Annotated in this window: 45 protein-coding genes; 21 read left to right on the top strand and 24 right to left on the bottom strand. The window is 67.1% G+C overall.

Annotated features, from left to right (window positions below; all coding sequences use genetic code 11):
• Positions 1-10 precede the first annotated feature (10 nt).
• Together M3B11_RS07220 and M3B11_RS07215 are read right to left on the bottom strand one after the other, a co-directional pair.
• Positions 11-472 carry a hypothetical protein gene (locus M3B11_RS07220; RefSeq protein ID WP_259876251.1) on the bottom strand — a complete coding sequence of 154 codons (462 nt, stop codon included), beginning with the start codon at positions 470-472 and terminating at the stop codon, positions 11-13.
• Between the two features lie 156 nt (positions 473-628).
• Positions 629-1,651 carry a YihY/virulence factor BrkB family protein gene (locus M3B11_RS07215; protein ID WP_259876249.1) on the bottom strand — a complete coding sequence of 341 codons (1,023 nt, stop codon included), beginning with the start codon at positions 1,649-1,651 and terminating at the stop codon, positions 629-631.
• Positions 1,652-1,707: 56 nt separating this feature from the next.
• On the opposite strand from M3B11_RS07215, the gene M3B11_RS07210 reads away from it, so the two are divergent.
• Entirely contained in the window at positions 1,708-3,159 is a 1,452-nt protein-coding gene (locus M3B11_RS07210) for an FGGY family carbohydrate kinase (protein ID WP_259876247.1), read from the top strand.
• 95 nt (positions 3,160-3,254) lie between these two features.
• On the opposite strand, the gene M3B11_RS07205 is transcribed toward M3B11_RS07210, so the two are convergent.
• The 3 genes from M3B11_RS07205 to M3B11_RS07195 all read right to left on the bottom strand — a co-directional run bounded on the left by M3B11_RS07205 (position 3,255) and on the right by M3B11_RS07195 (position 6,657).
• Positions 3,255-4,205, bottom strand: coding sequence for an electron transfer flavoprotein subunit alpha/FixB family protein (locus M3B11_RS07205; RefSeq protein ID WP_259876241.1), 951 nt, complete (start codon positions 4,203-4,205; stop codon positions 3,255-3,257).
• A 37-nt stretch (positions 4,206-4,242) separates the two neighbouring features.
• Positions 4,243-5,037, bottom strand: coding sequence for an electron transfer flavoprotein subunit beta/FixA family protein (locus M3B11_RS07200; protein ID WP_165883836.1), 795 nt, complete (start codon positions 5,035-5,037; stop codon positions 4,243-4,245).
• Positions 5,038-5,433: 396 nt separating this feature from the next.
• Entirely contained in the window at positions 5,434-6,657 is a 1,224-nt protein-coding gene (locus M3B11_RS07195) for an acetyl-CoA C-acetyltransferase (protein ID WP_259876235.1), read from the bottom strand.
• Between the two features lie 247 nt (positions 6,658-6,904).
• Here M3B11_RS07195 and M3B11_RS07190 point away from each other — a divergent pair, with 247 nt between their 5' ends.
• Entirely contained in the window at positions 6,905-8,116 is a 1,212-nt protein-coding gene (locus M3B11_RS07190; RefSeq protein ID WP_259876227.1) for a CaiB/BaiF CoA-transferase family protein, read from the top strand.
• 259 nt (positions 8,117-8,375) lie between these two features.
• Here M3B11_RS07190 and M3B11_RS07185 read toward each other — a convergent pair whose 3' ends face one another.
• Positions 8,376-9,410 (bottom strand): PRC and DUF2382 domain-containing protein, encoded by a 1,035-nt coding sequence (locus tag M3B11_RS07185; protein WP_259876225.1) that lies wholly within the window; start codon positions 9,408-9,410, stop codon positions 8,376-8,378.
• 234 nt (positions 9,411-9,644) lie between these two features.
• On the opposite strand from M3B11_RS07185, the gene M3B11_RS07180 reads away from it, so the two are divergent.
• Entirely contained in the window at positions 9,645-10,499 is an 855-nt protein-coding gene (locus M3B11_RS07180; RefSeq protein WP_259876223.1) for a phosphatase PAP2 family protein, read from the top strand.
• 64 nt (positions 10,500-10,563) lie between these two features.
• A complete protein-coding gene (locus M3B11_RS07175) occupies positions 10,564-11,523 on the top strand; it encodes a DUF5316 domain-containing protein (RefSeq protein WP_259876222.1) in 960 nt (319 codons plus the stop codon).
• Between the two features lie 79 nt (positions 11,524-11,602).
• Here the strand turns inward: M3B11_RS07175 and M3B11_RS07170 are convergent, their stop codons facing one another.
• The 8 genes from M3B11_RS07170 to M3B11_RS07135 form a co-directional block, all read right to left on the bottom strand.
• Positions 11,603-12,358 (bottom strand): ABC transporter ATP-binding protein, encoded by a 756-nt coding sequence (locus M3B11_RS07170; RefSeq protein WP_259876220.1) that lies wholly within the window; start codon positions 12,356-12,358, stop codon positions 11,603-11,605.
• Positions 12,355-13,557, bottom strand: a complete 1,203-nt coding sequence (locus M3B11_RS07165; RefSeq protein WP_259876214.1) for an iron chelate uptake ABC transporter family permease subunit — start codon at positions 13,555-13,557, stop codon at positions 12,355-12,357. Before M3B11_RS07165 ends, M3B11_RS07170 begins: the two co-directional genes overlap by 4 nt.
• The gene (locus tag M3B11_RS07160) at positions 13,550-14,668 is read right to left on the bottom strand and encodes an ABC transporter permease (protein WP_259876206.1); all 1,119 of its coding nucleotides are present in this window, start codon (positions 14,666-14,668) and stop codon (positions 13,550-13,552) included. Before M3B11_RS07160 ends, M3B11_RS07165 begins: the two co-directional genes overlap by 8 nt.
• Before the next feature lie 68 nt (positions 14,669-14,736).
• Entirely contained in the window at positions 14,737-15,723 is a 987-nt protein-coding gene (locus M3B11_RS07155) for a siderophore ABC transporter substrate-binding protein (protein WP_259876205.1), read from the bottom strand.
• 327 nt (positions 15,724-16,050) lie between these two features.
• Positions 16,051-16,806, bottom strand: coding sequence for an SDR family oxidoreductase (locus M3B11_RS07150; RefSeq protein ID WP_259876198.1), 756 nt, complete (start codon positions 16,804-16,806; stop codon positions 16,051-16,053).
• A gap of 297 nt (positions 16,807-17,103) precedes the next feature.
• Positions 17,104-18,357 carry an MFS transporter gene (locus M3B11_RS07145; protein WP_259876190.1) on the bottom strand — a complete coding sequence of 418 codons (1,254 nt, stop codon included), beginning with the start codon at positions 18,355-18,357 and terminating at the stop codon, positions 17,104-17,106.
• A gap of 166 nt (positions 18,358-18,523) precedes the next feature.
• Entirely contained in the window at positions 18,524-19,369 is an 846-nt protein-coding gene (locus M3B11_RS07140; protein ID WP_259876183.1) for a MerR family DNA-binding transcriptional regulator, read from the bottom strand.
• Positions 19,370-19,446: 77 nt separating this feature from the next.
• Positions 19,447-20,040, bottom strand: a complete 594-nt coding sequence (locus M3B11_RS07135; protein WP_259876174.1) for a GNAT family N-acetyltransferase — start codon at positions 20,038-20,040, stop codon at positions 19,447-19,449.
• Between the two features lie 46 nt (positions 20,041-20,086).
• On the opposite strand from M3B11_RS07135, the gene M3B11_RS07130 reads away from it, so the two are divergent.
• The 5 genes from M3B11_RS07130 to M3B11_RS07115 all read left to right on the top strand — a co-directional run bounded on the left by M3B11_RS07130 (position 20,087) and on the right by M3B11_RS07115 (position 23,451).
• Positions 20,087-20,968 carry a DUF5926 family protein gene (locus M3B11_RS07130; protein ID WP_259876169.1) on the top strand — a complete coding sequence of 294 codons (882 nt, stop codon included), beginning with the start codon at positions 20,087-20,089 and terminating at the stop codon, positions 20,966-20,968.
• Between the two features lie 35 nt (positions 20,969-21,003).
• Entirely contained in the window at positions 21,004-21,759 is a 756-nt protein-coding gene (locus tag M3B11_RS07125) for a glycosyltransferase family 2 protein (RefSeq protein WP_259876168.1), read from the top strand.
• Between the two features lie 28 nt (positions 21,760-21,787).
• A complete protein-coding gene (gene pheA / locus M3B11_RS07120; RefSeq protein WP_259876261.1) occupies positions 21,788-22,711 on the top strand; it encodes a prephenate dehydratase in 924 nt (307 codons plus the stop codon).
• A 93-nt stretch (positions 22,712-22,804) separates the two neighbouring features.
• Positions 22,805-22,984: an arginine deiminase family protein gene (locus M3B11_RS13395; RefSeq protein ID WP_396121548.1), complete on the top strand. Its 180-nt coding sequence runs from the start codon at positions 22,805-22,807 to the stop codon at positions 22,982-22,984.
• Positions 22,985-23,055: 71 nt separating this feature from the next.
• Positions 23,056-23,451: a DUF6458 family protein gene (locus M3B11_RS07115; protein ID WP_259876163.1), complete on the top strand. Its 396-nt coding sequence runs from the start codon at positions 23,056-23,058 to the stop codon at positions 23,449-23,451.
• A gap of 55 nt (positions 23,452-23,506) precedes the next feature.
• Here the strand turns inward: M3B11_RS07115 and M3B11_RS07110 are convergent, their stop codons facing one another.
• Positions 23,507-24,463 (bottom strand): NAD(P)-dependent oxidoreductase, encoded by a 957-nt coding sequence (locus M3B11_RS07110; protein ID WP_259876153.1) that lies wholly within the window; start codon positions 24,461-24,463, stop codon positions 23,507-23,509.
• A gap of 272 nt (positions 24,464-24,735) precedes the next feature.
• Here M3B11_RS07110 and M3B11_RS07105 point away from each other — a divergent pair, with 272 nt between their 5' ends.
• Positions 24,736-26,226 carry a hypothetical protein gene (locus M3B11_RS07105; protein WP_259876148.1) on the top strand — a complete coding sequence of 497 codons (1,491 nt, stop codon included), beginning with the start codon at positions 24,736-24,738 and terminating at the stop codon, positions 26,224-26,226.
• A gap of 105 nt (positions 26,227-26,331) precedes the next feature.
• Here the strand turns inward: M3B11_RS07105 and M3B11_RS07100 are convergent, their stop codons facing one another.
• Positions 26,332-27,159, bottom strand: a complete 828-nt coding sequence (locus tag M3B11_RS07100) for an enoyl-CoA hydratase (RefSeq protein ID WP_259876146.1) — start codon at positions 27,157-27,159, stop codon at positions 26,332-26,334.
• Positions 27,160-27,361: 202 nt separating this feature from the next.
• Here M3B11_RS07100 and clpB point away from each other — a divergent pair, with 202 nt between their 5' ends.
• A complete protein-coding gene (clpB, locus tag M3B11_RS07095; protein ID WP_259876145.1) occupies positions 27,362-30,025 on the top strand; it encodes an ATP-dependent chaperone ClpB in 2,664 nt (887 codons plus the stop codon).
• A gap of 174 nt (positions 30,026-30,199) precedes the next feature.
• Here clpB and M3B11_RS07090 read toward each other — a convergent pair whose 3' ends face one another.
• Entirely contained in the window at positions 30,200-30,991 is a 792-nt protein-coding gene (locus M3B11_RS07090) for an exodeoxyribonuclease III (RefSeq protein ID WP_259876139.1), read from the bottom strand.
• 325 nt (positions 30,992-31,316) lie between these two features.
• Here M3B11_RS07090 and M3B11_RS07085 point away from each other — a divergent pair, with 325 nt between their 5' ends.
• The 8 genes from M3B11_RS07085 to M3B11_RS07050 all read left to right on the top strand — a co-directional run bounded on the left by M3B11_RS07085 (position 31,317) and on the right by M3B11_RS07050 (position 41,613).
• Complete coding sequence (locus tag M3B11_RS07085) at positions 31,317-32,714, top strand: FAD-binding oxidoreductase (RefSeq protein ID WP_259876137.1); 1,398 nt, start codon at positions 31,317-31,319, stop codon at positions 32,712-32,714.
• Between the two features lie 114 nt (positions 32,715-32,828).
• Positions 32,829-35,027 carry a malate synthase G gene (locus M3B11_RS07080; protein WP_259876127.1) on the top strand — a complete coding sequence of 733 codons (2,199 nt, stop codon included), beginning with the start codon at positions 32,829-32,831 and terminating at the stop codon, positions 35,025-35,027.
• Positions 35,028-35,096: 69 nt separating this feature from the next.
• On the top strand, positions 35,097-35,936 hold the full coding sequence (locus M3B11_RS07075; protein ID WP_259876119.1) for an SDR family oxidoreductase: 840 nt from the start codon (positions 35,097-35,099) through the stop codon (positions 35,934-35,936).
• Positions 35,937-36,274: 338 nt separating this feature from the next.
• Complete coding sequence (gene pyrE, locus M3B11_RS07070; RefSeq protein ID WP_217006052.1) at positions 36,275-36,835, top strand: orotate phosphoribosyltransferase; 561 nt, start codon at positions 36,275-36,277, stop codon at positions 36,833-36,835.
• A 136-nt stretch (positions 36,836-36,971) separates the two neighbouring features.
• Positions 36,972-37,874 (top strand): ABC transporter ATP-binding protein, encoded by a 903-nt coding sequence (locus M3B11_RS07065; protein WP_259876111.1) that lies wholly within the window; start codon positions 36,972-36,974, stop codon positions 37,872-37,874.
• Positions 37,875-39,551 carry an ABC transporter permease gene (locus M3B11_RS07060; protein ID WP_259876103.1) on the top strand — a complete coding sequence of 559 codons (1,677 nt, stop codon included), beginning with the start codon at positions 37,875-37,877 and terminating at the stop codon, positions 39,549-39,551.
• Positions 39,548-40,216 (top strand): TrmH family RNA methyltransferase, encoded by a 669-nt coding sequence (locus tag M3B11_RS07055; protein WP_259876098.1) that lies wholly within the window; start codon positions 39,548-39,550, stop codon positions 40,214-40,216. The genes M3B11_RS07060 and M3B11_RS07055 overlap by 4 nt, the downstream gene beginning before the upstream one ends.
• 272 nt (positions 40,217-40,488) lie before the next feature.
• A complete protein-coding gene (locus tag M3B11_RS07050) occupies positions 40,489-41,613 on the top strand; it encodes an LppM family (lipo)protein (RefSeq protein WP_259876096.1) in 1,125 nt (374 codons plus the stop codon).
• Positions 41,614-41,708: 95 nt separating this feature from the next.
• Here M3B11_RS07050 and M3B11_RS07045 read toward each other — a convergent pair whose 3' ends face one another.
• From M3B11_RS07045 to M3B11_RS07020, 6 genes are all read right to left on the bottom strand, one after another.
• Positions 41,709-42,443 (bottom strand): RES domain-containing protein, encoded by a 735-nt coding sequence (locus M3B11_RS07045; RefSeq protein ID WP_259876093.1) that lies wholly within the window; start codon positions 42,441-42,443, stop codon positions 41,709-41,711.
• Positions 42,440-43,063 carry a hypothetical protein gene (locus M3B11_RS07040; protein WP_259876091.1) on the bottom strand — a complete coding sequence of 208 codons (624 nt, stop codon included), beginning with the start codon at positions 43,061-43,063 and terminating at the stop codon, positions 42,440-42,442. The genes M3B11_RS07045 and M3B11_RS07040 overlap by 4 nt, the downstream gene beginning before the upstream one ends.
• A gap of 80 nt (positions 43,064-43,143) precedes the next feature.
• Entirely contained in the window at positions 43,144-44,364 is a 1,221-nt protein-coding gene (locus tag M3B11_RS07035; RefSeq protein WP_259876262.1) for an LppM family (lipo)protein, read from the bottom strand.
• Between the two features lie 192 nt (positions 44,365-44,556).
• Entirely contained in the window at positions 44,557-45,699 is a 1,143-nt protein-coding gene (locus M3B11_RS07030) for an acyl-CoA dehydrogenase family protein (protein WP_259876085.1), read from the bottom strand.
• A gap of 37 nt (positions 45,700-45,736) precedes the next feature.
• The gene (locus M3B11_RS07025) at positions 45,737-46,930 is read right to left on the bottom strand and encodes an acyl-CoA dehydrogenase family protein (RefSeq protein ID WP_170273633.1); all 1,194 of its coding nucleotides are present in this window, start codon (positions 46,928-46,930) and stop codon (positions 45,737-45,739) included.
• Between the two features lie 127 nt (positions 46,931-47,057).
• The gene (locus tag M3B11_RS07020; RefSeq protein WP_259876076.1) at positions 47,058-48,452 is read right to left on the bottom strand and encodes an MFS transporter; all 1,395 of its coding nucleotides are present in this window, start codon (positions 48,450-48,452) and stop codon (positions 47,058-47,060) included.
• A gap of 123 nt (positions 48,453-48,575) precedes the next feature.
• Between M3B11_RS07020 and M3B11_RS07015 the strand changes: the two genes are divergently transcribed.
• Positions 48,576-49,568 carry a hypothetical protein gene (locus tag M3B11_RS07015; protein WP_259876074.1) on the top strand — a complete coding sequence of 331 codons (993 nt, stop codon included), beginning with the start codon at positions 48,576-48,578 and terminating at the stop codon, positions 49,566-49,568.
• 150 nt (positions 49,569-49,718) lie between these two features.
• Positions 49,719-50,741: a class II fructose-bisphosphate aldolase gene (fbaA, locus tag M3B11_RS07010; protein WP_259876072.1), complete on the top strand. Its 1,023-nt coding sequence runs from the start codon at positions 49,719-49,721 to the stop codon at positions 50,739-50,741.
• Positions 50,742-50,808: 67 nt separating this feature from the next.
• Here fbaA and M3B11_RS07005 read toward each other — a convergent pair whose 3' ends face one another.
• Positions 50,809-51,708 carry a DUF817 domain-containing protein gene (locus M3B11_RS07005; protein ID WP_259876064.1) on the bottom strand — a complete coding sequence of 300 codons (900 nt, stop codon included), beginning with the start codon at positions 51,706-51,708 and terminating at the stop codon, positions 50,809-50,811.
• Positions 51,709-51,754 lie beyond the last annotated feature (46 nt).

The raw sequence follows: 51,754 nt of genomic DNA, 5'->3' as shown, positions 1-51,754 counted from the left end.
GAGTCAGCAATCAGCGCTTCGGGTTGCCGCCCTCGGCCAGCGGATCCTGCGACGGATCGGCGACAGCGTCGTTGAGGACGACCGGATCCTCGACAGCACCGGCGTTCTTCGCATCCTTCTCAACCTGCGCTGACGCCGTGTCGGCCGCCTTCTGGGCATCCTTCTCAGCCTTCTTCTGCTGCACATTCGACTTCACGTCATCGGCCTTGGCCTGTGCAGCGCCCGTTGCCGAGGTGGCAGCGGACTGAACCTTGCCGGCAACCTCAGGAGCCTTGTCCTTGACCATCTCGGCGACCTCGGGGGCCTTCTCCTTGGCGGTGTCGGTTGCCTGCTGGACGCCCTCCTGGACGCGTGGGTTCTGCCAGAATTCTTCAACCTGGGTCTTGAGGCGCTCATAGCTCTGGCGGCCGGCGCGCGAACCGAGGACGAAACCGATGCCAATGCCAACGAGCAGAGTCAGACGCTTCTTCATGATCCCCTCCTGTGGGAGTCGATTCCAGCAAGCCACATTGTCTCCCGCGCGGGCGGGTATGACTGGCTGAGGCTGTTATCCACATCATATACCGGCAAGCCGTGCTGTCACGATGCGATATCCCAGCTGGGGTGAGGTGTGCTCACCAGCAGGCGGTCACGGAAACGGTCGCGGTGCCTCGGGATCGGAAACCGGCTCGTCATCAGTCTCTCCGCGGCTGCGCCATAGAGCGTGGGCTTTGCGGCGCATACGTGCCTGGATCCGCGCATCAGATACGATCTTGCGGGTGTCGCGCGGGGGTACCTGGACGACGTCGTCGGCGCGGATGCCGTCGCGCAGCTGGCGGGCGCGCTCGACCTCGGCGTCGAAGTGGACCCCGAACAGAAGCGCCATATTCGACAGCCACAGCCAGAACAGCGCGATGAGCACACCGGCCAGCGAACCGTAGGTCGATTCGAACCCGCCGAACACGACCGCGTAGAGGTAGATGCCCACGCTCAGGAGCGCCCAGGCGACCAGTGCGATGAGCGCGCCGAGGGACGACAGTGTGACATGCGCGCGCTTGACGTTGCTCGTGGCGATGTAGAGCAGCGTGGTGATGAGCAGGATGAAGATCGCCGCGAGTGGGAACCGCACCCACGCCCACACTGCGACGAACTGCTCACCGAGCCCGAACGGCAGGATGATGCTCGGCGAGCTCACGAGGCTGAGCACCGCGGCGACAGCGAGCAGAATGACGACGACGGTGACGAGGTAGGTCTGCAGGCGCTGCTTCCACGCCGGTCGGCCCTCGGTCATCGCGTAGATCTCGTTGACGGCATGGCCGAAGGCGTTGACGAACTTCGATGCCGACCACATTGCCACGAGTATGCCGACGACGAAGAACGGCCCGCCGGCCGGTGACTTCGCCAGATCCTGCAGCGGCTCCTCCAGTTGTGTGACGTTCGAGCCGGCACCGGCCTGCTGCGCCCAGTTGAGCACCTTCGACACCGTGTCCGGGCCCTCGCCGAACACGTTGAGAATCGACAGGATCGCGGTGAGCGCCGGCAGCAGGGCGAGCAGGAAGTAAAATGACAGCGTCGCTGCCGTATCGGTGCGCCGACTGCGGGCGAACGACATGATCGTCCGCTCCCACACATAGCGCCACGCCGCTGGAGACAGGTTCTTCTTCCGGGTCACACTCCGAGTCTACGGCAGGGCGCCCTGACCCGCGCAGCAGCGCTACAGTGGCCAGCATGCACGTCCTCTGCCTCGACCTCGGCACCAGCACTCTCAAGGCTGCGCTCATCGACACGGCCGGCCGCACACGCGCGGCAGCACAGGCTGCGATCGACACCCGGCACGGTGGCCCAGACACTCAGCTGGCCGGGGCGATCGAGCAGTCATCCTCCCAGTGGTGGCGGGCCGTCGCCGAGGCGGTGGGCACCCTGCGTGCAGACGGGCAGCTCGGTGCAGACGGGCAGCTGCCGGCCGCGATCGCGCTCACCGGCCAGATGCAGGACCTGGTGCCCCTCACCGGCAGCTCGGCAGGGCAGCAGGAGCTGCCGGTCATCCTCTACTCCGACACGCGGGCAGCCGCTGAGCTCGATGAGCTGCGCGCAGCCGACCCAGGCTGGGAAGCGCGCCTGCTGACGGCACCGGGCCCGGACTGCCTGCCGGCGAAGATCGCGTGGCTCACCCGCCACCAGCACGACACCCAGGTCGAGGCGCTCGCCGTCAGTGCGGCCGGGTTCCTCGGCTTCGGATTGACCGGGCGCCTCACCTGCGACCGGCTGAGCGCATCGACCACCTCGCTCTACGACGCCACCGCCGATGCCTGGATGCTGCCGAGCCCACTGACCAGCACACCCGCAGCCGCCTGGCGGCTGCCCGAACTCGTCGACCCGGGCATCATCGGCACGCTGACCCCGGCAGCCGCCGGCCACCTCGGGTTCGGGGCTGAGGCGGCTGGCATTCCGGTTGTCACCGGCCTCGGCGATGCTGGGGCTGCCAGCGACGGGATCATCGGCAGCACGCCGGGTGCCGCCTACGCCTACCTCGGCACCTCCGGCTGGGTCGCCCACATCGACCCGCGCACCCCGTCCCCGCTGGCGGGGGCCGCCTCGGAGGTTCACCGGCTGGTCCACCCGGCCGGGACGCTGGAGATCGCTGCGATGGTCAACGCCGGCTCCACCCTGACCTGGGGCCGGCGCGTGCTGCTCGGTATGACGGCAGGAGACGAGCACACTCCTGCCGCCCATGCCGCCGCCGAGGCAGCCCTGACCGAGGCGCTGGCGGCAGGCCGGTGGCAGGATCTCACCTGCGATCCTGCCCTGGCGGGCGAACGCACCCGGGCACTCGGCAGTGCGGCCTCAACCGGCAGCCTGACCGGCATCCGGCCGGCCACCACCGCAGCCGATCTCTATGCCGGTCTGGTCGCCGGGGTCGCTGCTAATCTCGGGCGCCTGTGCGATGCCCTCGGCACGGACCCGTCCGCCGCGCTGCCGGTCACCGGCGGACTGACCGCCTCAGCCGGCATCTGCCGGATCCTCGAAATCGTCCTCGACCGGCCCATCGTGCCCGTCGCCGAGGCTGATGCCGGGCTGCGTTCGTGCGCCCGCACCGCATGGGAGGCCCTCGGCGTCGAACACACCATCACCCCGCTCGGCGCGACCGCCCGACTGGGAGAGGGCATGCGACAGGACTGATCGAGACCAGGCATGCGAAAGGGCAGGTGCCGTACGGCATCTGCCCTTTCGCTCATGTGAGCCTGTGGCCAGCCGACGCCGGCCTGATGGTCACATCACTTGCGTGCGTTGATCGCGTCGGTGGCCTGCGGCAGCACCGAGAAGAGGTCGCCGACCACGCCGAAGTCGGCGAGTTCGAAGATCGGGGCCTCTTCGTCCTTGTTGATCGCGACGATGTTCTTCGAGGTCTGCATGCCGGCTCGGTGCTGGATTGCACCGGAGATGCCGCAGGCGACGTAGAGCTGCGGCGAGACCGTCTTGCCGGTCTGGCCGACCTGTGCCGAGTGCGGGTACCAGTCGGCGTCGACGGCGGCACGGGATGCGCCGACGGCAGCGCCGAGAGCATCGGCCAGCGCCTCGACCGGGGCGAAGTCGCCGCCGGTGCCGCGACCACCGGAGACCACGGTGGCGGCCTCGGTCAGCTGCGGACGGCCCGAGGCAGGCTTCTCCTCGGTGGCGGTGATGCGGGCAGCCTTGGCGGCGTCGCTCGGGGCGAAGCTGACCGACTCGACTGCAGCCGCACCGGCAGCCGGCTCGGCCGCAACCGAGTTCGGCTTGATCGCAATGATCGGGGTGCCGCGGGTGACCTTCGACTCGACGGTGTAGCCGCCGGCGAACACCGCCTGGGTGGCGACGAAGCCCTCGGCAACTCCGACAGCGTCGGTCAGGATGCCCGAACCGGTCTTGATCGCTGCCAGGCCCGCGATCTCCCGGCCCTCGGCGCTGGCCGGGACAAGGACTCCGGCCGGCTGGCGGGTGGAGATGAGCTCGGCGAGCAGCTCGGCCTTCGGTCCGACGAGGAACTCGTCGTATGCCGGGTCCGAGGCGACGAGCACCTTCTCGGCGCCGTATTCGCCGAGCTTGGCGGCAGCGGCCTCGCCCTGGGCGGCATCGCCGATGAACAGTGCGGTCGGCTCACCGAGTGCCTTGGCGGCGGTGAGGAGTTCGAAGGTGGACTTGCGCACGTCGCCGTCCACATGGTCTACGAGAACGAGAACTTCAGACATAAGTGTGTATTCGCTTCCTCTGCGTTCAGATAGTGGATCAGACGAGCTTCTTCGAGGCCAGCCACTCGACGAGCTGGTTGCCGCCCTCGCCTTCATCGGTGATGACCTCACCGGCGGTGCGCGGCGGACGCTCGGACAGCGTGACGACTTCGGTGGTGGCACCGGCGGTGCCGACTTCGCCAGCGTCGAGGCCGAGCTCTTCGATGTCGTACTCGTCCAGCGGCTTGCGCTTGGCGGCCATGATGCCCTTGAACGACGGGTAGCGCGGCTCGTTGATCTGGTCGGTCACCGACACGAGTGCCGGCAGCGGCACCTCGATGTACTGCGAGGCGGTGTCGCCGTCACGGCGGATCTTGGCGACTCCGCCGGAGACCTCCAGGTGCGAGGCCTGGGTGGCGGCCGGGCGGCCGAGCAGTTCAGCGACCATGACCGGCACGACCGACATCGCGCCGTCAGTCGAGGACAGGCCGGTGATGATGAGGTCGACCGGGCCCTCTTCCTCTTCGACGACCTTGACGGCGGCGGCCAGGGTCTTGGCAGTGCCGACAGCGCAGGAGGCTTCGAGGCTGTCGTCGCAGATGTGCACGCCCTTGTTCGCGCCCATCTGGAGGGACTTGCGCACAGCGTCGACGGCATCGTCGGGTCCGACGGTCAGGGCGATGACCTCCGTGCCCTTCTTGTCGCCGTCAGCGATCTTGAGAGCTTCTTCAACAGCGTATTCGTCGAGCTCCGACAGCAGGCCGTCGACTGAGCGGTCGACGGTGTTGTCCGACTCGAAGGTACGCTCACCGGCTGCATCCGGGACGTACTTGACAAAAGTGACAATCCGCATGTGGGTAGTTCATCCTTCCTGAGAACCGAGGGTCACCCTCGAAACAGGGCGTCGTTTCTCTAACGTTACCAAGTGGCGTCCGTCTCACTTCACAGCGGCGGGGCCGTTCGCCGGGTCCTGGCCCGACTCCCCTGGCCAGTGACGGGGGCCACTGCTGAGGGTGAGCATATCCGACAGTGGGGCAGTCGGGTTCGAACGCGGCGACTTATCGATCGTTCAGTGCCAGTATCTCATGTCACATACGCGGTGCCCAAACCTGCCCCTGCCGGCTCGCCCGGCGGATCGGTCACGTGCTGTAGCGGCTGGTCACCGGCCCCGAGGAGGTGGTCACCGGCCCCGAGGAGCCGGCCACCCCGGCTGCCGGGCCCAGTCGGGCGATCCGCAGCGCCCCCAGGTTCAGCCTCCGACCCGCTGGACGATCATTGCCAGGCCCTGCCCTCCGCCGATGCACATCGTCTCCAGCCCGTAGCGTGCCTGCCGGCGGTCCATCTCCCGCAGCAGGGTCGCGAAGATCCGCGCCCCGGTCGCCCCAACGGGGTGGCCGAGTGAGATCCCGGAGCCGTTGACGTTGAGCCGGTCGAAGTCGCCTGTGCCGAAGCCCCACTCGCGGGTGCAGGCCAGGGTCTGGGCGGCGAAGGCCTCGTTCAGCTCGATGAGGTCGATGTCTGACAGCTGCAGTCCTGCCCGCTGAAGTGCCTGCGTGGTCGCTGGGACCGGGCCGATGCCCATCGTCGCCGGATCGACTCCGGCCACAGCCCACGACACGATCCTGGCCAGCGGCCTGAGCCCGAGCTCCTCGGCCCTCGAGGCGGTGGTGACGAGGCAGGCGGCAGCACCGTCGTTCTGGCCGGAGGCGTTGCCGGCAGTCACAGTCGCTGCCTCATCAACGTCCGCGCGGATCGGGGTCAGCCTCGCGAGCTTCTCAAGGCTGGCGTCAGGACGGATGTGCTCATCGGTACTGACCTCATAGGCTGCCGTCTTGCGGGTGGCCGGCATCTGGATCGGCACGATCTCGTCAGCGAAGCGCCCGGCCGCACTTGCCGCGGCGGCCCGCCGGTGGGATTCGACAGCGAGCTCGTCCTGCTCCTGACGGCTGATGTCGTAGATGCGACGGAGGTTCTCCGCGGTCTCGATCATGCCGCCGGGCACGGGGTGGTTTCTGCCGCCGGCGGTGACGCGACCGCGGGTCAGGCTGTCCTTGAGGTCGATGCCGGGCCCGCGCACACCCCACCGGATCTCCTCGGTGAAGAACGGGGCGCGGCTCATCGACTCGGCTCCGCCGGCGATGACGACCTCAGCCCCGCCGGTGGCGATCATGCCCATCGCGTCGATGACTGCCTGCAGGCCCGATCCGCAGCGCCGGTCAAGCTGCCGGCCGGGCACGCTTTCCGGCAAGCCTGCGTCGAGTGCGACGACACGGCCGAGCGCGGGGGCCTCCATGTGGGGGAAGCACTGACCGAAGACGACATCGTCGATGACGCTGGGGTCGATGCCGGTACGTTCGATGAGCGCTGCGACGACCTGCCGGCCGAGCTCCTGCGGCGGGGTGGTCGTGAACTGGCCGCCATAGCCTCCGACGGGGGAGCGCAGCGGTTCGCAGATGACGATGGGCTCGGACACGGGTTCTCCTTCGACGGTGACATGGCTCATCGTAGTCGGGCCGTCTTGAGCTTCGAGGGCTCGCCGGCAGAGGGCATGCGCAGACCCGCTTCCGATCGGGGCAGGCGGGGTGTGCTCGGCAGGCTGACAGCCGCAGCCGTGAACCGGACCGCCGGACGCGGCACGCGACTTGCTACCGTGGCTGTGGGCAACAGCACAGCGAGGGCCGCGCCGGCAGGCACGCCGCAGCGGCAGGAGGGCGAGGGGCATGAGCGCATCGCATGAGGACAACCGCACCATCGACCAGGCGTTCGCGCGCACCGGCACCGGGCCGCTGGCCGGCATCGTCGTCGCCGACTTCTCCCGCGTGCTCGCCGGCCCCTATGCCACGATGATGCTCGCCGATCTCGGCGCGACCGTCATCAAGGTCGAAAGCCCCGGCGGGGACGACACGCGTGCCTGGAAGCCTCCGGTCCGCGACGACGACGCCACCTACTACCTGTCGGCCAACCGCAACAAGCTCGACGTCGTCCTCGACTTCAAGGACCCTGACGATCTTGCGCTCGCTCACGAACTCGCCCGCCGCGCCGATGTGCTCGTCGAGAACTTCAAGCCCGGCGGGCTTACGAAGTACGGCCTCGACTACGACGCCGTCAGGCAGACCAACCCGGCGGTCATCTACGCCTCGGTCACCGGCTTCGGCCCGCAGAACCCGCAGCCCGGCTACGACCTCCTCGTCCAGGGGCTCTCAGGCTTCATGAGCCTCACCGGCGAAGCCGACGGCAAGCCGTATCGAGCCGGTGTGGCGATCTTCGACGTCATCACCGGCCTGCACACCACCATCGGCATCCTCGCCGCGCTGCGGCATCGCAGCCAGACCGGTGAGGGCCAGAAGGTCGACACGAACCTGCTGTCCTCAGCGCTGTCGGGCCTGGCGAACCAGACGAGCGCCTACGTCGCCGGCGGGGTCGTGCCGCACCGCATGGGGAACGAGCACCCGAGCCTGTACCCGTACCAGCCGATGCCCACCGGTGAGGGTGAGCTCATCGTCGCCGTCGGCAACAACCGGCAGTTCGAAATCCTGTGCACCGTCATCGATCGTCGCGAGCTGCTCGACGACCCGCGGTTCGCCCACAACGCCGACCGCAACGCCAATCGCCGCGAACTCGAGCCGCTGCTCATCGAGGCGCTGTCGACTAAGTCCGCCCAGGAGTGGTTCACCCTCCTCAGCGACGCCGGCCTGCCGTGCGCGCCGATCAACACGATCGAACAGGGCGTCCAGCTCGCCGCTGACCTCAACCTCGAACCCGTCGTCAACGCCGGCTCCGGCGACCGCGTCATCCCGACGGTGAAGAACCCGATCACGCTCTCGGTGACCCCGGTCAGCTACGACCTCGCCCCGCCGGCCCTCGGTGCCGATTCCGAGGTGGTGCGCGCCTGGCTCCAGCAACCAGCCGACCCGCCGGCAGACGCGCAGTAACCGTGCACGGCTCATCGCCTCGGGCGTCGACCGTTCCCGAGGTGGTGGGCTGTTGTCATGTCCGCGCGGCGCGGCGGGTTGCTGGGCCGTGGCCTTGTGCGCCTGTCAGTCTCCGTGCATGACAGCGGCACCCTGCCGGGATCCGGTGCGGGTGCACCGTCACCTGGCAGGGTGCCGTGTTCTGATCGCTCAGCCGGTGGCTGACTGCTCAGCCGCCGGCTCGGCGGTCGGGGTGGTGCTGAAGCTCAGCAGGCACAGCTCAGCGCAGCGGGCGTCCGTCAGCGTCAGGACCCGCGCCATCAGCCCCGCGTCCGTCGGTGCCAAGTCCGGCAGCGTCGCGTCCGTCCACGCCGCGTCCGTCGGTGCCGCGTCCGGCAGCGTCGCGACCCTCAGCACCGTCGATGTCGATCTGCTCCTTGCGGACCTCACCGCCGACGGTCTCCGTGTCTTCGACGACACGCTTGCCGACGTTGACCTTCTCCGTGGCCACGGTCTCCTTGTCGACGACCGGGCGCTCTTCGCGCAGCGTCACGGCCTCCTCGACATCACCGCGATCGGCGTCGATTCCGCCGCCCCTGCGGGCTTCGGGCGAGTTCGGGTCGATCGATTCGCGTTCGACGACGAGCTCCTCGCGCTGCACGGGAACCTCAACCTGCTGGTTCTCGGTGACAACGTGCTTGCGCAGGCGCGCCCGTCCGGTCTCGACCTGCTCCTTGCCGACGTTGAGGCGCTCCTCGTGGGCGACGACCTGCTGCTGGTCACCAGCAGCGGTGCGGTCGTGGTCGCGCACACCCTCGCGGTCGTGCTTGTCATGGCGGTCGCGGTCGAGCAGTCCGTCACGGTCGCGATCACGGTCGTGCCCGGCTGCACCGGCAACTCCACCGGCAGCGCCAGCCACACCGGCGTCACCGACGCCGTCGCGGTCGTGCGTGCCGTGGCGGTCGTGATCGCGCACACCGTCCCGGTCACGGTCGCGGCCAGTGCCGGAGTCGAGGCTGTAGTAGCGGAAGATCTCTTCCTCTTCCTCCGGCGTCAGGCTGCCGTCAGCGGCGATGTTCGGAGCGTCCTTGACGAAGGACTTCTCGAACGGGGCGACAAGGTGGTCGCCGTCACGCGAGACGCTCTGGTAGGGAACGAAAGTCTCGTTCATGCCGAAGAGACCGGTGTTGACGGTCACGAATGCTGGTTCATTGGTCTGGTCATCGAGGTAGACCTCGCCGATGCTGCCGATCTTGCTTCCGGTCTGATCGTAGAGGTCGGATCCGCGAAGCTGGTCGATGTCGATGTTTTCCATGCTGAACTCCTGTGGTGTGACGTTCTCGGCGTCGAGGAACCTTTCCCCAACGGGTGGTGCCTTATCAGCACTGTCGTGCTGTATCCGGAGTGACATCGGATGATTTCACGCTAACACCTCGCTCACTTCGACAACAGTCCTTGTTTCTTAGTGCTTCCTCAGACTTTCCAGCCGGCAGGTCTCCCTGCAGCGGGCCACGAGGCGCTGTGAATCGGATTCAACAAGAATGGCACGGTGATAGACAAGCGCACGAGCACCGATCGACTCCGCTCTTCCGACGACCCGCTTCTCCGCGAGGCCGCTGATTTCGTCCAACCCCACGAGCGCCGGCTGCCCGGGTGGAAGCTGCTCGGCTGGATCGGCCAGCGGCTCAGCCGCTGGTTCGGCCCCTACACCGCGCTGATCCTCTTCACCAGCGTCGGCCTGGTCATCATGCTCGGCTGCGTGGCCATCGCCGAGGAGATCTACGAAAGCCTCGACAACCCGCGCGACGGCATCACGTCCCTCGACCGGCCGATCCTGCACTGGATGCAGGGGCTGCGCACACCGGCACTCAACCGCGTGGTCACCGCCTTCACCAACCTCGGCGACATCGCCGGAATGACCGTCATCGCGCTCATCGTCATCGGTATCCTCACGATCGTCTACCGGCGCCGCACACCGCTGCTGCTCATGCTCATCACCGCCCTCGGCTCAGTCGCGTTCACGGTGCTCGGCAAGAACCTCATCGGCCGTCCGCGCCCAGCGCATGTCGATGCGGTCCCGCCGTATGAAGGCGGTTTCTCCTTTCCCAGCGGCCACTCACTCAACTCCCTGGAGCTGTACGGCATGATCGCCTACCTGGTGCTCATCCTCATCCGCCAGTGGTGGCTGAAGATCCTCATCGTCCTCGGCTGCCTGACCTTCGCCGCCTGCATGGGACTCAGCCGCATTTACCTCGGTCAGCACTGGACGACCGATGTGCTCACCGCCTGGCTCGTCGCAATCGCCTGGATCATCGTCGTCATCACCGGCCACCGCATCTTCCTCGCCGTCGCAGCCGCCCGCAGCCGCCGGCAGTCCAGTGCCGACCGCTCTCTCGCTGGCTGAGATGCCCGTGCTCGCCTCTCACCGCTGCCGAGGTAGTGCCTGCGCGGCATGAGACGCTGGGGATATGACATCCTCCCGCCAGCAGGCATTCCCACCGGTAGTGCGCAGCGCAGATCGCCGGTCGCGATCCCATGCACTGCTCGTTGCCGCTCTGGCAGCCGCCGGAGTAGTCTTCTCTGCGATGTCGCTCATCGAGGCCATCTCCCGCAGCGGCCTGCCGGAGGCGGCCGCGCTCATCAGCAGCCTCATCTTCGAACTGCTGCCCTCGCTCATGGCAGCGGGCGCGGTGGCGCTGCTGTCCCGCCGGGCCGTGTGGGAGTGGATCGCAGCGGCTGTCATCACCGTCTACGCGGTCATCTGGACAGCCATGCTCGTGTTGGAGAGCCCGCTCTGGTCAGGAGGCTTCACCTTGGCTGGCCTGGGCAACTATGTCTATCCGCTCGTCTTCGGTCTGCCCCCGCTGCTCATCGCCATCGCGCTCTGGGCACTCGGCCTCGTGACCCGGGCGTTCCTCTCCGGCCGGCGCGCCGGCCGCGCCGCGCAGCCTGCACCCGGTGACGGTGACGATGATGAGCCCGAAGAGGCCGCTGGTTCCACCAGCAGCGAGGCAGCCAGCGCAGACGGCCCCCGTGATGACGACCAGGCCGGGGCTGACAGCGCCGCGTCCGTGCGCCTGCTCGGCACGAGCATGCTCATCGGCGCGCTCGCCTACAGCGTGGTGTGCGCAGGTGCACTCCTGGCCGCTGACATGACGGAGACGAAGACGGTGATGATGTGCCTGTTCGCCATCGCGCTGCCGGGGATCCTCGCGGCCATCCTGCTGTGGACGCTCAAGCCGGCGACCGCCCAGCCGGGTCTGGCGGCGCTGCTGTCGATGCTGGTGTTCGCTGTCCCGGGTGTCGCCGCCGGGCTGTTCGACGCCTCGGTATTCATGCTGCCTTTGAGCCTGGCGGCGTGTGCCCTCGGGCTAGTGACATGGTGGGTGCTCTCAGCGGTGCTGCGAGTGCCGAATCCGGTGTCGTAGCAGCCGCCGCCTCGGGCACGGCAGACGAGTCCGCCGCCGTCGCGTCCGGCGCGATAGCAGCCACCGCCTCGGGTACGGTTCAGTAGTACACGGCCAGCGGCCCTCGCGGGCCGTCGATGACGTCGACGGGGGTGTCGAAGACATCGGAGAGCACTTCGGGGCGCATGATCTCGGCCGGGGTGCCGAAGTAGCAGACCTGTCCGTCCTTGACCGCGCATATCCGCTTGGCGTAGTGGGCGGCGAAGTTGATGTCGTGGAGGACGATGACGACGGTGCGGCCGAGCTCCTCGGCGGCGCGTTCGAGGTGCTGCATCATCTGCACCGAATGGCGCATGTCGAGGTTGTTCAGCGGCTCATCGAGGAGCACATAGTCGGTGTCCTGCGCCAGCACCATCGCGACGTAGGCGCGCTGCCGCTGCCCGCCGGAGAGCTCATCAAGGTACCGGCCCTCCAGTGGCCTGAGGCCCAAGAAGTCGATCGAGCGGGTGATGATCGCATCATCGGCGGCTGTCAGCCGGCCCTGCGAGTAGGGAAACCGGCCGAAGCCCACTAGCTGGCGGACGGTGAGCCGGGTGACGAAGTGGTTCTCCTGCCGCAGGATCGACACGATCTTCGCCAGATCCTTCGACTTCGTCGTCGCGACGTCGTAGCCGGCGATCTCGATCGCGCCCTCGTCCATGCCCATGAGCCGGCCGATCATCGTCAGCAGCGTCGACTTGCCGGCCCCGTTGGGCCCGACGAGGGCGGTGACGCCGCCTGCGGGGATCTGCAGGTCGACCGGGCCGATCGAGACCTCGGCCGAGTAGCTCTTGCGGACCGCGGAGAGGGTGATCACAGGCGGCCCTTTCGCAGGATGTAGAGCAGGAAGAACGAACCGCCGACGACCTCGATGATGATGCCCACGGCACCCTCGGCATAGAACAGGTGCTTGAGCGCGAAGTAGGCCCCGGCGAGCACTGCGATGCCGGTCAGCCACGCGAGTGGGAAGACGTAGCGGTGGTCATGGGTGTCGGCGAGCTGGTAGGCCAGCATCGCGATGAGGAACCCGAAGAACGTCATCGGCCCGATGAGCGCGGTCGAGATCGCCATGAGCACGGAGACGAGCAGCAGCACGATGATGTTGTAGGCCCGCTGGTTGAGCCCGAGGTTGACGGCCGCGTCATGGCCGAGCGCGAGCACGTTGAGCTTGGGTGCCAGCAGCCAGAGCGCGCCACCGGCGACGGCGACGATGGGGGCGGCGATCCACAGGTGGCTGGCCTCGGCGTTGGAGATCGAGCCGATGAGCCGGGCGGTGAGCAGATCGAACTCACCCGGGGTCATGAGCCGCTGCATGAACGTCGACAGCGAGCCGAGCCCAGCACCCAGGATGATGCCGATGAGCAGCATGATCTGCATGTTCGCGTACCGGCCTGAGAGCAGCCAGCCGTAGAGGAACGCGGCGAAGACGACCATGATCCCGACAGTGGTGAGGAACATGCTCGTCGACCCGGCCGCGACGATGCCGACTGTGCCGAAGAAGAACACCATCGAGGTGTGGATGAGCGTGTACAGCGACTCGAAGCCCATGATCGAGGGCGTGATGATCCGGTTGTGGGTCACCGTCTGGAAGGCCACGGTCGCCATCGCCTGGCAGAAGGCCACGATGACGATGACGGCGATGTTCGTCGCACGCAGATTGGCGATGAGCCAGAACCCCTCCGAGCCGACCGGCATCGGGTTGTCCCAGGCCAGCAGCGCGAAGCAGGCGGCCAGCGCGAAAACGCTCATCCCGGCGAGGATCGCGAAATAGCGCACCCGCGCGGCCCGCGTCGGCAGGGCGCCCTGGTGGCGGGTGTCTGGCGCCGGTGCCGGCGTATGGGTGCGTGCGGTGGTGGACCGGGCTGCCGCGCCCGAGGCGGTGGCGGCGGTGGCCTGTGCGGTGCCGGCGGCGGGGGTGGCGCCGCTGACGTCGGGCAGGGTGGACGGGCCGAGTTGGCCGGCCTGGCGGGCCAACGATGCCGGGTCGGTGTAGGTCGCTTCGTACAGGTCAGCCATTCCGGCGCCTCCGCAGCAGCAGGGTGATGAAGACCGCTGCACCGACGACAGCGAGGATGAGCGAGACGGGAATCTCGAAGGGGGCGACGATCGTGCGGCCGATGATGTCGCAGATGGTGACGATCGCAATGCCGAGCAGGCACACCCACGGCAGGTTCGAGCGCAGGTCGTCGCCGCGGAACAGGGAGACGATGTTGGGCACGATGAGGCCGATGAACGGCAGGTTGCCGACGACGACGGTGACGATGCCGGTGGCGATCGCGATGAGTCCGGTGCCCAGCAGCAGCACCTGGTTGTAGTTCAGGCCGACGTTCGTGGCGATCTCCTGGCCGAGGCCGGCGACGGTGAACCGGTCGGCGACGATGAACACGGCGATGACGACGATGAGCACGAACCACAGCGGTTCGTACTGGCCGCGCAGCACCGCGGTGAAGGAGCCGGCGAACCAGATGCCGACGGTCTGCAGCAGGTCGTTCTGCAGGGCCAGGAAGGTCGAGACCGCGCCGACGACGGCACCGAGCATGAGCCCGATGATCGGCACGATGAGCGAGGACTTCAGCGTCACCCGGCGCAGGAAGGCGAAGAAGATGAGGGTGCCGATGAAGGCGGTGATGATCGCAACGCTCATGGTGACGATGAGCGGAGCGCCGGGAAAGGCGATGAAGGCCAGCAGCAGACCCAGGCCCGCCCATTCGGTGGTGCCGGTCGTGGTCGGCTCGACGAACCGGTTCTGCGTCAAGAGCTGCATGACGAGGCCGCACATCGCCATCGCCGCTCCGGCGAGCACCAGGGCGATGGTGCGCGGCACGCGGGTGATGGCGAACATCTCCGAGCCGTCTTCGGCGCCGAAGATGTCGTAGATGCCGATGAACAGCGAGGAGACGACCAGCGCTGCGGTGACGAGCACGCCGATGAGCAGCGGCCACGTGAACAGGCGCGACGACGCACCCGTGCCAGCCACCGCCACGGGCGCGGTCACCGCAGGCGCCCCGGCGGATCCAGGTGCCCCGGCGGTCGTGCCGTCGGATCCAGGTGCCCCGGTGGATCCGAGCGCGCCGGCAGCGGCACCGTGAGCTGGTGCGTGTGCCTGGTGGCGTTCGTGGATGCTCATCGTCTCAATCGGTCGGGATCAGGTGGACCGCCGGCGGCGCGGAGCAGGCCCGTGCCGCCGGCGCGGTGTCACTGGGAGTTCTCCATTGCGTCGGCGAGGTCGTTGAAGAAGGTGGTGTACGTCTGGATGCCTTCGGAAAGGTAGGTGTCCTTGGGCATGTAGACGATGTTGCTGCTCTTCACGGCGTTGACGTTCTTGAGCGCCTGGGACTCCTCGATGATGCTCTGGGCAGGCTTCGCATCGTCTTCGACTGCGGCGTCGCGGTCCACCACGAGCAGCCAGTCCGGATTCGAGTCGGCGATCGCCTCCACGGAGATATCGTCACCGGTGTGGTCATCCGATGCGCCCTCCGGAGCCTCGATCGACGGCGTCAGGTCGAGGATGTCGAACACCGGGCCGAGCGTGCGGCCGACCTTCGGAGCCGAGTAGTTGATGTCGCCGCCGGAGGTGATGACGCCCATGACCGTATCGTCGGAGTTGTAGGCCTCCTTCACCCGCTCGATCGAGGCATCGAAGTCCTCGTTGAGCTTCTTGGCCTCCTCCTGCTTGCCGAACACCTCGCCGAGTACCTCGGTCTGGCGCTTGAGCTCAGCGTCGAGGGGCTGGTCGTCGCGCGGATCGAGGTTGAGGATCGTGGCATCCGGGGCCAGCTTGGCGAGGTCCTCCTCGTACTGGGCGAAGCGCTGACCGTTGATGATGAGGTCCGGCTGGGCTTCGACGACGGCTTCGAGGTTGGGCTCGCGGTGGTTGCCGAGGTCGATGACATCCTCGTTCTGGGTGTAGGAGACGCTCTCGGGCATGAGCGCCACGGCGCCGGCCTTGATCTCCACGCCCCACTCGTCAAGGGTCTGGAAGGTGCGGTTGTCGGTGGCGACGACGCTCGTGGGCGGGGTGGCGATCTCGTGGGTGCCGTTGTTGTCTTCGACGGTCACGGTCGCGGAGTTCTCGGGGGTTTCCTCCGCCGAGGTGCCAGTGTCTGAACCGCAGGCGCCGAGGGTGAGTGCGACGGCTGAGAGAGCGGCGACGGCGCTCAGGCGGTGATGCTTGATCCGCATCAGGTGGGGCTCCTTTCGAGTGCGCGCAGCCGGTGGACTGCACCGGTAGCGCGCGGGGGCGTAGTGGTGTGGCTCGGGCAGACGGGGACCGCCGACTGCTTAGGTGAACCACACTAAGGCTATGCACACCCATTTACGAAACGGAATCGTGTCCAAAGTTCGTTAGGCTAATGTTACCTAACTCCCCTGGCGGTTCGCACCCTCGGGGGTGCTTTGTGATACGACGCACAACCGGCTGATCGCTCGCAGCGCGCACCCCCGGCCGAGGCGGACTCGACCGGGGGTGCGCAGGCAAAGGTCAGCGGGTGGTTGGCTGACGGGTCTGGGTCAGACGCCGCCGCACAGTGTCATGCCGCCGTCGAGGGTGAGGATCTGGCCGGTGATCCAGCTGGCCTCATCAGAAAGCAGGAAGGCTGCGGCTGCTGCGATGTCCTCAGGTGTGCCAAGGCGCTTGAGTGGATAGGCTGCGGCCACACCCTCCTCGTCGTGGGCATAAAGCTTTTCGGCGAATCGGGTCTTGACGACGGCCGGGGCTACGCCGTTGACGCGGATGTTCGGCCCGAGCTCCATGGCCAGCTGGCGGGTGATGTGCACGAGCATCGCCTTCGACGATCCATAGAAGCCGATGCCTTCGGGCTGGCCGAGGCCGGCGACCGATGCGACGTTGAGCACCGCGCCGCCGCGCTCGGCCAGTGAGGCTTCGTAGACCTTCTGCGTCCAGGACAGGGCGGAGATGTCGTTGACCTCGAAGACCTTGCGGGCGGCATCGAGGTCGAGCTCGATCATCGGGCCGTAGACGGGGTTGATGCCGGTGTTGTTGACCAGGATGTCGACCGGGCCGAAGGCCTCGGTGGTCTTCGAGATGGCCTCATCCTGGTGCTCGGGTCGATCGGCCTTGCCGGCGACGTAGATTGCTTTGTCCGGGCCGCCGAGCTGCGCGGCGGCCGCGGCGAGCGCCTCCTCGCCGCGGGCGGTGATGCACACCTGCGCCCCTTCGGCGACGAGGCGTTCGGCGATGCCTAAGCCGATGCCGCGCGATGCGCCCGTGACGATCGCAGTCTTCCCAGTGAAACGCTGGCCCATAGTGCCTCCCGGCAGGTCGCTTGAATACTTGCTGAACGATTGTTCATCAACTTTACCGGCTCGATGGTGCCCGTCAACAGCCTCTCGGAATCCGGTCAGCGGGGCAGGTGCGGATGCGCTGTGACCCGCGTTTCAAACCGGTCGGCAACCGGCAATGTAGCGATTCTCGCAACTGCACTGTGCGGCCAGACCATGGCTGCCGCGACTCTGCCTGCTTCATGCAGAAGCTGAACGTGTTTTCGCTGTTGGGGGCGTCAGCTAATGGACGAGTGCGCACGATTGAGCGCCGCAGACTGCTCACTCCTCGATGTCGATGACCTGCCGGGCACGTGTCTGCCGGTAGGTGGTGATCGCGATCGTCGTGACGACGAGCCCGACCACGGTCAGGCCGACACCGGTGAGAGCTGGTGCGCGGAAGCCGAGTCCTGCGTCGATGACGATGCCGCCGACGAAGGCGCCGAGCGCGTTGGCGAAGTTGAATGCCGCATGGTTCATCGCCGCGGTCAGTGACGGTGCGTCGTGGGATTCGCGCATGAGTCTGGCCTGCAGGGCGGTGACGAACAGCGAGCTGAAGATGCCGATGACCGACACGCAGCCGATCGCCACGGCCGGTACGTGGGCGAACAGCCCGAAGGCCAGCAGCACGATGCCCAGACCGACGAGCCCGATGACAGCCGAGCGTTCGATCGACCGATCGACGAGCGGGCCTGCGACGAAGGTGCCAACGGTCATGCCGACGCCGAAGCACACGAGCACCCACGGGATCACCGAGGCGGGCATCCCGGTGAGCTCGGTCAGGGTCGGGGCGATGTAGGTGTAGAGGGCGAACATGCCGCCGAATCCCACCGAACCGGCGATGAGGGTGAGGATCACCTGTGGGCGCTTCATTGTGCGCAGCTCACCGCGGATCGACGGCGCGGCAGCCGGCGCGGTCTGCGGGACGAGGAAGAACACGGCCACCAGGGTCAGCAGGCCGATGAACGCGACGAGCGCATAGGCGACCCGCCAGCCGAACTCCGTGCCGAGTGCGGCAGCTGCGGGGACACCGATGATGTTCGCGATCGTCAGACCCAGCATCACCCGGGCCATTGCGGTGCCCTTGCGGTGCGCTGGCGCCAGGGTTGCGGCGACGACGGCGCCGACGCCGAGGAACGCACCGTGCGGGAGGCCGGTGATGAATCGAGAGACGAGCATAAGGTTCATCGTCGGGGCCAGGGTCGAGCCGACGCTGCCGATGATGAAGACGACCATGAGGCTCAGCAGCAGCCAGCGGCGGTCCATCTTGGCCGCCAACGCAGTGATGACCGGTGCGCCGATGACGACGCCGAGCGCGTACAGCGACACTGCATGCCCAGCTGTGGTGATCGAGGAGTCAAGGCCCTCGGCGATCTGCGGCAGCAGCCCCATCGTGGCGAACTCGGCGGTGCCGATGCCGAAAGCGCCGATGGCAAGTGCGAAGACGGCAAGCCTCGCTACGCGCGGGTTCACCGGTGCCGCAGCTGAGGTGGTGGCTGAGATGGCGCCGCTGGGGCGGCGCTCAGCTGCGGGCATGCGTTCTCCTGTCAGGGTGGGCTCGCGGGCGCTTGTGCAAACAGTCGGCTCCCAGAGGCTATTCCAACCGGAGCTGAGTCGCGACTGACGTTACGGCCGAGGCATGAGTCCGGAGCCTTGCGGCACGAACGCGAAGTTCGTACCGGGTATCGTGTCAACACCGTCTTCAGGCAAGCGGCATCGACAGCTCGACGACTGGCGGGTCGAGGTCGTAGCGGACCTGCTGCCGCACTGTCAGCCCGTCCGCGTTCGCCCCGTTCTCCCGAGTCTCTCCGGAAGCCCTACTGCTTTCGTCCGCACGGTCGGCGTTCGCTTCGATCAGCGCGAGCGCTGCCGGGTGCATCGCGGCACCCGGTGGCGTGTCGTCAGTTAACTGCCAAATGGCGACAAGCTCCCGGCGTTCCGGCAGCACACCGGTGACGATGTCTGCACCGCCCCAATCGCCTGGCAGCGGTTCGGACAAGGCCCAGCAACAGCTGACCTCCACCCAGCCGCGAGTGCTTTCGCGCAAGCTCGTCCAGAAAGCCCCACTGGGTTGATGCCCATCGGCGGAGAGCTGACGGTACAGATCTTCGAAAGCCGCGTTCGCCTTCTCATCGTCGAGCGTCTCAACATCCTCCACACGCACTTTGATGACGACTCCGGCATAGGGCAACGGGGGACGGTCCCGCTCCGTGACCGGGGCAGGCTGAGCGAAGCTGGCGAAAACTGCCTCCGCTTCGGCCGCGGCCTGGTCTTGAGCCTGACGCTCAGCAGCGATGCGGGCTCGGTGGGCGGCGAGCACGGCAACAGGATCGCCGCCTACCAGTGCGACCCTCGTCTCTGCCAGCGGAACACCGGCACGGCGCAGCAACCAGATTGTCGCGCCATCGCGAGCCTGGTCCGCGCCGTACATCCTGTACCCGGTGAACGGGTCGGTGGCCGCAGGCGAGAGCACGCCGGTCTCGTCGTAATGCCTGAGCACCTTGACGCTCAGGCCGGTCAACTGTGCGAATGCTCCGATTCTCAACATGATTCCAGCGTCCCGCCTCCCGTCACAGGTGAGTCAACGGCGATTGCCGGCCGCGGCCGCACAAGCCGATACCAGCGCTACTTCACTTCCTTCAGACACCAGCATCGGTCGCCGATCTCACCGAAGACGTCGGTGTCGATCCCACCGAGATCGACCGGCAGCTCTGAGCCCGGGGTGAGCACCCGGAACCCGGCCCGGTGTGCGAACGTCGCCCGCGCCTCGGGAACGGCGGCAACGAGCAGGCAGCGGGTCTGCAGCCCGGCGGCCGAGAGCACCTGCGGGGCCATGCCCGCCAGCACCGTCGCGATCCCCTGCGAGCGGAACTCCTCAGCGGTGGCCAGCGCCCGGATGAGCAGCGCCTGGCCGTTGTCGAAGCTCACGGCGGTGACGGCGAGCACGGCGGCGATCTGTCCGTCGGCGGACCGGGCGATGAGCCCGGAGTCCTGCGGCAGGAGCGCGAAGTCCGCGCCCGAGGCGCCGGTCGCCTCGGTGCCGGTATCCGCGCCCGAGGCGCCGGTCGCCTCGGCAGCCCGCAGCACCTCGGCAGCGGGGCCGTGATCATCGGCAGTGAGCAGGTCGAAGCTGTAGCCGGCGTCGACGAGCCGCTGGGCGTAGCGGATGTGACGCTTAGAGACGGCGGAATCGTGGAGTCCGGAGTGGAGGAGGGCCATGAGACCCACGATATCGGCACCGGCCGCGGGCGATACACTGACCGGCATGGGAAAGAAGTCCAAGAAGTCCAAGGAAGACCTCATCGCCAAACGCCTGGCCAAGCAGCAGGCCGCCGGCTTCGTCAAACGCCCCTTTGAGGGCCTGCCGTTCGAAGCCGACCTCGTGTGCCTGCGCGAACTCGTGCCCGCCGCGACCGCGACGGCGAAGCTGACCGAGGAGCACGGCGGCGACGAGATCGTCATCGCCTCGCTGCTGCCGGCGGCCTGGCAGGCACTGCACCGCCAGGACGGCGTCATCATGGCCGGCATGCAGGTCCCGGTCGCCTCCCCGGATCCCTCCCGCGATATCGCTGCAGCGATCCTCAAGGTCAAGGATGCCGAACCCGGCACCTACGCCGAAGCCAACGCCAACCCTGGGTCCGGCCCGCGCCTGCAGGACATTCTCGACACCTCTGCTCCCTTCACCGTCAGCGTGCAGGAGACCTTCGACTACTGGCTCGCCGATGACGCCGAGCACCGCGATGAGGACCTCGCCGCTGCGCTCGAACAGGCCAACGAGTCGATCAGCCCGACCGAGAAGCTCGTCTCCGCCGACTCCGCCTACTGGACCGAGATGGGCGGGCACATCTACCTGCGCTGGGCGCAGATGCAGGACGAGGACACCGTCATGAACGGCCTGGCCCGCCTGCACGCCCGCGGCGAGAACACCGTGTCCGGGCTCGGCCGCTACCTCGGATGCTTTCGCGCCCACGGCATCGTCATCCCCGTCTGGGAGCTGCCCGACGGCACCCAGCCCGATGCGGTCGAAGAGCCGCTGGGCGCGTTCGCCGCGAAGCTTGATGCCGCGATGAGCGAGACCGGAAACCTCGACTACGACGAGCGCCGCGCCAAGGCCGGCGTCGTCTCCCGCCAGCTCACCATCCGCTGACCCACCGCCCGCTGCACGTCAGGAGGCAGGATCCGATGTCTGCACCCCCAGCTGTTGCCGCGGTCATCCCGGCCAAGGATGAAGCCGAGCGGATCGCCGCGACTGTGGCCGCCACCCGGCAGATCCCCGGTGTCGACCTCGTCATCGTCGTTGACGACGGCTCATCCGACGACACCGCGAACCTGGCCCGCCAGGCCGGAGCGCAGGTGCTCGTGCACCGGAAGAACCGCGGCAAGGCCGCCGCGATGATGACTGGCGCGTTCGCCGTGCGCAACCGCGAGATCACCGATGCGCCCACCGGGCAGCGCCCCGATCACCGGGCGCTGCTGTTCATCGACGCCGACCTGGAGGACTCCGCAGTCGCCACCGCACCGCTGACCGCACCGGTGCTCGACGGCGACGCCGATATGACGATCGCGATCCTGCCGCCGCAGAAGCGCTCCGGTGGCGGATTCGGCTTCGTTGTCGGCCTGGCGAAGAAGGGGATCGCTGAGCTCACCGGCTTCGAGGCCACCCAGCCGCTGTCGGGCATGCGATGCCTGAGCCGTGAGGCCTTCGAAGCCGCCCTGCCGCTCGCCGCCGGCTGGGGCGTCGAAACCGCCATGACGATCGACGTCCTCGACGCCGGGCTGCGCGTGACAGAGGTCGAATGCGACCTCCACCACCGGGTCACCGGCCGAGACCTCAGGGCCCAGCTGCACCGGGCTGCTCAGTACCGCGACGTGCTGCGGGCACTCACCGTGCGCCGGGCACGCCGAGCCCGCCACCGCCTCGGGCGCGGCACCCGCTGACACGCCCCGAAAGGAGACCACCGTGACGCTGTCCTTCGGCTATCTCGGACCCGAGGCGACCTTCACCGAGGCTGCGCTCATCCAGCTGCTCACCGCCCACGACCGGATGGACGCCGCTCGCCGGCCCATGCGCAGCGCCGACGCCGCCCTAGCCGCCGTCGCCGCAGGTGAGCTGTCCGGCGCGGTCGTGCCGATCGAGAACTCACTCGAAGGCGGCGTGCCGGCGACCCTCGACGCGCTCACCCAGCACGGACAGCTGCAGATCGTGGCCGAAACCGTCGTGCGCGTGCGCTTCGTGCTCGCCGCCGCGCCCGGCACCGAGCTGTCACAGGTCACCGCGTTCTCCACCCACCCGCATGCCGAAGCGCAGACGCGGGCCTGGCTGTCAGAGCACCTGCCCGAAGCCCACTACATCCCCGCCGCCTCGACCGCGGCCGCCGCCCGCGACCTCGCCGCATCAGACGTCGACTACCAGGCCGCGATCTGCCCGGCCCTGGCCGCCGAACGCTACGGGCTCACCGTGCTGGCCGATGACATCGGCGACCGCAATGACACCGCCACCCGGTTCGTGCTCGTCTCCACCAAACGCGAACTGCCCGCACCCACCGGCGCTGATAAGACGACGCTTGTCGCCGCGCTCGCCTCCGATCGGGCCGGTGCGCTGCTGGAGCTGCTCGAGCAGTTCTCCACCCGCGGCGTCAACCTCTCGCGCATCGAATCCCGGCCCACCGGCGACGGGCTGGGCCTCTACCAGTTCTCCATCGACGCCCAGGGGCATGTGGCCGAGCCGCGGATGGCCGAGGCGCTGACCGGGGTGCACCGGATCGCCCGCCGCCTGCAGTTCCTCGGCTCCTACCCCTCAGCCGACGGCGAGAAGGTCATCGTCGACCCGGACATGACCGCCCAGGCCTTCACCGCCGCAGCAGACTGGCTGACAGAGATCCGGGGCTGAGGTGACGCTGGGGGTCGGCTCCCAGACCGGGCGGCTGAGCGACGTCATCGTGCATCGGCCCGATATCGAACTGGAGCGGCTGACCCGAGCAATATGTCCGCGCTGCTCTTCGACGACGTGCCCCTCGCCGAGGCCGCCCGCAGCGAACACGACGGCTTCACCGCAGCCCTGCGCGATGCCGGGGTGAGCGTCCCCCCCCGTCAGCGAGCTGCTCGCCGAAAACCTTACAGTGCCCGAAGCGGGGGCGGCGGCGCTCGAGGCGGTCGTCGATGAGCGTGCCTGCGGCACCGTCGCAGCCGCATCGCTGTCCGACACTCCCAGGCGATCAACACCCACACTCCCAGGTGACCAGCGCCGACGCTCCCAGCCGGGCGGCTGAACCCGGCGCAACCGGCACCTCGGGAGTCGCAGATGCATCCGAAACCGCCCGCATCACCGGTGCCTGCACGACGCTGATCGCCGATTGGCGCGTGGTCGTTGTCTCCAGCGGGCACTTCGTCAATACTGAAACTGACCGAGTCGGGCGCGACCAGCGCTCCGGCGCGACAGAAACGGAGCACCCCATGGGATTCGGAGTCGGAGTCTTCCTCATCCTCGTCGGCGCGATCCTGGCTTTCGCTGTCCGTGATGCCTGGAGCTTCATGGACCTGACGATGGTCGGCTACATCTGCATCGGCGTCGGAGTTCTTGCGCTGCTGCTGGCCTTCATCACCATGGCAAACCGACGCCGGCAGCTCTAGGCCGCACCGTTAGCGCCACAGACACTGCGGGGTCTGCCCTTACTGGGCGGGCCCCTCAGTCGCGTCGGGGCACCTGCCCGGCGGCCGCCCCCAACCGGCGCAGCCCCTGCACCCCGTCGATGCCGAGCATCCGGTGCATCCGCGACAGACTGTACGTCCGTTCCCGGGCCAGATTCCGCATCGCGTGCCTGGTATACGGTGGGCGGCGCTTCTTCCGCCGCGCCTTGCGCTCAGCGAACCACGCCTTGACGAGCGAAAGGTCGGCAGCGATCGAGTCGAGTTCGAGCGACGGGTGGCCGAACCGGCCGAGGTAGGTGGTGAGCGCCTCGTGCACGATGTAGGGCTGCGGGTCGCCGATGTTCATCGGCCCGTAGGCCTGCGGCTTCGTCAGCGCGGCATCGACGGCTGCGGTGAGTGTGTCGATGTGCGTCATCGTCATCGTGTGCTTCCCGCCGTCAGGCAGCCGGAGGACACCCTCGTCCGCCGCACGCTCCAGCACCGGCCACAGCGTCGTGTCGTCTGGTCCGTACACGGCATTGGGTCGCAGCACGAGCGCTTCGGGCCGCACCCGGGCGATGACCCGTTCGGCCTCGGCACGACTGCGCTCGTAGGCGCACAGGTAAAGGTGCGGATCGACCGGCCCGCCCTCCTCGTAAAGCTGGCGGTGAGCATCGGCCGGTGGGTAGACGGCGGTGCTGGACAGGCAGATCATCCGCGGCTTGCCGAACGCGTCGAGCACATGGCGGGTGCCGGTGACGTTGACGGCCTGCAGCTCGTCCTCGGCTGCCCAGTCATCGTCGATGACCGCGGCGTGGACGACGGCATCGGTGAAGCGCAGCCGGTTCTGCAGCTGCGTGGGAATCTCCTCACGGATGTCCCACTCGTGGTGCTCAACCCCGCTGATCTGCGGATCGGCAAGCCCGACGCTCGTGACCCGGCGACCGGATTCGACCAGCCTGCGGGCGATCGCCTGACCGACGTAACCGGCAGCACCCGTGACGACGACTCTCACTTCGACTCCTCTCCTTGCGATCAGGCTAATGCGCCCGCCCGGGCGGCGGCATCATTGCCCGCGCCGTGTCTGCTGTGACTCCCCTGAGCACGCCCCGTTCCCGAGGTGCTGGTCGCCGCTTCCGAGGCGGCTTCCCCGTTCCCGAGGTGCTGGTCGCCGCTTCCGAGGCGGCTTCCCCGTTCCCGAGGTGCTGGTCGCCGTATGCACGCGGTGTGCCCGAACGGGAACATCGCTGTGACCGGCCGCCGGCTGCTCGTCTGTAGCCTGAAGATATGAGCAGCACACCACACTCCGCCCACCGGCCGCGACGACTCCGGATCGTCGGGGCGCTGCTGTGCCTGCTGCTCACCGGCGGCGCGCTGAGCGCCTGCACGAAGCCTGCGAAACCGCTGCCGGAGTCGACCTACGCGGACCTCGTCTCTGAGGTCGAGGGGTTGGCCGGCGTCACTGCGGTGACGCGGGCGGGCACCGATGTCACTGTCACCGTCGAGGCAGACACTGATCCTGATGCCCTCGATGACACTGCGGAAGCCCTGCTCGCACGTGTCAACGACTACCGCTACCCGCAGGGGCCGCCGGAGGTGAGGGTGGAATCCGGCCGGTTCACCGGAACCGTCGGGCACACCGTCCGCAATACCACCGCCAGCGTCCCGCAGCCAGGACCGCTGAATCTCTCCCAGCTGCCCTTCCTCACCAGCCTGCCCGATGTCGCTGACGGGGAGATCGGCGAGAACATGAACGCCGGTGTCACACTCACCTTCGGCACCGACATGCGCACCTGGCTCACCGGCGCCACCGGTCAGCGGGAGCTCGTCCTCGGAGTGCGCCGAGCCGCAGCAGCTGACGAGGTCGATCTCGTCGAACACGCCCCCGGCTCCTCCGGCGGGGGCGAAGACGATGGAGAGCCGAGCGTCACCGCCCGCGTCGATATGTCCGAACCTGGCGTCCGGGACGCCATCACCCGGTTCTACGACACCGCAGAACAGGCCGGCAGCCTGCCCTTCACCGTCAAGTGGACCCACTCCCTCGAACGCCCCAACGCGACCGTGCTCGTCGGACACGATGCCGACATCCCAGACGTCCTCGACGCCTTCACCGCCGAATATGGGGCCGGCGAGCTCTCCGACCTCACCGCTGTCTCCGCTGAGGGGCTGAGTGTGGGGTTCGGCGACGGCCGAGCAGACGCTGGCGCGTACTTCCGGGCCTGGGATCTGCTGGCCGAGCGCGGCATCAGCGTCGAGCACATCGCACTCAACCGCCAGTCCATGAACGTCGTGACCCCAACCAGCACCGAGCTGCGCGATCTTGCTGCCCTGATCGCCGGCAACCAGTGGCCGCTGCCCGGCGCGGTAAGGCTCACCGTCAGCAACTCCGATCACCCAGACGACAGCGCCACTTTCCCCGTCGCAGCGTGGCCAGCCCATGCCGACCTTCTCGCAGCGCTATGGGATACCGGCTTCACCTCAGTGCGCATGTCGACGTCCGTCGGCGGAACAGGCGCGGACTTTCGTCTCGACGTCCGCCCCACCGACGGCCAGGACCTAAGGAGCGCAGCCAGCCAAGACGCCCTCATCGAGGTGCTGCGCGACACCGGATGGGACGGCAGGGCGCTCATCACGCTGTCCACCGGTGGCCGCCCCGTCTTCACCGCCACCGAACGCGGGACGGCCACGGGAGCCCGCATGTCCCTGCACGGCGTAGATCCGAAGCCCTCAGGCTGGGCGAAGGAGTTCCTCGACCGCTTCGACGCCACCGCCGGCTGACGCGACTCGGCTGTATGGGCTCCGTTGCCTGACCCGACTCGGCTGACCCAACTCGGCCGACTCGGTCCGGCCGTGCCGGCCGGGCCGTCCGTCCAGGGCCCTGGATCAGGCGTCGTCTGTGCGGTGCCGCCACTGCGGCTGGCGCTTGGTCAGAAACGCATCGATGCCCTCCTGCGCATCGGGCATGACGGCATTGGCCGCCATCGTCTCCGACATCTGCGCATACGCAGAAGGCGTATCGAGGTGAATTTGCTGGTAGAACGCCTCCTTGCCGATCGCCACCGTGGCAGCCGAGGCCTCGGCAACCGTCTGCGCAACCTGCGAGGCGGCGGCAGCCAGCTCGTCATCGGCAACGACATGGGAGACGAGCCCCGAGTTCAGCGCCTGGCGAGCATCGAGCAGATCACCGGTCATGAGCATCCGCATCGCCGTCTTGCGCGGCACCGCCCGCGAGAGCGCGACCATCGGCGTCGAGCAGAACAGTCCGATCCGCACTCCCGGGGTTCCGAACCGGGCTGATTCGGCAGCAACGGCCAGGTCACAGGTGGCCACGAGTTGGCAACCGGCGGCAGTGGCGACACCCTGGACAGCGGCGATGACCGGCTGCGGGATCGACTGGATGAGCAGCATGAGCTCCGAGCAGCGTTTGAAGATCTCCTGCTGCCGGGCATGATCAGCTCCGCGGATCTCCTTGAGATCGTGCCCGGAGCAGAACACGTGCCCGGCCGTCGAGAGCACAACAGCGTGCACATCCGTGCGCTCGCCGATCTCGGTGAGCGCGTCGATGAACGCACCCATGACCGGCATCGACAAAGCGTTGCGGGTCTGGGCGGCATCGATCATGACGAGGGCGACCGCGCCCTCGACGGTGACAGTGACAGGTGCATCAGTGGTGGCAGGCGCCGAGGCGGTGGTGGCAGTTTCGTTCGTCATGGCACCAGTGTGACACCCGCCACTGACAGCTGCACGAGCCGACCGCTCACTGGGCAAGGTGGCCGGCCCGTCGGGAACGGGGGAGAACCTCTCGAAAACCAAGGTTGAGTGGAATAGACTCAACTTTGACGGTGTTGTGCTGATCAGAAGATTCACTATCACGCTCATCCGCGTCGGCATGCCGGCGCTGAAAGGAACTCCGATGGAAGCCAAGTTCACCACCAAATCGCAGGAGGTGCTCTCCGCGGCGGTCAAGGATGCCGTCACCCGCGGCAACTCGCAGGTCGAGCCGGCCCACCTGCTCGCGGCCCTGCTCAGCCAGCCTGAGAGCATCGCTGCCGCCCTGCTCGAACACATGGGCGCCGACCCGGCTGCCATCCGGGCAGGAGCCGAGCGCACCGTTGCCGGTCTGCCGTCGGCCTCGGGCTCGTCTGTCTCCCAGCCGCAGCTGTCCCGTCAGGCACTGCAGCTCATCAACAACGCCGAACAGGAGATGCAGGCCCTTGGCGACCAGTTCGTCTCCACCGAGCACCTGCTCATCGCCGCCGCCGCAGACACCGCCGAGGTCGGTCGGCTGCTGACCAGTCAGTCTGTCACCCGCGACGGCCTGCTCGCCGCCCTGCCCGAGGTGCGCGGCGGCAGGAAGGTCACCAGCGAGAACCCGGAGGACACCTTCCAGTCCCTGGAGAAGTTCGGCGTCGACCTCACCGCCCAGGCCCGCGAAGGCAAGCTCGATCCGGTCATCGGCCGTGATTCGGAGATCCGCCGGGTCGTGCAGGTGCTCTCGCGCCGCACGAAGAACAATCCGGTGCTCATCGGCGAGCCCGGCGTCGGCAAGACCGCCGTCGTCGAAGGCCTCGCACAGCGCATCGTCGCCGGCGACGTGCCCGAATCGCTGCGCAACAAGAGCCTCATCAGCCTCGACCTCTCCGCGATGGTCGCAGGTGCGAAGTACCGCGGCGAGTTCGAGGAGCGCCTCAAGGCCGTGCTCGAGGAGATCAAGTCCTCCGACGGCCAAGTCATCACCTTCATCGACGAGCTGCACACACTCGTCGGTGCTGGTGCCTCCGGTGACTCCTCGATGGACGCCGGCAACATGCTCAAACCGATGCTCGCCCGCGGTGAGCTGCGCATGGTCGGCGCGACGACCCTCGATGAGTACCGCGAGAACATCGAAAAGGATCCCGCGCTCGAACGCCGCTTCCAGCAGGTGTTCGTCGGCGAGCCGAGCGTCGAGGACACAGTCGCGATCCTGCGCGGGCTCAAGGAGCGCTACGAAGCCCACCACAAGGTCACGATCGCCGATGCCGCACTCGTGGCCGCGGCCAGCCTGTCGAACCGCTACATCGCCGACCGTCAGCTGCCCGACAAGGCCATCGACCTCGTCGATGAGGCCGCCAGCCGGCTGCGCATGGAGATCGACTCCGCGCCCGTTGAGATCGACGAGCTCTCCCGCGCCGTCGACCGGCTGAAGATGGAGGAGATGGCCCTGGCCAAGGAATCCGACCCGGCCTCGGTCGAGCGCCTGGCCGCCCTGCGCGAGGACCTGGCTGACAAGCAGGAGGAGCTCGCCGGTCTCAACGCCGCATGGGAGAAACAGCGCGCGGACATCAACCGCGTCGGTGAGCTGCGCGAGAAGCTCGACGAGCTGCGCTCGCAGGCCGAGATCGCCCGCCGCGACGTCGACCTGGAAAAGGCCTCGCGCCTGCTCTACGGCGAGATCCCGGCCGTGGAGAAGCAGATCGCCGAAGCCGAGGCGGCTGAGTCCAGGGCCGGTGCGCAGACGATGGTCGGCGACCAGGTCACCGAGAACGACATCGCCGAGGTCGTCGCAGCCTGGACCGGCATTCCCGCCGGCCGGCTGCTCGAAGGCGAGCGCGAGAAGCTCCTGCATGCTGAGGAGCACATCGGCCGCCGGCTCATCGGCCAGCAGTCTGCTGTGCGCTCGGTCGCCGATGCGATCCGCCGCTCGCGTGCCGGGGTTTCGGATCCGAACCGGCCGACCGGTTCGTTCCTGTTCCTCGGCCCCACCGGTGTGGGCAAGACGGAGCTGGCGAAGGCGCTTGCCGACTTCCTCTTCGATGACGAGCGCGCGCTCGTGCGCATCGATATGAGCGAGTACGGCGAGAAGCACTCGGTCTCTCGGCTCGTCGGCGCACCTCCGGGCTATGTCGGATACGAATCCGGTGGCCAGCTGACCGAGGCGGTGCGCCGCCGCCCGTATTCGGTGGTGCTGCTCGACGAGGTGGAGAAGGCCCATACGGATGTCTTCGACATCCTGCTGCAGGTCCTCGACGACGGCCGGCTGACCGACGGCCAGGGCCGGACCGTGGACTTCCGCAACACGATCCTCATCCTCACCTCGAACCTCGGCTCGCAGTTCCTGGTCGACCAGACGCTCGACGTCGAACAGCAGCACAACCAGGTGATGGGTGTGGTGCATTCGGCGTTCAAGCCCGAGTTCCTCAACCGGCTCGATGACATCGTCATCTTCGATGCCCTCAGCCAGGACGAGCTCGCCCGGATCGTCGACCTGCAGATCGCTGCCATGCAGGCCCGGCTCACCGAGCGCCGGCTTCACCTGGAGATCACTCCGGCGGCTGCCGAGTGGCTCGCCTGGGAAGGCTACGACCCGGCCTATGGTGCTCGTCCGCTGCGCCGGCTCGTCCAGCGTGAGATCGGCGACCGGCTGGCTCGCGAGATCCTTGCCGGTGCTGTGCGCGACGGTGATACCGTCCGGGTCGATCGCCCGGACACCGACGCCGAGGCGGGCGCTGCCGAAGGTCTGACCCTCACCTCGGTCACCGAGGGCGAGACCGACGACAGCGATGATCCCGAGATCATCGACGGCGAGGTCATCGACTGACGATCGTCAGTCCCAACGACGATGCGCAGGCATCGTGTGAGTTGGTGGTTGCGTGGGTGCGGCACGTCTGGGTGCCGCGCCCCGCAGTCGATTCAGCACTGAGCCGCCGGCGACCAGCCTGGGCGGCCAGCGCGCGATGGCCCGTCAGGCTCACGCGGTTCGCTGCGCCTCGGCTCAGAGTGCGTAGTCGACGACGACCGGGGCGTGGTCGGATGCTCCCTTGCCCTTGCGCTCCTCGCGGTCGATGAACGCACCGGTCGCTGCCTCGGCCAGTGCTGCGGAGGCGAGCTGGAAGTCGATGCGCATGCCCTCCTTCTTGGGGAAGCGCAGCTTCTGGTAGTCCCAGTACGTGTACACACCGGGGCCGGGAGTGAACGGGCGGGCGACATCGGTCAGGCCGGCGTCGAGGAGTGCCTGGAAGGCGTCGCGCTCAGGCTGGGAGACGTGCGTGCAGCCGGCGAAGGCCTCCATGTCCCACACGTCCTCATCGTGCGGGGCGACGTTGAAGTCGCCGCAGAGCACGAGCGTGGCCTCAGGGTCTGCTGCCAGCTGCGCGGTGACGTCATCGCGCAGCGCCGACAGCCACCGCAGCTTGTAGTCATAGTGCGGATGATCGAGCTCGCGGCCGTTGGGCACATACAGCGAATGCACGCGCACCCCGCCGCAGTCGGCGTTGATGGCGCGGGCCTCCACGGCGTCGTCATCGCCGAAGCCGGGCACGTTCTCGAAGCCGAGCTGCACATCGGCAAGCCCCACCCGGGAGGCGATCGCCACCCCGTTCCACTGGTTCAGCCCGTGATAGGCGACTTCGTACCCGCGCTCCTCGAAGATCGCGACGGGCATCTGCGCGTCCTTGCACTTGAGTTCCTGGATGGCGAGCACATCGGCATCCGAGCGCTCCAGCCATGCGCCGATGCGTTCGGCGCGGGCCCTGACAGAGTTCACGTTCCACGTAGCGATTCGCACGCCCCCACTCTAACCGAGGACACAGCCGCTGCCGCCTCCCTGGACCCACGCCTCCCTGGACCCACGCCTCCCTGGACCCACGCCTCCCTGGACCCACGCCTCGTAAGCGGCCCGAGGTGAGCGCCCGCAGCGCGAACAGGTGCCGTGCTGAAACGGGTGCCGTCCTGAAACAGTGCCGTGCTGAAACGGGTGCCGTCCTGAAACAGGGCCGTGCTGAAACAGGGCCGTGCTGAAACAGGTGCCGTCCTGAAATGCCGACCCGGTCGATCAGTCCGGGCGGCGAAATGGTAACGTGCGTCACATCGGCTGGGAGGAAAGTCTGCAGATGGAACGCAATGACGCTCACGCACTCGACGACATCATCGCCGCCCTGTCGGACGACATCCTCGTCACCGACCCGGTCAGCATGGAGGCCTACCGGTGGGACCGCGCCAACGACCCCGCTGCCGGCATGCCGCTCGTCGTTGTCCGTCCGACGACGACGGAGCAGGTCCAGCAGGTCGTCACGATCGCGGCGAAGCACCGCACCCCGATCGTCCCGCGCGGAGCCGGAACAGGGCTCTCCGGAGGCAGTACCGCAGTCGAGCGGGGCATCGTCGTCTCCCTCGACCGGATGAACAAGATCGAGGTCGACCCCGTCACCTGCACCGTCACCGCCGGGCCCGGGGCACTCAACGCCGAGGTCAAAGCCGCCGCAGCCGAACACGGACTGTGGTACCCGCCGGATCCGTCATCCTTCGAGATCTGCTCGATCGGCGGCAACGTCGCCACCAACGCCGGCGGCCTGTGCTGCGTGAAGTACGGCGTCACGACCGACTACGTCCTCGGTGTCACCGTCGTCCTCGCCGACGGCCGAGCCGTCACCCTCGGCGGCCCGCGCATCAAGGACGTCGCCGGACTGTCGCTGACGAAGCTGTTCGTCGGCAGCGAGGGCGCGCTCGGCATCTTCACCGAAGTCCAGCTGCGCCTCATCCCCGCCCAGAAGCAGCCGACGACCCTCGTCGCCGCCTTCCCCACGCTCGACGCGGCGACCGATGCGGTGCTGGACATCACCCGGCAGATGCGCCCATCGATGCTCGAATTCATGGACCAGACCACCATCAACGCCGTCGAAGACGCCACCAAGATGGGCCTTGACCGCGACGCCGCAGCGATGCTCATCGCCCAATCCGATGAGCCCAGCGGCGCGGCCCTCGACGAGATCCGGCGCATCGAGAAGATCTGCAATGCAACCGGGGCCACCGAGTGCTTCGCCACCGACGACCCAGCCGACGGCGAAGCCTTCGTCGTCGCCCGCCGGATGGCGATCCCGGCCATCGAACGCCTCGGCGCTGTGCTGTTGGAAGACGTCGGGGTCCCGCTGCCGCGCCTCGGCGACCTCGTCTTCGGCATCGCCGAGATCGCGGAGAGGAACGACGTCACGATCGCCACGATGGCCCACGCCGGTGACGGCAACACCCACCCGCTCATCGTGCTCGAGCGCTCCGACCCCGCGCAGCACGAGCGTGCCCACATCGCCTACGGCGAGGTCATGGTGCTGGCCATCAGCCTCGGCGGCACCATCACCGGTGAGCACGGCGTCGGCCGGCTCAAGCGCCCATGGCTGGCCGACTGCCTCGGCGCTGACGTCCTCGAGCTCAACCACCGCATCAAGAAGGCACTCGATCCCGACGGAATCCTCAACCCCGGATCGATCCTCGTGCCCGACGAGCCCGGTCGCTGAGAGCTGCTTCACAAGCATCCGCAATATAGATACACTATTCCACGTAATGGAATCGATAGTGCAGGTGTGCCCGCTCGCAGCATCCCCCTGCATCCCCAGCATGGAGGAATGACGATGACTGACAACGATCAGACGACCGCATCGAACACAGTGACGCGCGCTGGTCTGCAGGTCGCCGCTGAGCTGGCTGACTTCACCGAACGCGAGGCGCTGCCGGCAGCCGGACTCGCCGCCGACGCGTTCTGGAGCGGGGTCGCTGAGCTGCTTTCCGACCTCACCCCGCGCAACCGCGAGCTGCTTGAGATCCGCGAACAGCTGCAGCGCAGGATCGACGACTACCACCGCGCGAACCCCGGCACCCCGGATCCCCAGGAGTACCGGGCCTTCCTCGAGGAGATCGGCTACCTCGTCCCCGCTCCGGCGGAGGTGAAGGTCACCACCGAGAACGTCGACCCGGAGATCACCGACCAGGCCGGCCCGCAGCTCGTCGTGCCGGTCTCCAACGCGCGCTTCGCCATCAACGCCGCGAACGCCCGCTGGGGTTCGCTCTACGACGCCTACTACGGCACCGACGCCATCGACCAGAGCGGCGAGCTGGCACCAGGCAGCGACTACAACCCGACTCGCGGCGCCGCCGTCATCGCCAAGGGCCGCGAACTGCTCGATACCGCCGCGCCGCTGACCGAGGGCTCACACGCCGATGCCACCGGCTACCGGGTCGAGAGCGGCCAGCTGCATGTCACGCTCAGCGGCGGCACCGAGGCAGCACTTGCCGCTGCCGAGGTGTTCGCCGGGTTCTCCGGTGACCCGGACTCGCCGACGCACGTGCTGCTGCGCCACAACGGCCTGCACATCGACATCGTCTTCGACCCCACCGGCACGATCGGCACGACCGATGCCGCCGGTATCGAGGACATCGTCGTCGAATCCGCCGTCACCACGATCATCGATCTCGAGGACTCCGTGGCCGCCGTCGATGCCGAGGACAAAACGCTCTGCTACCGCAACTGGCGCGGCCTGGCCACCGGCACCCTGTCCCAAGAGGTGACGAAGAACGGGCGCACCTTCACCCGGTCGCTCAACCCCGACCGCACCTACTGGGCACCTGACGGCAGTGACGAGATCTCCCTGCCGGGCCGGTCGGTGCTGTTCGTGCGCAACGTCGGCCACCTCATGACCACCGATGCGATCCTCGGCGCCGACGGCGAGGAGATCCCCGAGGGCATCCTCGATGCGATCATGACCGCGCTCGCCGCCGCGCCGGCCCTGCGCGCCGGAACCGGCAACTCGCGTGCCGGCTCGATGTACATCGTCAAGCCGAAAATGCACGGGCCCGACGAAGTCGCCTTCGCCGTCGAGCTCTTCGCCCGCGTCGAGCAGCTCCTTGACCTGCCTGCGCGCACGCTCAAGATCGGCATCATGGACGAGGAGCGCCGCACCAGCGCCAACCTCGCCGCCGCGATCGCCCAGGCAGCCGACCGCGTGGTATTCATCAACACCGGCTTCCTCGACCGCACCGGCGATGAGATCCACACCTCGATGCAGGCTGGGCCGGTCGTGCGCAAAGCGGAGATGAAGTCGCAGAGCTTCCTAAAGGCCTACGAGGACGCCAACGTCGACATCGGCCTGGCCGCCGGCTTCCGGGGCCACGCCCAGATCGGCAAGGGCATGTGGGCGATGCCCGACCTCATGCACGACATGCTCGAGCAGAAGATCGGCCACGTGAAGGCCGGCGCGACCGCCGCTTGGGTGCCCTCGCCGACCGCCGCCACCCTGCACGCACTGCACTACCACCAGGCAGACGCCTTCGAGATCCAGGGCGAGATCGCCACCCGCGAACCCGCCGGGCTCGACCCGCTGCTCGTACTGCCGCTCGGCGACCCGGCGGCGCTGACCGATGAGCAGCGCCAGACCGAGGTCGATGAGAACGTCCAGTCGATCCTCGGCTACGTGGTCCGCTGGGTCGACCAGGGTGTGGGCTGCTCGAAGGTGCCCGACATCCACGACGTCGCCCTCATGGAGGACCGCGCCACCCTGCGGATCTCCAGTCAGCTGCTGGCCAACTGGCTCGCCCACGACATCATCAGCCTCGAGCAGGTCGATGAGAGCCTTCACCGCCTGGCCGCTGTGGTCGATGAGCAGAACGCCGGAGATCCGAACTACGAGCCACTCGTCACCGACGGCAAGGGCAGCGGCATCGCCTTCGAAGCCGCCCGCTCGCTCATCGTCGACGGCGCCAGCCAGCCCAGCGGCTACACCGAGCCGATCCTCCACCGCGCCCGCCGGGCCAAGAAGGCCGAGCAGCGCGCCTGAGCCGCAGCCGTCTGATCCCGCCCTGCAGATGACAGGGCGGGATCAGTCATGTGCGCCTATGCTGTGGCCATGGCATCGACACCCAGCCCGAGTCCCGTGCTCGCAGCCCCCGCGCCCGAGGCGCCGGTCGCCCTCATCACCGGTGCCACCAGCGGCATCGGGCTGGCGATCGCCCATGAGCTCGCAGCCGACGGCTACCGGCTCATCCTCGTCGCCCGCGACCTCGAGCGCCTCGACGCCACAGCGGTCAGGCTCATGCACCGCTACCGGATCGTCTGCGAGGTGCTCAGCTGCGACCTCAGCCGGACGGAGGGTGATGGGACGATCGGCGGGATCCGGCAGGTCACCGACCTCATCGACTCCCGCCGCGTCGACGTCGTCGTCAACAACGCCGGCTACGGACTGCGCACCTCGCTGCTGAGAACCGACCCGGCGGAGCTCGCAAAGCTCGACACCGTGCTCATCCGCGCCGTTGAGGACATCTCCTGGCATGCCGCCCATGCGATGCGCGCCCGCGGCCGCGGCGGCATCGTGAACATCGCCTCGATGGCCGCGGTCACGACGATGGGCACCTACGCCGGGGCGAAGTCCCATGTGCTCATCTTCACCGAGAGCCTCGCCGCCGCACTCGCCGGCACCGGCGTGACCGCCACCGCGGTGCTGCCCGGGTTCGTGCGCACCGAGTTCCACGACCGCATGGATGTCGACATGTCGCGTCTGCCGGCCGCAGCCTGGGTCGACGTCTCGACCGTCGCCCGGCAGGGGCTGCGCGATGCCCGCGCAGGCAAGGTCGTCTCGGTGCCCGGGGTGCAGTACAAGCTCGCCTATGCCGCAGCCCAGGTGCTGCCGCGGCCGCTCATCCGGTTCGCCAGCAACGGCTTCCGCTTCACCCGGCAACCACGCCGCTGAGACCAGCGTGATCCGTTCATAAGCCGGTTCGCAGACGCAGACCGAAGCATGGAATCCAGCCGTTGGAGGAGGCCGATGTTCGGTCTCAGGCACCGTGTGCGATCGGCGCTGTTTTGTTAGCAGGACAAGTTCACAAATCAACTAATCCATGGTTAAATGGAGGTAATTCGACCCGGTGGGGATCGGGCGAATGACGGACGTATGGGGATGCGTCCGGGTACTCGAGGGGAGTGCTGCAAAGGCCCCGGGAAGACGCGTGACGCGCCCCGGGGTCTTTGTGTTTCTCCAGGCAGGACCTCTTCAGCTGGCACTCGGCTTCGTCCACGTAGACTGAGCGCATGTCAGAAACTGCGAAATCCCAGCTGCTGCAGCTCATCGACGAACTCGCTGTCGTGCGCGGCAAGGTCACGCTGTCCTCCGGTCAGGAGGCCGACTACTACCTCGACCTGCGCCGGGTCACCCTCGACCACCGCAGCGCCCCGCTCATCGGCGACGTCATGCTCGACCTGCTGGAGTCCACCGGATACCTCGACGAGGTCGAGGCGATCGGCGGCCTGACGATGGGCGCTGACCCGGTCGGCACCGCAATCATGCACCGCTCCGTCGTCCGCGGCACCCCCAAGGACACCTTCGTCGTGCGCAAGGCTGCCAAGGAGCACGGCATGGGCCGCCGCGTCGAAGGCCCCGATGTGCGCGGCCGCAAGGTCATCGCCGTCGAGGACACCTCGACGACCGGCGGCTCCGTGCTCACCGCCGTCGAAGCGCTGCGCGAAGCCGGCGCCGAGGTCATCGCCGTCGCCGTCGTCATGGACCGCAGCACCGGCGCCAAGGAGCGCGTCGAGGCGGCAGGCCTGCCGTACCTCATCGCGCTGAGCACCAGCGACCTCGGACTCGACTGAGCCTCACGATCCCAACCGGGCCGGCGCCTCGGGCCCGGTGCCGCCACCGCTGGGATTGGACGGCAGCTGACACCGCACGCAACACTAGATCCGGCGCCGCACGCGGCGCGCACCCCCGTCAATCGAAGGACCACCCGTGCTCGAACTCACCGGCATCACGCTCAAGTCCGGCCGCAAGACATGGCTGAAGGACGTATCGCTGACCGCCCGCCCGCGCCGCCTGACCGGCATCGTCGGCCAGCGCGGCTCCGGCAAGACCGAACTCGTCCGCGTCATCATGGGCCTCATCACCCCCGATGAGGGCACCGTCGAACTCGAAGGCCACGAACTGGGCTTCGGCGACCGGCAGAACTTCGGCTATCTGCCTGCTGAACGCGGCGGCTACCCGGGGATGAAGGTCCTCGAGCAGATCGTCTACCTCGCACGACTGCACGGCATGACGATGGGAGCAGCCGAGCGCAACGCCGTCACTCTGCTCTCGCGCCTCGACCTGTCCGACCGCGCCTACGCGCCGCTGTCGCACCTGTCCGGCACCGAGGTCGCCCGGGCTGAGATCGCCGCCGTGCTCGCTGCCGATCCGGACGTCGTGGTGCTCGACGAGCCGTTCGACGGTCTCGACGCCGCCAGCACCCAGAAGGTCTTCAGCCTGCTGCGCGACCACGCCGACTCCGGCGTCCCGGTCATCTTCACCTCCGATTCCTATGAGCTGACCGAATCGGTCGCTGATGACGTCATCGCCCTCGACCACGGCAAGGTCGTCGGGAAGGGTCCACTGGCCACGCTGCGCCGGGACGCGAACCTGTACGCCGCCCGCTACGAGACCGCAGCCGCCGCCGAGGCGGGACGCGCCAGCCTGGTTGCCCACCCTGGCATCGATGTCGCAGACGATGAGGAGACCGGCGCAGCTGACCGCGAGCTGGTGGTCTTCTCCGCATCCGATCCGCAGGCGGCCTTCGCGGCCGTGGCTGCGACGAGCGGCGTGACAGAATATGGTGCGCACAACGCGAGCCTGGCCGAGCTGCTGAAGGAGAGGATCTGAGTGACCGACAAGAACAAGAAGGACCTCACCGACCCGGTCGACCCCACCGACCCAGCTGAGGCCAGCACCCCGGTCGACCCAGCCGACCCGACGGCTCCCGGCGCCGATGACGACCTCGTCATCCTCGATGAGGACACCGATCCCGGCGAAGCCGACGCCCTCGCCGACGACGCTGACGCCGAGGGCGCCGACGCAGCCGTCGACACTGACGCCGACGACGAGATCCCGGTCGAGACGATCGATGCCGATGACGATCTGCTCACCGATGCCGATGTGCCCTATGAGCTGCGCGAAGACCGCCCGGATCCCGGCAGCGAACCCAAGACCGGGCTCGTGTCCGAGTTCCGCGACCTCACCGGCCGGCAGGCCGCCTGGCTCGTGTCCAACCGCGAGACCGTCTCCGTGTCCCGCTCGCCGCTGTTCTACGTCACCAGCCTGATCCTCGGCCTGGCCGTCATCGCTGCGATCATCATCGGCGCGCAGAACGCCAGCCCGGAAGCCGCCGCCGGTGACTCGACTCTGGCCACCGTCGGACTCGGCGAGCAGGCGGCAGCTGCCGAACAGCAGCTGGGCTTGAAAATCAAGGACGTCGACTCCGTCGAAGAGGCCCAGGAGCTCGTGCGCACCGGCGAAGCCGACGCCGCACTCATCGTCGACCCCTCGGGCATGGGCCAGGAGCAGCTGGTGGCGCTGAACTCCAAGCCGACGGAGATCATGAACCAGCTGCAGCCGGAGATCGAGGTGACCTACCTTGAGGAGCCGCCGGTGCCGGCCACCGCCAGCTCGGTGCTCGTCTGGGGCATGGCCATGCTGCTGCTCGCCTCCGTGCTGACCCTCGGTGCGGCTCTGTACGCCAATGCCCGGGTTGAGAAGCGCAACCGGCTCGCCGAGGTCATCGCCGCCACCATCCCGCCCAAGGCTGCCGCCTGGGGCCGGGTCTACGGGCTGACGGTGCTCGCACTCGTCTACCTCGTCATCACCGTCGGTGTGCTCATGCTCGGCCTGTCGATCGCCTCGTTCAACTCCCTGGCGATGGCCGCGCTGCCGGGCATCGGCTGGTTCTCAGCGATCTTCCTCATCGTGGTGCTGCTGTACATGTCGCTGTTCCTGTGGGCGGCCACCCCAGCTGGGCGCCGCGCTCGCCAGATCAGCTGCGGCCTCATCGTGCTGCTCGCCGCCGCCGGCGCCTTCGTGCCGATGGTGTTCGCGCTCAAGGCCGACATCCTGCGCATCATGTCCTACGTCCCGTTCACCGCCCCGGTCGCTATGCCGATGCGCTACTTCGCCGGCCGGGCCGAATGGTGGGAGGGCCTGCTGGCCGCCGGCATCGCACTCGTCGTCGCGCTCATCGCCTTCGCCCTCGCCGCGGGTGCGTATGAGAAGAACCTGCTGCGCGGGGCCGGCCACGGCGGACGCACCGTCAAGCCGCGCAAGAAGGGCGCCGCCGCCGAGGCGGAGAAGAAGTCCGCTGCCGCCGGCGACTCCGCAGACGCAGAAGATGCCGACGCCGAGGCGGGCAAGACTGGCGACGCTGACGCAACTGAGGAGACCTCTGGCGGGTCGCCCGCTGCGAAGACCGCCACGAAGGCGAAGCCTGCGGCCAAGAAGCCTGCAGTGAAGAAGTCGACAGACGAGAAGCCTGCGGCGAAGAAGTCCGGCTCCAAGAAGAAGCCGTGACCCAGCCTACGGGCGCCGAGCGCCCAACGCCTGCACCAGGGGCCGATGCCGACACCACCGTCGGCGTCGGCCCCTGGGCCGGTGAATGGCCCACCGGCGAGCACTACGACCCCGCGCTGCTCGCCGAGGGCGATCGCCGCAACGTCGTCGATCGCTACCGGTACTGGAAGCTCGAGGCGATCGTCGCCGATCTCGACCGCACCCGCCACGGCTTCCACGTCGCCGTCGAAAACTGGCAGCACGACCTGAACATCGGCTCAGTCGTGCGCACCGCCAATGCCTTCAACGCCGCCGCAGTCCACATCGTCGGCCGGCGCCGCTGGAACCGTCGCGGGGCGATGGTCACCGACCGCTACCAGCACCTGCACCACCACCCCGACGCCGAGGCGCTGGTCGCCTGGTGCGCCGACAGGCACCTGCCGCTTATCGGCGTCGACAACTTCCCCGACTCCGTGCCCTTGGAGACCTACGAGCTGCCGGAGAACTGCGTGTTCCTCTTCGGCCAGGAGGGTCCTGGCCTCACCGACGCCGCCCATGAGGCGTGCGAAGCTGTGCTGTCGATCGAGCAGTACGGCTCGACCCGGTCGATGAACGCCGCTGCCGCCGCGGCGATCGCCATGCACGCCTGGATCCGCAGGCACGCCTTCGGCCAGACGGTCAGCTGAGCCAGCCGGTCACCCTGGCTGTGACTGCCGCAGGGCGCGGCTATGCGCCCACGGGCACAGACTCACACCCTGCCTACGATCTCCTCACCGGCGCACGCCTGCTCACCCGTGGCCGCCATATCGTTGAGCCGACCCGCACCGCCCCCGTCCGGTGACGTGGTCTCCGACGCCGAGGCGGGACCGGTTGTCGGTGTGGCGAGCCCGCATGTGTTCCGATAGGTTGAGACCAGCGCCGCGAAGCCGTGGCGGTGACGATGCGTGAGAGGTGCCCCATGAAGACGCTGAAAGACCGAGTGACGAAGCCGCTGGCTGTCGGCTTGATGCTCCTGCTGGGGTTCGTCCTCACCGGATGCATGGCCATCAGCTTCGACATGGAGATCGACAAGGACCTCAAGGTCAGCGGCACCTTGCAGTACACGTTCGACCGGCAGATGCTCGAAGACCAGTCCTCCCAGTACGGCGGCTACGGGACTCCGACTGACTATGAAGGCGATGTCGACGAGTCCATCCGGGAAGCACAGGCTGAGGCACCTGAAGGGGTGGCGGTGGAGAAGATCTCCACGGACACCGATCTCGGCATGAAGCTCATTCTCGACAAGGTCGACCCGAATGCGCTGACCGGCGGCACTGAGACTGGTCTTGATGGCCTGTCGATCAGCAAGGAGAACGGCGAGATCTCGTTCTCGATGCCGAACTTCATCCGCTCCTCCGATCTGGGATCCGGTGTCGGCGAATACGAGACCGCTGGTGGCGATCCCGCCAGTCTGTTCACCGAGGCCACCGTCAAGCTCACGTTCCCCGGCAAGATCATCGACGCCCCCGGTGGTCAGATCGAGGACAATGTCGTCACCTACGACCTGAAGAGCTTCGACGGCGACACCATCACCGTCAAGGCGAAGAGCTCGTCTTTCCCGTGGTGGGTCCTCTTCGTCATCGGCGGCATCCTTCTGCTGCTGCTCATCGGCGGCGGCATTCTGCTCGCCGTCCTGCTCTCGCGGAAGAAGAAGCAACAGCAGCACCAGGGCGGTCCCGCCGCTGCCGCCTCCTACGGCGTACCGGGCCAGTACGGTCAGCCGGGCCAGTACGGTCAGCCCAGCGCCGGCCCTTCGGCTCCCGGCCAGTACGGACACCCCGGACCGCAGGGCCAGCCTGGCCCGCAGGGGCAGCCGCCCCAGCAGGGACAGCCCGGTGGACCCGGCCGCGTGCAGCCGCCGCAGGCGCCCGGTTCGGCACCAGGACCCTACGGACAGCAGGGCGGTTCGCAGCCGCAGTGGGGACACGGCCAGCCTGGCCAGCAGTACGGCCAACCCGGTCAGCAGTACGGTCAGCAGGGCCCAGGGCACCCGGGTTACGGCAATCCCGGATACGGCTCAGGTCCGCAGCCGCCGCGACAGTGAAAGCTGAGCGCACATGACATGCGCTGAACGCTGAGGGGCTCAGACATCCGTCTGGGCCCCTCAGCCGTGTACAGGGAGACCGCGCCGACAGGCGGTCAGAGATCGATCTGCGAGATGGTGACGTTGAGGATCTCAGCGACCTCATCGAGGATGAGACGGCCAGTCCCTTCGAGAAGCGAACCGTAAGCGTCTCGATAGGGGCCGAGCTTCCAGGCTCCGCGTGTATGCGCGACGCGGTCTGCGAAGACAACGGCCACCTCAGCAGGACCTGCACTGCTGAGCTCCGCCTGGCGCGAATGCCAGATGATTCCTGCACAGTTCTGTGGAGCTGCGTGAACTGCCCGGGCCACCCGGCGCGTGCACGGATAGTGCTCGGGTGAGCTGCTCGCAAGCTGAGGTCGCGTGAAGCCGAGTCGGCTCAGCTGGGAGTCCCGAAGATCGGTCAGCTCCACATCACAGGGCGGAATGAGCCGAGCGTGCAGTTTGCCGTGCAGCGACAGTTCCGACACGACTCGCGGTGTCTGTGCATGAACGTCATGAAAGCTGGTTTCGAGCAATGCTGCGGCAAGCGATTCAGCGAGGTAGAGCGTCGGAACACGCTCCTGTGTCTCGAGCGCATCGAATGGTGCGAACCTGGTGTCCCCGTACCCGGGGTTCGGGTGGCTGAAGCCGTCCTGCGAGTCGTAGACCCGATACCAGTGCCGGGTGCTCGGGATTGTGACGACAGGCAGCTTTCCTGCTTCGGCTAGGGCCTCTAATTCAGCAGCGGCTACCGTGCAGCCCTCCGGGTCAGGACATTGCAGGTCCTGGGGAGGGAGATCACGGGTCATGCGCTTTCCGTTGCGCGTCGAATCTCAGCCGCGTAGCGGTCCGCGGCTCGTACCGCTCGTCGAGTGTTGGTCTTCACCACTTCGGCTGGAACCTCTCCACTGAGCAGCCCGTTCGGCTGTGTGAGCCATGCCCAGAGTGACCAGCCGTCGAGGCCGGCGTCGAGGAGGGGGCGCATGAGTTCGACAATGCGAGGGTCCTCATCACCTGAGCTCGTGAGCTGAACCGTGGGAATCATGGTGGCCCCATTGAGCTCGATGGTGAACAGCTCATTGCGCTTCCGCTTCCGCGAAACCCACGTGCGAACAGAGCTCTCCAGAGAGTTGCGTGTTTCTGCCAGAGAAGCATAGGTTTCGAAGCCCTCGACGTCCATGAGGTGCTGCCGGAGGCCCGCGCTTCGTTGGACCTGCTTCTGCGATGCAAGCGAAATGAGCGCTGCGCTCTCGGCGAACATCGTCTGGCGGACGTAGGACGCGAAAGCAGCCCGTGCTTCGACTTTCTTGTGCCGACTGGCCCGGATCAGAGCGAGAGCTTGCTCCAATTCTTCCTTGCTGGCTCCTACGACCTCGAGGTGGTCGTTGACATCGCTGACGTGAAACTGGTCTGAACTGCTGATGGTCATGGCGGCCCTCCTCCACGCTATTGTAGCGATGTAGCTTGATAAGACCATGAGCTACATGTGCTGCATCGCTGCAGGAGGTATCAGTCTGCGCCCGACCGTTTCATGTGCGTGCGCGATTCGGGTGGGGCAAAACGACGGTGGTCATTCGGCGCAGCCGACTCAGGCCCTGGCCCCGGCTGCCCCGGCCCCGGCTGCGCAGGCCCTGGGTGCGGCATACCTAGCTGCCCCGGCTGTGCCGGCCCCGGATGCGCAGCTCCCGAATGAGGCTGGCCCGGCGGGTGCGCAGGACCAGACGTATATGGGGTGGGCTGACCATAGGTCCCCGGCTGAGCGTGCGGGGGCATCGGCTGATTCTGCGGCGGGCCCGCACCGGGCCCAGCTGGCGGCGGACCGGCGGCTCCCACCGGTCCGGGATATCCAGGAGCTGCAGGCCCCGGTCCTGCTGAACCGTACCCTTGCCCGCCGTATCCCGGTCCTCCCGGCCCTGGCATCCAGGGACCTGCTCCATAACCGGGCCCACCGTAACCGGGCCCACCGTAACCAGGCGCAGGCGGCATCGCCTGCCGCTGACGCTTCCTGCGCGCGACGACGGCGACGATGACTCCGGCCACGATGAGCAGCACGAGCACCCCGCCGACGACGAACAGGACCCACCAGGGAAACGACGAGGCCTTCGCCGTCACCGTGACGGTGTCGCCTGAGAATTGCCGCAGATCGAACGTGACTGTCTTCCCCTTGACCTCGCCGCCGGGTGCGCTGATGACACGACTGGGGAACGTGAACGTCATCTTCGCCTCATCGAACATGAACCGGCCGGGAGCATGACTCCAGCCGGCGGACCCATAGCTGGGGTCATGGTCATCGATGAGGAGGAAGTTGGGCATGCGCAGGGTGATCTCGTCGTCCTGGTCACTGAGGTGCAGTCCGCTGAGGCCGAAGTCCTCCACCGCGATATGCCTGGGGTCGACCGCATCGTAGGTGTAGCGCGCCCCGATGTACTGCTCATCGGCGATCTTCTCCACCGTGACACCTGCAGGCAGGGTCTGCCGTGCCTCTTCGATCGACTCATCGATCAGGGTGTCAGCGTCGCCGGTGCCTGAGCCGTAGGTGCTGGAGTCGAATGCGCTGAGGTCTTCAACGGCAGTGCGCTCGATGAGTGCGTCGACGGTGCCGGAGACCTTCAGGTCCCTGCTGATGGCGAGGTCGCCGTTGATCTTCATGCAGCCGGTGAGCAGGACGGTGAGGACGAGCAGGACGACGACTGCCAGGTGGCGGGTGGCAGAAATCCGGGGCAGGGTCATCGCGGTTCCTTCGGCGGGTCATCACTGGCGGCAGCGCAGTGCACTCCTCAACCTAACTGAACTCACCGCCGGCAGCCACCGTGCCCATCGTCTGTGCACAGCAACCGACCCCGAGGCGGCTCTCACCACCTCGGGGTCGGTTCAGGGGAGTGCGCGGGTCAGGCCGGGAGTCTCGGTCTGCCGCCCGCGGTCTCAGCCGGCCTGCAGGTCGGCTGCACGGGCTTCGATGAGCCCGCCCATCTCGGCAAGCTCGGCGGTCAACGCGTCGGCTTCGTCGAAGGTGCGCGGAATGACCGTCAGCCGCTTGGCGTAGTGGCCGATCGGGTACTCCATCGTCATGCCGATGCCGCCGTGCATCTGGATTGCCTCCTGGCTGATGTGCCGGCAGGCGTCGTCGATGACGAGCTTGGCTGCGATGACGTCCCGGTGACGGGTCTGCGGGTTGTTCTCGATGACGGCGAGCTTGGCGTACAGGGCCATGCTCTTGGCGTACTCGAGCGTGGCGTACAGGTCGGCTGCGCGGTGCTGCAGGACCTGGTTGCGGCCGATCGGGAAGCCGAACTGCTCGCGGGTGTGCAGGTATTCGGCGGTCATCTTCAGCGAGGCCTCCATCGCGCCGACGGCCTCGGCGCACAGGGCGGCGTTGGCGGTGTCGATGACCTCGGCGATCGCCTCGGTCGCATCGCCTTCGCCCAGGCGGGTGGCCGGGGCGCTGTCGAAGAGCACTGAGCCGGCCTTGTGGCCATCGGCCTGAGTGCGCACGTCGATCGTCACACCCTCGGCCGCCGGGTCGACGAAGAACAGGCCAACCCCGCCGTCGACGGCGGCTGAGACGATGAGCCGGTCAGCAGCACCGAGTCCGAGCACACCGGACTTCTCGCCGGTCAGGGTCACGCCGGACTCCGAGACCGAGGCGGTGGTGCCTGGGTGCGTAAGATCGTAGCGTCCGGCCGGTTCGTAGGCGGCCAGCGCCAGCTTCGTCTCGCCGGCTGCCACACCGGGCAGCAGTTCCGACTTCTGTTCGTCGGTGCCGACGGCGGTGATGAGCCCGGCACCGAGCACGACGGTCGCCAGGTACGGCTCCAAGGTCAGTGCGCGGCCAAACTGCTCCATGACGACGGCGACTTCGGCGAATCCCATGCCGGCGCCGTCGTAGTCTTCGTCGATCGGCAGGCCGAGCAGGCCGATCTCAGCGAACTGGTTCCACATGTCCGCGCTGTAGCCGGTTTCGGAGGCGAGCACCTCGTCGCGGGTGGCGGCGTCGTATTTGGTGGAAAGCAGGCGGCCGACGGTCGAGGCAAGCTCCTGCTGGACGTCTGTGAGTTCGAGATCCATTGAGTTCTCCTAGTGGTGAAAGAGTCGAGCCTGCGGATCAGAGTCCGAGCAGAGCCTTCGAGATGATCGAGCGCTGGACTTCCGAGGAGCCGCCGTAGATGGTGACCTTGCGGTAGTTGTAGTAGTGCGGGCCGGCATCGACAGCACCCGGAGGCAGGGTCGTGAAGCCGGTGGGCACCTCGCGGCTGTCGACGAAGTCGATGCCCTGCGGGCCGAGCACGTCCATCATGAGCTCGGAGATGTCCTGCTGGATCATCGAGCCGCGCAGCTTGAGCACCGAGGAGCGCGGATCCGGCTTGTCATCGCCTGCGACCTGGGTCGAGAGGATCCGCAGCTGGGTGAACTCCAAAGCGGTGAGTTCGGCTTCGACCTTCGTCAGGCGGGCTGCGAACAGCGGGTCGTCGAGCAGCGTGCCGCGGGAGGTCTTGGTGGCCGCGGCGTAGGCCTTGACGCGGGCCAGTGCGACCTTCGAGTCGCCGATCCGGGCGATGCCGGTGCGCTCGTTGCCGAGCAGGAACTTCGCGTACGTCCAGCCCTTGTTCTCTTCGCCGACGAGATTCTCGACGGGGACCTCGACGTTGTCGAAGAACACTTCGTTGACCTCGTGGCCGCCGTCGATGAGCTCGATCGGGCGGACGGTGACACCGGGGGACTTCATGTCGATGAGCAGGAACGAGATGCCGGCCTGCTTCTTGGCATCCGGGTCGGTGCGCACGAGGTTGAAGATCCAGTCGCCGTACTGGCCGAGCGTCGTCCAGGTCTTCTGGCCGTTGACGATGTAGACATCGCCCTTGCGCACCGCTGAGGTCTTGACCGAGGCGAGGTCGGAGCCGGCATTGGGCTCGGAGAAGCCCTGCGACCACCAGATGTCGATGTTGGCGGTGGCCGGCAGGAAGCGCTCCTTGAGCTCCCGGGAGCCGAACGTCGCGATCACCGGGCCGACCATCGCGGTGTTGAACGGCAGCGGAGTCGGCACGGAGGCCAGCTGCATCTCCTCAAGCCAGATGTGGCGCTGCACGGGCGTCCAGTCCTGGCCGCCCCATTCGACCGGCCAGTTCGGCACCGCGTAGCCGTGCTTGTTGAGGATGCGCTGGCTGGTGACGATGTCCTCTTTGGAAAGCTCCTGGCCGATGGCCTGGCGGTAGCGGATTTCCTCGGGGATTTCGGTGCGGAAGAACTCGCGCATCTGATGGGCGAAATCGAGCTCTTCCGGGCTGAGCAGATGATCCATAAGAACTACCTCGATCGTTCGATAAGTGAGCGTGCGTTCAGTCTAAGCCTGTGGTTGAGGTCTCACAACTCGATCGGCTGGCGGCAGGAGGGCTGGTCTTGACTGGTGGCCGTGCCCGAGGCGGTGGTTACGTGTCCCGGCGTGCGATCGCTGCCTTGGCGGAGCCTTGGGGAACAGGGATGACGAGGAGGAGCCCGAGGGCCAGCACGACGATGATGCCGATGACCCCGGCGCGCTGGAAGCCGAAGATCGCGATCGCCACGGCGAACATCGCCGGGCCTAGGAAGCTCACGGCGCGGCCGGTGGTGGCGTAGAGGCCGAAGTTCTCTCCGGCCTTCTCCGGCGGGGTGATGCGGGCGAGGAAGGAGCGGCTGGCCGCCTGCACCGGTCCCACGCAGAAGCTCAGCACCATTGCGCAGACCCAGAAGACTGTGACGCTGTCGGTGAAGACGATCGGGGTGCCGGCGACGATGAGGACGGTGAGCCCGCCGATGATGACGCTCTTGGGCCCGAACCGGTCATCGAGGAACCCGGCGAGGATCGACCCGATGCCGGCGACGATGTTGGCTGCGACGCCGAGGATGATGACATCAGCGGGGGAGAACCCGTAGGAACCTGCTGCCAGGACGCCTGCGAAGGCGAAGATGGCCGCCAGCCCGTCGCGGAACACGGCCGAGGCGATGAAGAACTTCAGCGTCCGCCGCTCATCGCGCCACATCGTCACCAGCCGGATGACCAGTGCCCTGTAGTCACGGGCGAAGGCGGCGACCGGATTGCCCTGTTCGCGCACGGCTGCTGTGTCGGCGGCACCGGGTGCGAAGAGGAAGACGGGGATCGCAAACAGCAGGAACCACGCCGCAGAGATCACCGCGACGATCCGGTAGTGCAGGCCGTCTGCGTCGGTGGCGCCGAAGAGCCCGACCTCGGGCTGGATGACGGTGACCAGCAGGATGACGAGCAGCACAAGCCCGCCGACGTATCCCATGCCCCAGCCGAACCCGGAGACCTTGCCGATGTTGGCCGGTGTCGTGATGCGGAGCATGAGCCCGTTGTAGGAGACCTCTGCGAACTCGAAGAAGACGCTGCCGGCAGCCAGCAGGATGAGCCCGAGCGCCAGATGGTCCGGGGTGTCCTTGACCCAGAACATGCCGGCCATGCTGGCGACGACGATGAGCGTGTGGACGCCCAGCCACATCTTGTGCCGCCCGCCGGCATCAGCCCGGGTGCCGGCAGCTGGGGCGACGAGGGCGATGATGAGGCCTGCGGCGGCCATCGACCAGCCGAGTGCCGTGGACCCGATCTCCTCGGTCGAGGCGACGGCTTTGGTGAGGTACGGGGCGAAGACGAAGGTGATGATGACGGCGTTGAACGCCGCCGAACCCCAGTCCCACAGCGCCCACGCGGTGATCGCCGTACGCGAGCTCCCGCGCGGTGTCGGGCCTGTCGCGGTGTCGGCCGGTGTCTGCGCTGCGGCGGCCTGCCCCGGGGCCGGGACGCCGGACGGCGGGGGAGAAGAGGTCATGGTTCGACTCTAGCCGGGATCCATCTATTGCGAGATCATATGGGCGGTAGAACTTTGTTACATCGCACTGTTCTTGACAGGAATGTGGAGCGGTCGCGAACGAAAGCTAAGGGAATCGCTGTTATGCCTAACGGAACTCAAAAACCCGGGACCGTGCGGGTGCCAACGGATATGTTTTCACCCGACACGGGTGAAATGCTCCCAACCGAACTTGAAGGGCGCAGTGTGCATTACCAGCTAGGTTTTTCGGGCTCACCGGTCCCGCAGCTAACGGGTGATGGGGTAAGTATCGGCGAAGTGCAAATTAGCCAGTCCGATGAACCGTTCCATTACCAGTACACGGACGTAGTGATTTTCGGCGAATCAGACTTTTACGAATCTGAAACAACGCGCAAACTATGGTCTCGTCCTGGTCAGTTTATCACAATTGCTAGTACGCAATTCGACTTAGAGCGCGAACGCTCCGATATTCAAGTGAGGGAGGCGAGAGAGCTCTGCGAGTCAGCATTGGGCGCCCTTTGTGCGGTGTTGGACGAGCGGTTTTTAGATCGGCGGATAGGGGAATTCATGGTGGTTGACTCTGGCGAGGGCGCAATTGCTCTAGATGTTACCTCGGCAGTTCGAACCTTCCAGCCGGGGATCGGTCGAATAGGGCTTGAAGAACTCCAGTCTAGTGCTACTGGGTTCACTGGTGACCCGATCCTTAGCTCTGCATTGAAATTTTATACGCGTGGTGTAGAGAATCGCCTCACTGAAGTAGGTTACGTCATTCTGTCGGCTACGTTAGATATGCTTTCTGGAGGCCGCAATCGTCTTAACCCCGTAGATATCCGAGCTGCGCTTGACAAAGCCAGTGCCAGAGATTGGGGGAGTAATCACGTCAAGAAGGTGGTTAGAGTTCGAAATGAATTGATTCACACCGGTATGATTCCATCCGCTGACATGTTCGAGGCGTGGTACGACCTCGAGGAGATGGTTCGTACTCTGTTGCGTCATCGCATGAGAGTCTCAAGTAAATGGGATGTTCGTGTCCCAATGTACGAGGGTCCGGTTAATCTGTTCGCTACGCAAGTTGACGAAGAAGATGTACCGGAAGACGGGCGCTATCAACAATAGAGTCATGTCGGTTTTCAGTCTTGAGCTAGATGGGTAGCCCGGAACCGCGCGCCTGCAGCCGATGCACATGTGGCAATACGGACCCCGAGGTGACAAGATCAGAAGTACGACCGACCATGCGTCCATCCCTGCTCGTCGAAGGAGAAACCCATGCCCATCGCAACGACCGAGGTCTATTCCGAGCTCATCGACCGTGCCAAGTCGCAGCAGTTCGCCTACCCCGCCGTGAACTGCACGTCCTCGCAGACCATCAACGCCGCCATCCGCGGCTTCGCCGAAGCAGAGTCCGACGGCATCATCCAGATCTCGACCGGCGGCGCGGAGTACATGTCCGGCCCGACCATCAAGGACCGGGTGCGCGGAGCAGTCGCCTTCGCCGTCTTCGCGCAGGAGGTCGCCAAGAGCTACGACGTCAACATCGTCCTGCACACCGACCACGCCCCCAAGGACGCGCTTGAGCACTGGGTCAAGCCGCTGCTGGAGATCTCAACTGAGCGCGTCAAGCGCGGTGAGCAGCCGCTGTTCGGCTCGCACATGTGGGACGGTTCGGCCGTGCCGCTGGAGGAGAACCTGCAGATCGCCGAGGAGATGCTGCGTCTCTCGCAGGAGGCCCACACGCTGCTCGAGGTCGAGATCGGCATCGTCGGCGGCGAAGAGGACGGGGTGGAGAACGAGATCAACGACAAGCTCTACACCACTGTCGAAGACGGCCTCGCCACCGCACGGGCGCTGGGCACCGGTGAGAAGGGCCGCTACCTGACGGCGCTGACTTTCGGCAATGTGCACGGCGTCTACAAGCCCGGCAATGTCAAGCTGCGCCCGGAGCTGCTGGGGGAGATCCAGGACGCTGTCGGTGCTGAGGTCGGCAAGGAGAAGCCCTTCGACCTCGTCTTCCACGGCGGCTCGGGCTCCTCGGCTGAAGACATCGCCGAGGCAGTGCGCAACGGTGTCGTGAAGATGAACATCGACACCGACACCCAGTACGCCTTCTCCCGCCCGGTCGCCGACCACATGTTCAAGAACTACGACGGCGTCCTCAAGATCGACGGCGAGGTCGGCAACAAGAAGATCTACGACCCGCGCTCCTGGGGCAAGGCCGCAGAGGCGAACATGGCCGCCCGCATCGTCGAGGCCTGCGAACACCTCGGCTCGGCCGGCAAACGCATGAAGTGACCTGAGCGCAGCATCGGCGGCTCCACCTCAGACGGGTTCTCCCGTCCCCGAGGTGGGGCCGCCGTTGTCATACCGGGTTGCCAGTGTTCGAAACGGGAGGCTGGGGCCGGTAGACGAAGGTGACGAGGACGACGGAGATGATCACGAGGAGGAACCAGGCGACCAGCTTCGAGATCGAGACGAGCTCCCAGCCGTCTGACTGGTGCGGGTAGATCCACGAACCGGTGTAAGTGCCGATGTTCTCGGCGACCCAGATGAAGAAGGCTACGCCGATGAAGGAGACGAGTATCGGCATCCGGCGGTAGGGCTGATCACGGTGGTTGCGGAAGTGCATGATGCACCGGCCCCACACGATGAGAACCGCGGCGACGAGCAGCCAGCGGATGTCAGGCAGGTAGTGGTGGGTGAAGAAGTTCACGTAGATCGCTGCGGCGATGAGGGCAGTCAGCCAGATCGGCGGATAGTGGCTGAAGCGCAGATGGAAGAGCTTGAAGACGCGCACGAGGTAGGAGCCGACGGCGGCGTACATGAACCCGGTGTAGAGCGGGACGGCACCGATGCGCAGCACGCCCGCACCGTCGTAGCTCCACGACCCCACGGAGGTCTTGAACAGCTCCATCCCGGTGCCCACAAGATGGAAGAGGATGATGACCCACAGCTCGCGGCCGGTCTCCAGACGTCCGAGAACCATGACCACTTGGATGCCGATGGCGATGATCACGAGGGCATCGCTGCGGGACAGCCTAGCTTCGGCCGGGTAGAGGAAGTGCGTGAGGACGAGCGCTGCCAGCATCGCTGCGCCGAAAAGGCACGCCCACGCCTGTTTGAGGACGAAGACGGTGAACTCGGTGACGATGTGGCCGAAACGCCCGCCGCGACCGAGTTTGCCGGTGGCCAGCCTCCGGTGCGCCCACGCATCGATGGCAGCTTCGACGCGAGTGAAGTCCGGGCGGCGGGAAGACGGCATGCGTCTACCGTAGGACCGCAGCCTGGGAGTGGGATTCAGACAGTCG

Origin of the sequence: Brevibacterium sp. p3-SID960 (assembly GCF_025144725.1) — a bacterium.
Classification (GTDB): Bacteria; Actinomycetota; Actinomycetes; order Actinomycetales; family Brevibacteriaceae; genus Brevibacterium.
The sequence above is the reverse complement of the archived record's forward strand: the minus strand, read 5'-3'. Positions and strand labels throughout refer to the sequence as shown.

Excerpts from the sequence above, each read along its gene's own strand:
- M3B11_RS07220 (WP_259876251.1), bottom strand. The coding sequence starts at position 472 with ATGAAGAAGCGTCTGACTCTGCTCGTTGGCATTGGCATCGGTTTCGTC.
- M3B11_RS07210 (WP_259876247.1), top strand. The coding sequence starts at position 1,708 with ATGCACGTCCTCTGCCTCGACCTCGGCACCAGCACTCTCAAGGCTGCG.
- M3B11_RS07205 (WP_259876241.1), bottom strand. The coding sequence starts at position 4,205 with ATGTCTGAAGTTCTCGTTCTCGTAGACCATGTGGACGGCGACGTGCGC.
- M3B11_RS07200 (WP_165883836.1), bottom strand. The coding sequence starts at position 5,037 with ATGCGGATTGTCACTTTTGTCAAGTACGTCCCGGATGCAGCCGGTGAG.
- M3B11_RS07190 (WP_259876227.1), top strand. The coding sequence starts at position 6,905 with ATGAGCGCATCGCATGAGGACAACCGCACCATCGACCAGGCGTTCGCG.
- M3B11_RS07185 (WP_259876225.1), bottom strand. The coding sequence starts at position 9,410 with ATGGAAAACATCGACATCGACCAGCTTCGCGGATCCGACCTCTACGAT.
- M3B11_RS07175 (WP_259876222.1), top strand. The coding sequence starts at position 10,564 with ATGACATCCTCCCGCCAGCAGGCATTCCCACCGGTAGTGCGCAGCGCA.
- M3B11_RS07165 (WP_259876214.1), bottom strand. The coding sequence starts at position 13,557 with ATGGCTGACCTGTACGAAGCGACCTACACCGACCCGGCATCGTTGGCC.
- M3B11_RS07160 (WP_259876206.1), bottom strand. The coding sequence starts at position 14,668 with ATGAGCATCCACGAACGCCACCAGGCACACGCACCAGCTCACGGTGCC.
- M3B11_RS07155 (WP_259876205.1), bottom strand. The coding sequence starts at position 15,723 with ATGCGGATCAAGCATCACCGCCTGAGCGCCGTCGCCGCTCTCTCAGCC.
- M3B11_RS07150 (WP_259876198.1), bottom strand. The coding sequence starts at position 16,806 with ATGGGCCAGCGTTTCACTGGGAAGACTGCGATCGTCACGGGCGCATCG.
- M3B11_RS07145 (WP_259876190.1), bottom strand. The coding sequence starts at position 18,357 with ATGCCCGCAGCTGAGCGCCGCCCCAGCGGCGCCATCTCAGCCACCACC.
- M3B11_RS07140 (WP_259876183.1), bottom strand. The coding sequence starts at position 19,369 with ATGTTGAGAATCGGAGCATTCGCACAGTTGACCGGCCTGAGCGTCAAG.
- M3B11_RS07135 (WP_259876174.1), bottom strand. The coding sequence starts at position 20,040 with ATGGCCCTCCTCCACTCCGGACTCCACGATTCCGCCGTCTCTAAGCGT.
- M3B11_RS07130 (WP_259876169.1), top strand. The coding sequence starts at position 20,087 with ATGGGAAAGAAGTCCAAGAAGTCCAAGGAAGACCTCATCGCCAAACGC.
- M3B11_RS07125 (WP_259876168.1), top strand. The coding sequence starts at position 21,004 with ATGTCTGCACCCCCAGCTGTTGCCGCGGTCATCCCGGCCAAGGATGAA.
- M3B11_RS13395 (WP_396121548.1), top strand. The coding sequence starts at position 22,805 with ATGTCCGCGCTGCTCTTCGACGACGTGCCCCTCGCCGAGGCCGCCCGC.
- M3B11_RS07105 (WP_259876148.1), top strand. The coding sequence starts at position 24,736 with ATGAGCAGCACACCACACTCCGCCCACCGGCCGCGACGACTCCGGATC.
- M3B11_RS07100 (WP_259876146.1), bottom strand. The coding sequence starts at position 27,159 with ATGACGAACGAAACTGCCACCACCGCCTCGGCGCCTGCCACCACTGAT.
- clpB (WP_259876145.1), top strand. The coding sequence starts at position 27,362 with ATGGAAGCCAAGTTCACCACCAAATCGCAGGAGGTGCTCTCCGCGGCG.
- M3B11_RS07085 (WP_259876137.1), top strand. The coding sequence starts at position 31,317 with ATGGAACGCAATGACGCTCACGCACTCGACGACATCATCGCCGCCCTG.
- M3B11_RS07080 (WP_259876127.1), top strand. The coding sequence starts at position 32,829 with ATGACTGACAACGATCAGACGACCGCATCGAACACAGTGACGCGCGCT.
- M3B11_RS07075 (WP_259876119.1), top strand. The coding sequence starts at position 35,097 with ATGGCATCGACACCCAGCCCGAGTCCCGTGCTCGCAGCCCCCGCGCCC.
- pyrE (WP_217006052.1), top strand. The coding sequence starts at position 36,275 with ATGTCAGAAACTGCGAAATCCCAGCTGCTGCAGCTCATCGACGAACTC.
- M3B11_RS07050 (WP_259876096.1), top strand. The coding sequence starts at position 40,489 with ATGAAGACGCTGAAAGACCGAGTGACGAAGCCGCTGGCTGTCGGCTTG.
- M3B11_RS07045 (WP_259876093.1), bottom strand. The coding sequence starts at position 42,443 with ATGACCCGTGATCTCCCTCCCCAGGACCTGCAATGTCCTGACCCGGAG.
- M3B11_RS07040 (WP_259876091.1), bottom strand. The coding sequence starts at position 43,063 with ATGACCATCAGCAGTTCAGACCAGTTTCACGTCAGCGATGTCAACGAC.
- M3B11_RS07035 (WP_259876262.1), bottom strand. The coding sequence starts at position 44,364 with ATGACCCTGCCCCGGATTTCTGCCACCCGCCACCTGGCAGTCGTCGTC.
- M3B11_RS07030 (WP_259876085.1), bottom strand. The coding sequence starts at position 45,699 with ATGGATCTCGAACTCACAGACGTCCAGCAGGAGCTTGCCTCGACCGTC.
- M3B11_RS07025 (WP_170273633.1), bottom strand. The coding sequence starts at position 46,930 with ATGGATCATCTGCTCAGCCCGGAAGAGCTCGATTTCGCCCATCAGATG.
- M3B11_RS07020 (WP_259876076.1), bottom strand. The coding sequence starts at position 48,452 with ATGACCTCTTCTCCCCCGCCGTCCGGCGTCCCGGCCCCGGGGCAGGCC.
- M3B11_RS07015 (WP_259876074.1), top strand. The coding sequence starts at position 48,576 with ATGCCTAACGGAACTCAAAAACCCGGGACCGTGCGGGTGCCAACGGAT.
- fbaA (WP_259876072.1), top strand. The coding sequence starts at position 49,719 with ATGCCCATCGCAACGACCGAGGTCTATTCCGAGCTCATCGACCGTGCC.
- M3B11_RS07005 (WP_259876064.1), bottom strand. The coding sequence starts at position 51,708 with ATGCCGTCTTCCCGCCGCCCGGACTTCACTCGCGTCGAAGCTGCCATC.